Genomic DNA, 55,466 nt, shown 5'->3' on the forward strand with positions numbered 1-55,466 from the left:
GGGATCTGTGTATAAGAGACTGGGGGGGGCGCGACACGGCCGCAGGCCCGGGCACCAAGCGCGCGGAGCGCGCCGGTGGCCCGGGCCTGCGGGTCGGCGGTCAACGTCAGGCGGGCGCCGCTGTCGCGGCGCGGGTCGTGGTGGCGATGGTCGCGGAGCCGACGACGCGGGGGCCGTCGTAGAGGACGACCGCCTGGCCGGGGGCCACCCCCCGCACCGGCTCCGCGAAGCGGACCCGCAGCGCGCCGTCGACGAGTTCCGCGGTGACCGGGGTCTCGCCGCCGTGGGCGCGCAGTTGGGCGGTGTAGTCGCCGGGACCGGCCGGTGGGGCGCCGCACCAGCGGGGGTGGATGGCGGTGAGCGCGGTCACGTCCAGCGCCTCGACGGGCCCGACCGTGACGCGGTTGTCGACCGGCGAGATGTCCAGGACGTAGCGCGGCTTGCCGTCCGGCGCCGGGTGCCCGATCTTCAGGCCGCGCCGCTGGCCGACGGTGAAGCCGTGCGCGCCCTGGTGGGTGCCGACCTTCTGGCCCGCCTCGTCGACGATGTCGCCCTCGGCGGAGCCGAGGTGGCGGGCGAGGAAGCCCTGCGTGTCGCCGTCCGCGATGAAGCAGATGTCGTGGCTGTCGGGCTTGCGGGCCACCGCGAGGCCGCGCCGCTCCGCCTCGGCGCGGATCTCGGCCTTGGTGGCCCGGGTGTCGCCGAGCGGGAACATCGCGTGCGCCAGCTGCCGCTCGTCGAGGACGCCGAGGACGTAGCTCTGGTCCTTGGACAGGTCGGCCGAGCGGTGCAGCTCGCGGCCGCCGTCGGGGGTCCGCACCACGCTGGCGTAGTGGCCGGTGCAGACCGCGTCGAAGCCGAGCGCCAGCGCCTTGTCGAGCAGCGCGGCGAACTTGATCTTCTCGTTGCACCGCAGGCACGGGTTGGGCGTGCGGCCGGCCCGGTACTCGGCGATGAAGTCCTCGACCACGTCCTCCCTGAACCGCTCGGCGAGGTCCCAGACGTAGAACGGGATGCCGATGACGTCGGCGGCGCGGCGCGCGTCCCGTGAGTCCTCGATGGTGCAGCAGCCGCGTGCCCCCGTCCTGAAGGACTGCGGGTTGGCGGAGAGCGCGAGGTGGACGCCGGTCACGTCGTGCCCGGCCTCGGCGGCGCGCGCGGCGGCGACCGCCGAGTCGACGCCGCCGGACATGGCGGCCAGCACCTTCAACCGGGGGGCAGGTGTGTCAGTCATAACGTCATCCAGGGTACGGCGGCCGGCTCAGCTGAGTCCGGCGGTTCTGGCCCGGGCGACGGCCGGCTCGATGGCCTCGGCGACCGCGGTCACGTCGTCCCGGGTGGTGGTGTGGCCGAGGCTGAACCGCAGGGTGCCGCGCGCGAGTTCGGGGTCGGCGCCGGTGGCGAGCAGCACGTGGCTCGGCTGGGCGACGCCGGCCGTGCAGGCGGATCCGGTGGAGCACTCGATGCCCTGGGCGTCGAGCAGCAGCAGCAGCGAGTCGCCCTCGCAGCCGGGGAAGGCGAAGTGCGCGTTGCCCGGGAGCCGGCCCGCCGGGTCCGGGTCGCCGCCGAGCAGGGCGTCGGGTACCGCGGCGCGGACGGCCGCGATCAGCTCGTCCCGCAGGGCGCCGATCTCGCGGGCGAACGTCTCGCGGCGCTCCGCGGCCAGCTCGGCCGCCACGGCGAAGCCGGCGATGGCCGGCACGTCGAGGGTTCCGGAGCGGATCTCGCGCTCCTGGCCGCCGCCGTGCAGCACGGGGGTGGGGGTCCAGGCGCGGCCGAGCAGCAGCGCCCCGATGCCGTAGGGGCCGCCGATCTTGTGTCCTGAGACGGTGAGCGCGGCGAGGCCGGAGGCCTCGAAGTCCACCGGCAGCTGGCCCACGGCCTGCACCGCGTCCGCGTGCATGGGGATGCCGAACTCGCCGGCGATGGCGGCCAGTTCGTGGATCGGCTGGATGGTGCCGATCTCGTTGTTGGCCCACATCACGGTGATCAGCGCCACGTTTTCCGGGTCGCGCTCGACGGCGGCGCGCAGCGCGTCGGGGTGTACGCGGCCGAGGGCGTCCACCGGCAGCCAGTCGACGTCGGCCCCCTCGTGGTCGGCCAGCCACTCGACGACGTCGAGGACGGCGTGGTGCTCGACGCGGCTGGCCAGGACGCGGGTGCGGCGCGGGTCGGCGGCCCTGCGGGCCCAGTAGAGGCCCTTGACGGCGAGGTTGTCGGCCTCGGTGCCGCCGGCCGTGAAGACCACCTCGCTCGGCCGGGCGCCGAGCGCGGCGGCCAGCGCCTCGCGCCCCTCCTCGACCGTGCGCCTGGCCCGCCGCCCGGAGCCGTGCAACGCCGAGGCGTTGCCGGTGCTGGTGAGCTGGGCGGTCATCGCCGCGATCGCCTCGGGCAGCATGGGGGTGGTGGCGGCGTGGTCGAAGTAGGGCATGGTGGAGCCGATTCTACGAGCCGGGGCGGAACCGACGGCGGGCCGCGGGCGTTCTCGGCTGCGTGGAGCGTGGAGGGGGCGGAGAGGGCTCGATGGGTGATCATGGGAACGCCACGCGCCGTGGCGTCGGCCGGCGCGCGGTGCTGCTCGGCGGCGCGGCGGGGGCTCTGGGCCTGGGCGGGTACGTGGCGCGGGACCGGCTGAACGACTGGTGGTGGCGGTACTCGGGGGTCGAGACGCCGCGGGTCGAGGGTGAGGTCGATCACCCGGGCGCCGAGTGGGTGCCGGCGTCGCCGGCGAACTACCGGCGGGCCAGCCGCCCGCGCGGCTACGACATCGACCGGGTGGTGATCCACATGCCGGAGGCCACCTACGACATCACGCTGCGGGTCTTCCAGGACCCGAACCACCAGGCCGCCGCGCACTACGTGGTGCGCTCGGAGGACGGCCATGTGGCGCAGATGGTCCGGGAGTTGGACGTCGCCTACCAGGCGGGCAACCGGGGCTTCAACGAGCGCAGCATAGGCATCGAGCACGAGGGCTGGGCGGACGAGCCGTCCTACCTGACGGACACGATGTACGAGTCGTCGGCGCGGCTGGTGGCCGGCATCTGCGCGCGGTACGGGATCCCGGTGGACCGGGACCACATCGTGGGACACAACGAGGTACCGGACGTGATCCGGATCTGCCCCGGCCCGCACTGGGACTGGGACCGGTACCTGGAGCTGGTGCGGAGCGCCGCCGCTAGCTGAGCTGGCCCAGGCGGGTGAGCTCGGCCGCGCAGCGCTCCGCGTCCTCCTGCCGCTCGAACAGCGCGGCCCGCCAGTTGGGGGCACCTCCCAGCGTTAGCTGGGGGGACGTCTCGGGGTCGGGGACGTGGGCGAGATGGCCCTCGTCCGAGACGACGTACCAGCCGCGGGTCGTACTGTGCCGTGCCTCGTAGCGCATGCGCGCCACGGTACCGGCTCCGCCGGGGCGGGCGGGGTGCTATGCGCAGGCGCCGGAGAAGAAGGCGAGGGCGTCGTTGTCGCCGTCGGTGTCGTAGACGACGGTGTCGCCCGGTTCGAGCAGGAAGCCGGTCTCCTCACCGGTGCCGGGCAGCTCCTCGAGGCCGCTGCTCGCCTGGATGACCCGGAGGGAGACGCGTGGATCCGCCGGTCCGGCGTCGCCGTCCGAGTCCACCGTCGCCATGTCGGTCTGCCCCAGCGGGTGGTAGCGGTCGCCGTCGCCGCAGACCAGCACGTCCTCCGGCTCCTCGACGACCGTCATGCCGGCGGCCCGCAGGTCGGCCACCATGTTCCTGATGTCCTCCGCGTCGTACTCCCGGAACTGGAAGTAGGTGAACGCCACCGTGCCGTTCTCCTGGCGCTCCACCGCGTAGGCGGGCGAGGCGCCGCCGCCCGGCAGGAGCAGGAACGACGCGGCCGCGGTCGCCGCGGCCAGGCCGAGGCCGGCGCGGGCGGGGGTCAGCAGGCGGCGTGGCGCGGCCGGCGCCTCGGTGGTGGCGGCCCGGCGGACCTCGTCCTTGAGTTCGTCCAGCAGGCGGCCCTCGAAGGTGTTGTTCATGCCCTGCTCCCGGTGATCGCGACGGCGCCGTCGGTGGTGATGGTCGTGGTGGTGGTCTCGGTGGCGGTGGTGTCCTGGCTCTCGGCCAGCGCCGCGCGCAGCCGGCCGCGGGCGCGGTAGAGGCGCACCCGGGCCGCGGTGGGGCGGATGCCGAGGGCGCGGGCGGCCTCGGGGACGGAGAGCTGGTCGGCGACGATGAGTTCGAGCAGCGCCCGCTCGCCCTCCGGCAGGTCGGCGAGGGCGGCGACCAGGCGGCGGCCCTCGTTCTCGGCGACGAGCTTCTCCTCGAGGCGCGCGATGTCGTCCGCCTCCAGCAGCCGACGGCCGGCGACGCGGCCGTTGAGCACGTGCTCGCGGGCGGTGCGCCGGCGTTCGGCGGCGACGATGTTGCGGGCGACGCCGTAGAGCCAGCCGCGTTCGCTGCCGAGCGCGGGCCGGTAGGTGTGCCCGGAGTCGATCACGGCGAGGAAGACCTCGGCGGTGAGGTCGGCGACCGTGTGCGGGTCGTCCAGCCGGCGGGCCAGGAAGCGGGTCACCGCGTCGACGTGCGCCCGGTAGAACTCCTCGAAGAGCTCCGGGTCCCGGGCGGCGGCCGCCGGCCCGCCGCGGCTTCTGGCTATGTTCACGTGAGGTTCTCCCGTCCTCGTCCTTCCTACACCTCTGCTTGGCGCGAGGACGGGAGAGCGTTACCCACGGGGTCGGGGCGGGGGTTCAGGCCGCCCAGTGGAGGGCCTCGGCGAGGGCCCAGTCGACCGTGACCGGCTCGTCGCCGAAGTGGATGACCTCGACGCGCAGCCGCCCCTTGCGGCTGCCGGTGAGCTGGCCGGTCCAGGTGTAGGTGAAGTGGCTGTCGCCGCCCGCGTGCACCGGGGAGTTGATGGGCAGGGCGCCGGTGTGTTCGAACGTGCCGTCGTCACCCTCCTGGTACCTGGCGAGCCGTATCTGGAACTCGGCGCCGCGCTGGAGGCCCTTGACCCGCACGCCGATCGAGGCCGTGAAGTAGATCGGCCCGAACAGGATGCTGGCCTGTGGCTCCTTCTCCACCCACTGCTTGCCGTCGTGCTGGCGGTTGAAGTGGAGCGTGGTCCAGGTGTCGGGCTGGATGGTCCTGGTGTACTCGTGGGTGCCGTACAGGGAGCGCTTGGGCACTATGTCCCCCTCCTCGTCTTCCTGGTCGCCGGTGTCGGGGCTCCAGCCCGCGTCGTGCCGCAGGCGCTCGGCGACGCGCCGCCGGACGTCGCCCATGGAGATGCCGGGGCCGCGCGGGTCGACCTTGCCCGGTTGCCACTCGAGGTGGCCGATGACCGAGGTGTCGCCCTCCTTGCCCCAGCCGTGCGCGCGGCAGATGGCCGCGGAGGCGCGCACGATGGCCTCGACCTGGGCGGCGGGCCAGGTGTCCTTGTTGTCTCCGAGGTTGATGCACTCGAAGCCGTAGAAGTGGACGTTGCCGTCGGTGTCGGACTCGTTGTCGGCGGGCAGGTCGCGCTCGGCGATGACGGCGGCGAGCACGTCGCCGTCGCCCTTGCCCGCGTGGTTGGCACGGCCGTGGCCGACGAGGTGGACCGTGCCGTCCTTGGCGATCACGCCGTGGCACAGCGGCCCTGGCAGGTCGGAGCGGCCGTTGTAGCACAGGGCGACCGAGGAGTCGGTGCCCGAGGTGACCGTGTGGTGGATCATCACGCCGTGGACCGGGCCCCAGGCTCCGGCGCCGTTGCGGTTGTGCGTCCGCCACGACTTGTACTCGGCGACCTTGACGCCCTCGTCCTTCAGGGCCTTGAGCAGCTTGTCGGCGGACAGCGGAGTGGCCATGGCCTAACCCCCCGATCGGATAAGCGGTTGCGAACCCCGGCTGGTGGGCTCGCGGACTCCTATGACATCTACGTCCGGGGTCGGGCCGACCGCAAGACGGCGCATGCCGTGACGGCCCGCTCCTTTCCCTTAACTTCCGTGAATCTACGTCGAGTTGATGCCCCGTGCCGGAAGCGGGGAAAACTTGTACCGCCTCGACAAAATTCAACGGGAACCGGCGCACCTCCCAACGTTCGACTGGCGTTCGGCGCGTGGACGTGTGCGGCGGCGACAGTCCTCGTCGGACGCTGACTTCCCAGCACAAGGAGGACTGTCATGGGGATTTCCCGGCGAGGGGTGCTCGGCGCGGCCGGCGCCGCGGGCGCCGCCGGTCTGGTCGGGCTCGGCGCGACGCAGGCCACGGCCGCCACGCCGCGGGAGCGGGGCTCGCGCGACGCGCTGATCGGCGAGGCCACCGGCGACCGGCTGCACGTGATGACGTTCAACATCCGCATGGACGCGAACGCCGCGCCCGGGACGCCCGACTCCTGGGCCGACCGCCGCCCGGTCCTGGCCCGCTTCCTCGACCTGGAGCGGCCGACGCTGCTCGGCGTGCAGGAGGCGCTGTACCACCAGGTCAAGCAGGTGCGGGAGGACCTGCCGGGACACTACGACTGGATCGGCCTGGGCCGGGAGGGCGGCGGCCGCGGCGAGTACATGGCGATCTACTTCGACGCCCGCCGGGTGGAGCCGCTGGACTACGACCACTTCTGGCTCTCCGACACGCCCTCGGTGATCGGCTCGGCCAGCTGGGGCAACACGGTGGTGCGGATGGTCACCTGGGTGCGGTTCCGCGACGTGCGCACCGGGCGCGAGTTCACGCACGTGAACACCCATTTCGACCACCAGTCGGAGAACTCGCGCCAGCGGAGCGCCGCCCTGGTGCGCGACCGGATCGGCGGCTTCGACCCGACGCTGCCGGTCCTGCTCACCGGTGACTTCAACACCCCTGCCGGCACGTCCGAGTCCTACCGGATCCTCACCGCGGAGGCCGGCCTGTCCGACACCTGGCTGACCGCCGAGCGCCGACTGACCCCGGCGTGGGGCACCTTCCCGAACTACCGCGACCCGGTGGAGGGCGCCAACCGCATCGACTGGGTGCTCGCCGGCGGCGGCGTGACCGTGCTGCGCGCTGCGATCAACACCTACCGTCACGACGGCCGCTACCCCTCCGACCACGCCCCGGTCCAGGCGCTGGTCCGGCTCTGAACGCGCCGAAGCCCCCCGCCCGGGTCGGGCGGGGGGCTTCGAGCGGGGTCACTTCTGGATGCAGACGTTGCCGAACGCGGGGTTCAGCAGCCCGACGATGTCGATGGTGTTGCCGCAGACCTGCAGCTCCAGGTTGATCGGGATCTGGACGTTGTTGCCGGACAGGATGCCCGGGGACCCGGCGGCGAACCCGGCGGCGTCGGCGTCCGCGTTGGCCACACCGGCCGCCCCCATGACGCTGACGGCGGCCAGCGCGGTGGCGGCGAAGGCGCTACGCATGCGCATGTCTTTACTCCTGCTCTCCATGAATCGGGAATCGACGGAACGTCGCCCCGATCACACCCCGCCCCGCCCCGCCACCCCGGGCATTCACCCGCTCGCGGGCGTGGCTCGGCGGAAAGCGGCGGCTAGAGCCAGTCGACTTCCGACCACAGGACGAGGACGAGCGTCGGGACGAGCGGCATCGTGGCGCTCGCCGTCCAGTACCGCCGTCCGGGCAGTTCCCTGGCCGGAGTGCCCTTCCGCACCAGGACGTTGGCCAGGAACCAGACGGCGAGGAACCACGCCCACACGACGGCGAGCATGACGAGCACCACGCCCACCCCGTCGTTCTCCGTCGGCTCCCGGCTGGTGAGCCCCAGGTCGTGCAGGGGGTAGTTGACCAGGAAGTACCAGAGGAGGAAGAGCGGGACCACGGCGACGATCCCCAGGACGGCGTTGACGCCGATCGGCCCGAGCCACACCAGTGGGCGAACGCGGGCCGGGGTCATGCCAGCTTCTCCGCCGCGGCGAGTGCCAGGTGCCAGGGGTAGGACTCGGGGTGGCCCTGGCCCGGGGGGTTGGGGACGAAGCCGTCCGGGGGGCCGAGGAGGACGCGGGTGCCGGTGGCACGCAGCGTCGCGACCGATCGGTCGAACTGGGGGTGCGAGGCATAGGCGCTGTTCACGCACGGCATGACGATCAGCGGCCGCCGTTTGCCCAGCGCCTCGCACGCGTGTGCGGCGACCCAGGTCGGGGTCAGGCCGAGCGCGACGGCGTTCACCGTGTTGAGCGTCGCGGGGGCGACGGCGGTCACGTCCGCCGGGGGCCAGCCGTCGTGCGCGCCCGGCGCGCGATGCTCGACGCGCACCGGGTGGCCGGTCAGCGTCGCCAGCTCGGCGAGCCGGTCGGCGAGCCAGCCGGCCGCGGTCGGCGTCATCCCGAGGCACACCTCCCACCCGCCGGCCCGCGCCGCGCGTATCGCCCGGTCGACGTACCGCACCGGCGGCGCGGCACAGGCCAGCAGATGGAGAACGCGGTTGGTCATGGGAGCAGTTCAGCACACACGACCGACCGCGCCCGACCGGACTGGTCGGTGGTCGGCCACGGGTAGAGCCGTTCCACGCGCCCACCCCCCGGGGGCGGAAAGGAACGGAGCCCGCATGGCAGACCCCTGTCCCGACGAACACGACCGCACCGGCGCCAGGATCGCCGCGCACCGCAAGCGAGCCGGCCTCACGCAGCGCGGCCTCGCCCAGCGCATCCCGTACTCGTACAGCCTGCTGCGCCACGTCGAGGCCGGCCACAAGAGGGCGTCGCCACAGCTGACCGCCGCCGTGGCGCGCGCGCTCGGCGTGCCCGTCGCCGCGCTCACCGGCTCCTCGGTGCACACGCTGCACCCCGACCGGGTCGCCGCCCTGGTCCGCCCGATCCGCGAGGCGCTCGACGTCTACGACCTGCCGGTGGACGCGTACCTGCCGCAGGCGCCGGGGTTCGAGCTCACGGCCGCCGCCGACGGGCTCTGCCAGGACGTGCGGGCGGCCCGCCTGCAACTGGCGGCCGCGGTGCTGCCGAGCCTGCTGCTCGACCTCTTCGTGGCGTGCCGGGAGCGGCCGACGACCGAGCTGTGGCGGTCGCTCGCGTCGACCTGCCGCAGCGCCCACGACGTGGCCACCAAGCTCGGCTACCAGGATCTGGCGGCGCTGGCGCTCGACCGCATGGGGTGGGCCGCCGAGCGGGCGTCCGACCCGGTGCTCGCGGCGATCCGGCAGTACAAGCGGGCGCTGTCCTACCGGTCGCCGTCCGCGCAGCACCACATCGGTCTCCGGATGGTCGCCGAGGGGCACCGGCTGCTCGGCGGCCGGGTCGCGGACGGCCTCGCGGCGCGCGCGGTGGCCGGCCAGCTGCACCTCGGGGCCGCCGTGCTCGCGGCCCGCGCCGCCGACGTGCCGCTGGTGGAGAGCCACCTGGCGCAGGCCACCGAGCTGGCCGAGCGCACCGGCGAGATCGGGCACGTCCACTGGCTGTCGTTCGGGCCGGCCAACGTGAGCGCGCACGAGACGTTCGCACGCCTGGAGCTGCGTCAGTTCGACGCCGCCTACGCGGCGGCGCGCGCCGTGCGCCCGCCGCGCGGCTGGGCCACCTCGCGCCGGGCCGCGCACCTGGTCGACCAGGCGCGCGCCGAGTTGGAGACCGGCCGCACGGACGCGGCGCTCGCCTCACTGTCGCTGGCCCGGCGGCTCGCGCCACAGCAGACCCGCTTCCACCCACGCGTCCGCGAGACGGTGCAGGGCCTGCTGCACATCCGCCGCAGCTCCCCGCACGCGCTGTCGCGTCTTGCGGCGTGGGTCGGGGTCTGAGACGGGGTCCGGGACGGGCACGCTACGCGTGTCACCCAGGAGTGACACTTGAGGTCCCCCCGGAGCGGCAGGGTGGAGGGGTCCGCTCACCGACGACGCCTAGGGGGGACCTGGTGCACACCGAAACCGCCGCCGTCCGTCACGGCGTCCCGTCCATATCCCGGCCCCGGGCGCGTGGGAGGGCCGGCCGTGCCTGACCTGCCCGCCCCCCGGGCTGAGGCCGGGGCCGAGCTCGAACCCCTGGCCGAGGTCACGGTCATCACCGGCCTCGAGGGGCCGGTGGAGCCGGCCGCGCCCGTCACCTGTTCCTACTGTGGCAACGGCATCGTGGTGCACGACGACCACGCGGCCAACTGCCCCTGGCACCCGGGAAAGGCGGCGGCCAGCTGAGCGCCGGCGGCGCCCCGCCGGTATGACCATGCCGGTATGACCATTTCCCTCGCCCGGGTGAGACCACGCCGCCACCGGCATGAACGGCCGGCGTGACGTGCAGATCATCGGGTGACCGTCCGGGCGCCGGCCTGCTCCCCGCGCCCGGCGGTCGCCGTCCGCCTGCCACCGTCCCCACCCCCGTCCCTCCGGCGCGCCCCACGTCAGATCACGCGGAAGAGGTCGGCCGCGGCGTGCACGTCGGTCAGGTCCTCGACGGAGCGGAGGTTGTCGCACAGGGTCTCCAGGACCGAGCCGGCCTCCGCCGCGCACGGGGCGCCGACGGCCACGCCGAAGAGCCGGAAGCCAAGACGGCGCTTGGCCTCGTGCCAGCCCCGGGTCCACTCCTCGGTGACGTCGCACTCGTCGTCGGTGATCAGCACGATGTCGCCGCGGGCGCGCGCGGCGTCGTCGAACTCCTCCGCCAGCAGTTCGGCGGCCGCGCTCAGCGGCGTCTGGTAGCTGGTGCCGCCGCCGAGGAAGGTCTCCGCGAAGTCGAGCACCGGGGCGACGCCGGCCGGCTGGTCGGCCGGGAAGCGGAAGATTCGGATCCGGTCGGCCGAGGAGAACAGGATGCCGACGAAGTCGCGCCTGGCGCGACGGGCCTGGTCCAGCAGTGCCAGGGCGCACGCCTTGGCCCACGCCTCCCTGGTGACCCCGCCGGGCCCCGCCTCGTACATGGAGTGCGAGGTGTCCACACACGCGATGACCGCGCCCTGGCCGGTGGCCCGCTCTCCCTGGCTCTCGTAGAGCATCAGCTCGCCGGCGGCGTAGCGGGCGGCGAACACCGCGCGCAGCCCGGGCAGACCGAGGTTGGCCAGCTCGGCGGGGATGACGCGGGCGAGGTCGTCGCCGAGCGTGACGCCGACGAGCTCCCCGGTGGCGTTCTCCACCCTGCGGGCGCGCTCGCCGTCGGCCATCTGCCGGAAGCGACCGATCAGCTCGGCCCACCGCGCGAGCCGCCCGGTGCGCAGCCGCTCGGCGAGCCGGGCGCGCTGCTCGAACGGCATCCGTTCGAGCTCGCCGGGCCCGATACCCCACGCCCGCATCAGCGCGGCCTCCTCCCGCACGGCCACGGCGGCCCTCGCCGCCGCGTTCCGCGCCTCGGCCCTGATACCCGGGGCCGCGACCGCGAGGGCCCGCGCCGCCCGCCGGTGCGCCCCGGTCACGACCGCCACCTCCGCCACCTCCGCCACCGTCGTCGCGTCCCCGGCGGCCCGCTCGGCCTCCTCCCGGGCGTCCCGGGAGCGTTCCAGCATCCGGCGCAGCGCGGCGGCCTGGGCCAGCACGGCCATGGCGGCGGCGTAGGGGTCGCCGGCCGTCTCCCGGCGCAGCTCGGCGAAGTCCGGCGACTCGGTCAGCGCGGCGACGATCCGGTGGTTGAACAGCCGGGAGGGGGCCATCTCGCCGCGCTCGCGCAGCCGCGGGCGGACCTGGTAGGCGGCCAGGAACGCGTCGGCCAACAGGTCGCCGGCGTGCTCGTGACGCTCGGTCAGCTCCGCGACCAGCTCCCGCAGTCCGGCCGACTGCCGGTAGGTGTCGCGCCACGTGAGCCGGTCGAACCGGTCCGCGACCACGGCCGCGGTGTGCCCGCCGGCCGACGTCTCCGGCCCGCTCGGCACGTCGTCCGCCATCTGGTCCTCCGGCCCGTCAGAGCTGGGCCCGCACCATGCTCGCGTCCACGCCGAGGGCCTCGGTGAGGACGCGGGCGCGGACGGCGCGCTGGCGGCCGGTGACCCGGTCGATGGCGGCGGTGGAGCGGCCGGCGCGCGCCGCCTCCTCGCGCAGTTTCTCCAGCCGCTGCCCGGCCATGGCGAGCCGGCTGTGGGCCTTCGTGATGACCCACTCGCTCAGCGCCTCACGGGACTGCCCCGCCATGGCGTCGAGCTGTGCCTCCAGTTCCTCGATGGTGTCGGCCAGGTCGAGCGCCTCCCTGGCGTCGGGGTTGACGAGTTGCAGCACCTCGCGCTCGACGGTCGGGCGCTGGGCTGGCGAGTCCCACAGCACGTGGGTCAGCACCGAGAGGTCGGTCTCGCCGACCGCCGGGCGGCCGTCGAGGTACGCGGACGCCTGGAGCAGCCCCACCGCCTGCCGCCAGCGGCGGTCGGAGGCGACGAGTTCCCTGCGGCGCAGGGCGGCCCGCAGCGTGCACACCGCGTCCACGACCGCGTCGGGCACGTCCACGGCGGGGACGGCGTCGGTCACGGCGTGCCGCAGCGCGGCCAGTTCGACCGTGGTCCTGGTCGGCGCCGCCGGGCGGCGGACGGCGGAGCGGACCAGCGCGGCGAAGTTCGAGGGGTCCGTCAGGTACCCGACCTCGATCCTGACCAGCAGCCGGTCGTAGATCGCCGCCGAGTCCTCCCCGCCGGGCAGTTCGTTGCTGGCCGTGATGGCCCCGATCAGCGGGCAGCGTACGGGCTCGCCGCCGTTCTCCGGGTGGTATATCCGCTCGTTGAGGTAGCCGAGGGTCTCGTTCAGCGCGGCTGTCGAGCACTTGAAGATCTCGTCGATGAAGGCGATGTGCGCGGTCGTGGCGCGGCCCTCGTACACCTGCCGGTACTCGCCCCTGGCCAGCGCGGCGACGTCGATGGGGCCGAACATCCTGGTCGGCGCGGTGAACTTGGACAGCAGGATCTCCCAGTAGGCCGCGCCCTCGACCCGGCCCGTGAGCTCCCGGGCCAGCTCGGACTTCGCTGTCCCGGGCGGGCCGAGCAGCAGCGAGTGCTGCCCGGCCAGCAGCGTCACCACCAGCGTCCGCACCACGTCGGCCCGCTCGTAGAAGCGCTCCGACAACTCGTCGGTGATCGCCCGCAGCCTCCTGGCCGTGTCCCGCACGTCCCGCACGTCCTGCGCGCCCATCCTCAACTCCCCTGCCGTGAAGCTCTGTCAGGCCGCCGGAACGACCCCTCCCCCGAAAGCTACGACGTGGGGCGACATGCCAGGACCCCCGACCGCCCGGTCGGGGGTCCTTCGCCGCTCGGCCGCCGTCGTCCGGCGCCGGTGTCCGCCGGTGTCAGCCGCCGTTCTCGGCCTGGAACATCCAGGCGTGCTTCTCGAGGTCCTTGGTGACCTGGATCAGGATGTCCTCGGTGACCCGGTCGACCGGGCCGACCTCGTCCATCCGCTCCCGCATGCGGATGATCACCGCGTTGAGCGCGTCGACCATGGTGCGGACGGCCTGGGTGTCCTGCTGCCAGCCGTCGGCGACCTTGGCGATGCCGGTGCCGGCGGCGACGGTGGCGGCGCGGCCGTCGGGGGAGACGCCCAGGGTCGCGGAGCGCTCGGCGACGGTGTCGGAGTGGGAGCGCGCCGTCGAGACCACCTCGTCGAGCTGGAAGTGGATCGACCTGAACCGGGGCCCGATGATGTTCCAGTGGGTCTGCTTGGCGACCAACGAGAGGTCGATGAGGTCCACCAGTGCCCCTTGCAACGCCTCGCCGACGACCTTGGTCGCGGTGTCGGGCAGCGAACTCTTCACCGTGTACATGCAGCGTCCCCTTTCAGAGCACGAGTGTCTGATATGCGACGTCTGTCTCCACCGTAACCCCGGGACCGGTACCTCCGCCCGGTCAGCCCGGTCAGTGGGGACGGGGATACCCGTACCCGTGTTGGCGCAGTGAATCCGGATCGTGTGCCGCGGGGGCGTCGCGGTCGTAGAAGGGGCGCGCGTTGGCGCGTAACCACATGGCGACCGGGTCGTAACCGTCCGCCATGGCGACCGTGGCCACCGGCAGCCCCTCGGGGACGGCCGCGATGGCCTGGCGCATCATCGACCGCACGGCCTCGGCCGAGCGGTCCTCCGGCTCCTCCACGTCCAGGCCGATCACCAGGTAGGCCGGGCCAACCGCGGGCCGCACCCAGGCCCGGCGCAGGCTGCGCAGCACCCGGGTGCGCTCGGCGAGCGCGACGAGCTCGGCGTAGAATCCGTCGGCCCTGACGGCCGGCTCGGTGATGCGCAGCGGTCCCGCCGGGAGCCGGTCGAGGCCGCCGGCGATCCGGCGCAGGTCGAGCCAGGGGACGCCAAGACCGCCGCCCGGAGCGTGCGGGTTGAGCCACAGGCCCCAGTGGTCGGGGTAGAGCGCGGCGGCGATGTCCCGGCCGCCGACCACCTCGTGCTCCCTGGTCCAGCCGCTGGCGAGCAGCTCGCGCTCGGAGGTGACGCACGGCGCGTAGCCGTGGCCGGCCACCTCCATGCTGCCGTACTGGGCCTCGGGGTCTCCCGACCGGCCGTGCCACAGCAGCATCCAGACCTCGCCGGCGGCCAGCGCCGCGAGCAGCCGTTCGTACTCGTCGAGGCGGTCGGGGGCGATCCTGGGCAGCAGCTCCTCGACGCCCGCTCCGACGCCCTCGCCACCGGTCACCGGTCCCACCCCTCCCCGCGCGGTTCACGCCGCCGTCGCGCGCCGTCGTACGCCGTGGTGCGCCGTCATCCGCGGGCGGCCCGCCAGGGCGCCGACCGCCGGGGAGACCGCGCGGTGCGCGTCAGGCGTCCCGCGTGTAGAACGGCTGCACGCACTCCCTGAGCCAGTCCACCACGGGATCCTCGGCGGCATCAAGAAGCACCAGCTGCACCGGCCAGGCCACCGGCCTGCTGGCCAGCGCCCGGCCGAGCGCGTCGTGGACGGCGAGCCGGCTGGCGTCGTCGAGGTGCTCGAGCTCCACGCCGACGAAGAGCGAGGGCGAGCCGCCCTCGGTGCTGGCCAGGCCGCGCCGCGCGGTGCGTACGAAGCCCAGGCCGGTCAGCTCGCCGGAGACGGCGGACAGGAAGTCGATCGGGTCCTCCTGCCAGTCGGGCTGGAAGAGCCGCATCCGCGCCCCGGAGGGCACGCCGGGCGCCCGCTCGCCGGGGTTTACCCGGCACAGCTCGGCGACCACGGCCGGTGGCACCGGCACGCCGACCGTGCCGCCGGGGTTCACGGCGATGCCCACCTGCGGCGGCAGTCCGCGGGCGAACTCCCACGCCGGCGCGACGGCGAACGGCAGGTGCGAGGCGCCCCCCAGGTGCAGTTGCTCGGCCGAGCTGAAGACCGGCACGAACACCCCGCCGTTGAGCTCGATGGTCGGCAGGTCGAGGCTGCGGCTCTCCCGGCCGCCGCCCTCGGGCAGCGGCACCCACAGGGCGCTGCGGGCCAGCACCTTCAGCAGCCGCGGGCCGGCGTCGGCCACGCCGAGGGCCGCCGCCAGCGTCTCCTCGAGCTCGTTGCCCGGCCAGCCGCCGCCGTAGCCGGGACCCTGCCTTGCCATGTTCATCGTTTCAGCCCACCATCCGCTCAGATCACGATCCACTCGCGAGCGTCGAGAGGCACGATAACGGCTACCGGGCACGGCCGTTGGGCCGAGCGCCCCCGCGACCGGGCCGCCGGCGGCGGTTCGTGCGATGATGTCCGCACAACCGCATACTGGCCGTTCGACCGCGCGCGGGAGAGTCCCCGGCGTTCCGGGGCGCCGAAGGAGCAAGTCCTCCCTTGAATCTCTCAGGCCCCGATACCGCACGCGGAAGGCGAATCTGAAAAGCGGGCCCGCCCCCTCGGGGCCGGCCCCACCCACGGTGCAAGCCGCTCCGCCCGCCCGGGCGCCCGGCGAACCTCTCAGGTGCCGATGACAGATGGGGAGGGCCACGGCGGTCGGCTCTGTCCGCCGCACGACGGCCCCTCGCCCCCGGAGCACCTGGAGCCCACGCCCATGTCCCGCACCACCCCGCTCGACGCCACGCACACCGCGCTCGGCGCGGTCATGACCGACTTCGCCGGCTGGCGGATGCCGCTGCGCTACGGCAGCGAGCGCGCCGAGCACCAGGCGGTGCGCACCGCGGCGGGCCTCTTCGACCTCTCGCACATGGGCGAGATCACCGTGACCGGGCCCGCGGCGGGCGCGCTGCTCGACCACGCGCTGGTCGGCGAGCCCTCCGCGCTGGCGGTCGGCCGGGCCCGCTACACCATGATCTGCGACGAGCGCGGCGGCATCCTCGACGACCTGATCGTCTACCGCCTCGGCGATGACGAGTTCCTCGTCGTGGCCAACGCGGCCAACACCGACCCGGTGCTGACGGCGCTCACCGAGCGGCGGGCCGGCTTCGACGCCGCGGTCCGCGACGACCGCGAGCGGTACGCGCTGATCGCCGTCCAGGGCCCCGCCTCCCCCGCCGTCCTCGGCCGGCTCACCGACGCCGACCTGGCGTCCCTCCGCTACTACGCGGGCCTGCCCGGCACGGTCGCCGGCCGGCCGGCGATGATCGCCCGCACCGGCTACACCGGCGAGGACGGCTTCGAGCTGTTCTGCGCCCCCGAGGACGCCGAAGCGCTGTGGCGGGCGCTGACCGACGCCGGCGCGGCGGACGGTCTGGTGCCCTGCGGCCTCGCCTGCCGCGACACGCTGCGCCTGGAGGCCGGCATGCCGCTCTACGGACACGAGCTGACCACCGACACCACCCCGTTCGACGCCGGCCTCGGCCGGGTGGTCAAGCTCGGCAAGCCGGGCGGCTTCGTCGGCCGCGAGGCGCTGGCGGCCGCGGCCGAGCGGGCCGAGCGCCGGCCGCCGCGGGTCCTGGTCGGCCTGGTCGCCCGGGGCCGGCGGGTGCCGCGCGCCGGCCACCCGGTGGTGACGGCGGACGGCACGGTGATCGGCGAGGTCACCTCGGGCGCCCCCTCGCCGACGCTGGGCCGGCCCATCGCCATGGCCTACGTGGACGCGGCGCACGCCGCCCCCGACACCGCCGGCGTCGCCGTCGACGTCCGGGGTACGCACGAGCCGTGCGACGTCGTCGCGCTGCCGTTCTACCGGCGCCAGAAGTAACCGGCGCCAACGAGCAACAGGTACCACCAACCACCCTGATCCGGGAGAATCCCCCTCATGAGCGACAACCCTGAGCAGTTCCGGTACAGCCAGGAACACGAGTGGCTTTCGGCCGCCGAGGACGGCGTGGCGACGGTCGGCATCACCCGGTTCGCGGCGGACGCGCTCGGCGACGTGGTCTTCGTCCAGCTGCCGGCCGTCGGCGACACCGTCACCGCCGGCGAGTCCTGCGGCGAGCTGGAGTCGACCAAGTCGGTCAGCGAGCTCTACTCCCCCGTCAGCGGCGAGATCACCGAGGCCAACCAGGCCGTCGTCGACGACCCCTCGCTGGTGAACACGGCCCCGTTCGGGGACGGTTGGCTGTTCCGGATCAGGATCGACGAGTCGGCCGAGCCGGCGGGGCTGATGTCGGCCGCCGAGTACCAAGCCCTCACCAACGGCTGACCGACGACCGGGTGTCCCAGGCCATGGCCCTCTCCGTCTTCGACCTGTTCTCCGTCGGCATCGGCCCGTCGAGCTCGCACACCGTCGGCCCGATGCGGGCCGCCCGGATGTTCGCGCGGCGCCTCAAGAACGAGGGGCTGTTGGCGCACACGGCCGCCGTGCGGGCCGAGCTGTTCGGCTCGCTCGGCGCCACCGGGCACGGCCACGGCACCCCCAAGGCCGTGCTGCTCGGGCTCGAGGGCCACGCCCCCGACACGGTGGACGTGGACCGGGCCGACGAGGAGGTGGCCAGGATCCGGGCCACCGGCCGGCTGCGGCTGCTGGCCGCGGAGATCGGCGACGCCCACCCGATCCCGTTCGACCCCGACGCCGACCTGGTGCTGCACCGGCGCGAGGCGCTGCCGTACCACGCCAACGGCATGCGGCTCGCCGCCACCGACGCCGCCGGTGAGCCGCTGCTCACCAGGACCTACTACTCGGTCGGCGGCGGCTTCGTCATCGACGAGGAGGCGATCGGCGCCGACCGGATCCGGCTCGACGACACCCGCCTCACGCACCCCTTCCGCACCGGGGACGAGCTGCTGCGGCTGACCCGGGAGACCGGCCTCTCGGTCTCCGCGCTGATGCTGCGCAACGAGACGGCCTGGCGGAGCGAGGCCGAGGTGCGCGCCGAACTGCTGCGGATCTGGGCGGTGATGCGGGCCTGCGTGGCGCGCGGCCTGGACCGCGAGGGGATACTCCCCGGCGGGCTCAGGGTCCGCCGCCGGGCCGCCACCTCGGCCCGCCGGCTGCGCGCCGAGGGCAACCCGGCCGACGCCGCGCTGGAGTGGGTGACGCTCTACGCGATGGCGGTCAACGAGGAGAACGCGGCCGGCGGCCGGGTGGTGACCGCGCCCACCAACGGCGCGGCCGGCATCATCCCGGCGGTGCTGATGTACTACCTGGACTTCGTGCCGGGCGCCGACGAGGAGGGCGTCGTCCGCTTCCTCCTCGCGGCCGGCGCGGTGGGCATGCTGTTCAAGGAGAACGCCTCCATCTCGGGCGCCGAGGTCGGCTGCCAGGGCGAGGTGGGCTCAGCCTGCTCGATGGCCGCCGCCGCGCTCACCGAGGTGCTCGGCGGCACCCCGGAACAGGTGGAGAACGCGGCCGAGATCGGCATCGAGCACAACCTCGGCCTCACCTGCGACCCCGTGGGCGGCCTGGTGCAGATCCCGTGCATCGAGCGCAACGGCATGGCGGCCGTCAAGGCCATCACCGCCGCCCGCATGGCGCTGCGCGGCGACGGTCGCCACCACGTCTCCCTCGACAAGGCCATCCGCACGATGAAGCAGACCGGCGCCGACATGAGCGTCAAGTACAAGGAGACGGCCCGCGGCGGGCTCGCCGTCAACGTGGTGGAGTGTTGACCGCATAGCCTCTCACCTGCGGGAACGCGTCTTTCCTTCCTGTCCGGGCCTTCCCTCCTTACACTGTGAAAAGTCCCTGGGAAGTCCCTCGGACAGGACGGAAAGTCCCTGAAAAGTCCCTGGAATATCCCTGAGAGACGGGTCGCTGACCAGCCTGTATGCCAGGCCGTCAGCAGGACCCTGGCCCCCTCGAAGGCGGTCCCGCAGCCACAACACCCCCCGCGTAACCGGTTATGCAAGAGAGAAGACCGGATTGTGCCCATGCCGTCTTCTGGGGCTGTCGATCTTCACACTCGACCCATCGGCGGAACCATAACCTCTCTCAATCACCTGTGGCAGGACTCCTTCGGAGTCAGACTCTTAATCAGCGGGTCCGGGGTTCGAGTTTCTGGCGGCGCACCGGTGACCAAGCGTCTCACCTGCAGGTTTCCTGCAGGTGAGACGCTTCTCGTGTCCCTGGTGATCCTCTGCTGGCTCGCTGCTGGCCCGAGCCGCAGAAGATGCGGTTAGCGCCGCTGCCAGCATCGTTCTGGCGTGGCGCGCACCGGGCCTCCTTGCCTTCGCCCCCTGTGCAATCGGCCCGACATGACCGCCCTGCACGGACCGCGGGCCCGGCCAAGCTCGGCGAGGCTAGCGCGAGCGTCTCCAGAACGGCGTCGCACCGCCGGGTCAGCAGGCCGCCTGGCGTCGGCAGCCGATCAACCTCGCGGACAGTAGGAGACGTCATGGCGAGCACCGCGGCGCCTGGGGGACCGCTCCCCCGTTAACCACCACGACGAATGGAGCATCGGCCTGGTTGACTTCCACGCCCTGGATTCCTACCTGTCCTGCACCGTGACGGCCGAGCGGCAGCCCTCGCTCCGTTCGCATCTGGCTCCTGGGCACCGGAGGCGACGCCGATGTCCCGAAGTACCGGCGACTGACGGATGCGGAGGTGCGGGCTGGCCTGTACGAGCGTCCACACTTGATCGGCGACGCGGAAGGGGTGAACGCGAGCTGGAGCGCTGCGGCCGGTCTTTGCGCGGTCATCGGCTGATTCGCCGCGCCGGCCCACTGTTCCCCGGCAGCTGCGGGAGAGCCGAGGGTTTGGTTTCTCGTCGGTCGGCAGACCGGCTCTGTCAGTGCCACATGGCACTCTCTGTCCATGGCATCTCTACGTGTCCAGGCCCCCTGTCTGCCCTCCTTCCGTCAGTTGTCGACTCTGTGTCTTGCTGAGCCCGAGGAGCACGCTCGCGAACTCACCGACTGGATGGAACGAGCTGTCCGGCATCCCTCAGATCTCTCCGTGAGGGCTGCCTGGGAGCGGGCTCACGCCTGGCTTCGCCTGGCGAGCGGTCTGCGAGGCATGACGTTCGACATGGCCTATGACGACGACGGCATGTGCGCCGGCGGAGACTTCGACCTCGTGTGGTCGCAGATGCTGGCTAGCTGGCAACCGCACGTGGCAAGGCTCGGCTACGTCCGTGCCGCCTTCGAGACATTGGGGCACGGACTCTTCCCAGACTCCGAGACTCCCGCCGCTGCCCTCGATGAGGCCGAGCAGCAGCTGGCCGGGAGCCGAATCCAGCTGCCCTTGCATTCTCATGAGGTGGTGAAGCATCTGGCCACACACTCACAGGGCGAAGCCCTGGACGCAGGCACGCTCGCCGCCGGCGGTGCCTACGCACTAAAGATCCATGAAGAAACAGTTCACGGCCTGGCGGAAGTGCCTCAGCCAAGCCAGGGTGATGGCTGGGCAGAGTTCCTGCCCGCTGGACACGGTGACGTGTGCGCCAGCAAGGAGGCGTCCGCAATTCTGCTGCTCGGTGTGCAGGTACTGCTTGCAGCTGCTGTCGATTCGGGACAGCTCGTAGTCCTCGACGACCACAAGTACTTGTGCGACGGCATGTGGGTGCCTACGGTGCCGGGCCACCATCGCTGGATGGACGAGGAGATTCCCTATGGCGAATATCTGTCCGTGCTGCATCTCGAGCATGGCGATCCACCAGACCTACTGGAGGGGGAGGAAGAAGAGGAAGAAGAGCACATCGCCCCTCTTCCTCTTCAGCGCGAGCGCGGTCACCGGTAGCAATTTGGTCGGGACCGGAATTCACCCGGTCCCGACGTGGAATAGTACGTTGATCAGGTCATGCACCAACCAGAATCACACGTGCCGTCCCCCGCGTCTGAATCTTTTGCAGAGGGCTGAATGTCGATGGCTTCGTCGAGCGGTCGACCGAAGCGGGTGAGGTAGGCGGGGTCGCGCCCAAGTGCCGTTCGGCGAACGTTGATCGCCCTCTCCAGTTGTACGGATCGTGCAAACAGGTCCGGCTCGTTCTCGCGCTGATATCGCCAGGCATCGACGGTACGGAAGGGGCAGAAGAAGCAACTGCTCTTCGGGGGGATGGGAAGGCCCGCCCCAGCGATGATGCGCTCGCAGTCGTCCCTGCGGAGTCGCAGATCAAGCAGGGGGTACTCGATCTGCTCGTGCGGCTCCCGACGACGACGATTGGCGCGGTGGATCTCGTCAAGAGAAATACCGATGCCTACTGTCGCCGGAGCTTGCGCTGTCGCTCCGTGTTCACGGAGCCACCGGCCTACTACTTTGATCTTGAAATCAACGGTGCAGTTCCGACGGCCGGGAGCTCCGTTGGCCATGCGGACAGGGATCGGAATGGAGCGGCTTTCTGGCTTGGTCAATCGCTGCATGAGGGTCTCGGTGGCTCCGTTCCTCCGTCGGCGGTGAAGCTCCTGGAGGGCGAGTCCTGCCGTAGCGGCGTACGGGACGGCGATTTCGCGGATGTAGGTGAGAGTGGCCGGGTGTTCGCTGTCGTCACCGACGTTAGCGAATAGGAACGTTGAGTAGTCGATGCGCCCTTGTGCTGCGAGCACGAGTAGCGCTGTGGACTGGACTCCGCCGCCGTAGGAGATGATCTTCACGCTGATCAGTCCTGTCGCGGACCGGTATGACGGGTCATCAACGGAGACGAGATCGATAGCGCTGGCATGCGTGGCTCCATGGCTCGAGGTACAAGATCGGCATGAGAGACACTATGGAAAACCACCCCCCTCATCAACTGTTTCTCTCACCCGAGGGCGAACAACAGCCCGCTGGTGAAACAAGAGGGTTGAGCCCTCGGGCGCTCCTCGGTGCGGACCGGTTATGGTCGAGGAACGCGGGGCTGAATGACAGTCGGTGGCTACGGTGAAGTCCGCACCTGCGAAGGCACGTGGTGGGGGAATCGCCTACTGCCGGCGGCGGGTATGTTGCGTAGCCGTCCGGCGTCCACGCGGCTTCTGTGGATCGCGGTGACCTTCCCGAAGCCGCTGGACCTCATGGTCAAAGATCGTCCTGCCCCGCCGCTGGCCGTCGCGCAGAATGGTCTCCAGCAGCCAGAGCGGTGAACCCGAGAGCAAGATGTCGGGCTCACTGATCTGCCGACGATTGCGCCATCGGGAGACGGCCTGGTCGTCGCGGCCATGAATGCGAGCGACCTCCTTGAGGCCGACGATGACCGGGAGCTCGTCAATGGTGGTCGCCTCCTGGCCGCCGGGGATGGCGGCCTGGTAGGCGGCGAGCCGTTGCGGACTGATCCGCCGTCCACCGACGCCATTGATGCGTAGCACGGTGTCCAGCAGCCAGTATGGGTTCCCTGAGATGACGAGGTCAGGCTCAGCCAGCGTACCCTCGGTGCGCCATTTGCGTGATGTCTGGCGCTCGACTTCAAAGAGGTAGGCGATCTCGGCGTGGCCCAGCAGGAACGGCAGCCCAACCCGTGCCATGAGGATGCCTCTCCGATCACTTTCCGATGCGGTCGCGGTGGCTGCGCCAGCAAGCGCGCCAGTCACCGCGGCCCAGTCACGACCTGTACGCTCACGCCTGCGGCGCAGCTCCGCGGAGCTGACGCAGCCCGACGCCACAACTCAGGTGATTTCTCTACCCTGTCGAATCTCCCATGGACCGACCGGTACCAGATGCACCTCGTCGAAGTAGTTCAGCCACTGAGCAATGGTCTCCACGGCACGTTGGGCCTGCTCTTCTGTGCAGGTTCCGCCAGTGACCAGTTCTCCTTTCGCGTCGTCCATGTTTAAGGCGCCTACGTCGAACAGCCGTCGAATCTCCGGCATGGTTCGGAGACCAGCGAGGACCGCTTCCCCGAACGCCTGCTCGGAGAGGCCGGGAGGGATGTCGAGATGAGCAAGGTCACGGAGCACACCGGCAAGAACGTCTGTGCCGATGTTGCGGTATCGCCCGTTGTACACCCGGTACAGTCGCTCCGGGTTGCGTGTTTCCGGCAGCCAGCGAGCGCCGGTTGGGCCGTGCCCGGCAACCAGGACCCGGGGAGCGTCTTCGTCAGCTCGGAGGAGATCAGCTTGCTCGCGAATCTGTCGCGCAAGGTCTACGGACGCCGGCACCGAGGTGAGCCCAATGGCATCAAGCGTTCGCTGGATCTCCGGGTGGCTCGCTTCGGTTTCGAGGAGTAACTCGATGTTGGCGTCCGGTACACGGCCGGTGGCCCTGCCTGTGAGGTTGGCCGATCCGACGAGGCAGCGGCCGTCGACGATGTAGAGCTTGGCGTGGAGGTTGTGGCACAGCAGGATGCGGGCGCGTCCGTCAGCCTCGGCAATCTCGGCGATCTCGGGGTCCGAAACGCCGGCTGCGACCTCGGCGACGGACCACCGCGTGATGCACTGAACCTCTTCAACACGGTGCGGAATGGCGGCCAGCGCCGCTCGGAACACCTCCTTCTTGATGAAGGGAGCGATCAGGACAACGCGCTCGGAAGCCCTCTGAAGTAACTGCTCGATCTGTTGCCAGACGTGATCGTTCGCCACTACTCGTCCTCGTCATCCTCGCCGTCGGCCCCGAGAAATTCGCTGGCGATCCGGCCCCAGTCCTGCCGCATCTGCCTGGCCCGAGTGCGAGGCTTCTCTGGTTGTTCGTCCTCGAACCTCGCCCAGGAGAGCAGCAGGAGCTTGAAGGCGTTGGCAGCGGCCACCAGCCGGTCGACGAGTTCTTCCCGGCTCGCGCCGTCGAAGTCCTTGTCTAGGACCGCGATCAGGTCGCTGTACACAGGGTGGTCCATATTCAGAGCGACCTGGAGCAGGCCGGGGATGAACTCGACGTTGAAGAAGGCCGGTGAGTCAGGGTTGCGGCTGGTCAGGAGGCGGGTGTGCTTGCCTTGGGAGATGGTCTCTTCGATGATCCGCTGCGCGTCGGCGGGATTGTACTTGTGGGTTTGGACCAGGCTTTCGAGTTGCTGCTGCTTGCTCTCCTCTGGGCTGACCTGCTCTGCCAGGGTATCCGTCAGGCTCGGTTTAGTCTCCGCGCGGCGCCGCTTAACCGCTTCCTCTGCCTTGGTTTCCACCTGCTCGTGCCGCTTCCGACTGGTGCCCGTACCGCGGGTCTGGTCTTCTAGTTCGGCACGTAGCCTACCGAGCAGCTTCTCACGGATGTGATAGACGATCTCAATGAGGGGAAGACGAGCATCGCCTTCTTCACGAAGCGCCTCGCGGAACTCCTCCCAGGACAACCCGGCTGCTTCCTCACGCCAGTTGAAGTTGGCTAGCGCTGAGAAGATCGTCGCGGACTGCTTGTTGTTGGTGACGCCGAAGACCTCGTCGAGGGCGGGTGGGAAGTCGATCTCCACTCCCCACCACCGTTCAACCGGGTTGTACGAATTTGTCCATCCGGTGTCGAGGTCGAGTTCACGGTCAGCCCGGATCAAGGAGATGCCGAGGTTCTTGGCTGCGTGCTTGCCCCAAGGGGTGTCGCCAGGCTTGAGGCTGGGCGACACGTCGTCGGGCCACTTCTCGCCCTCGATGTCGGTCCGCCGCGCGGCATCCACGGAGATCGAGGAGCGCACGAGAACGGGGTATTCCTTGCCGTCAGCGCCCTCGACCATGAAGCGCTGAACGCCGATCGCGCCAGTGTTGCCGCCGCCGATGGGGCGAAACATCGGCTTGGTGTCGAACGGGGCAGGCGTCGAGCTTGGAGCGGTTAGGTAGAGCGGGTCGTTCGGCCGGGTGTCGCGCACGCCAGGCAGCTCTGCCCAGCCACGGACAGGGACCAGCTTAATCCGGGTTCCTTGAGTGATCTTGCGTCGGTAGATACGCCCGATGAGGTGCTCGGTGTTGGCCAAAGTGGTCTCGGCGCCACGCCACTGGACACGTTCCAGCTGCGTCCACTGGACGAGGGTTCCGGACGGGCCAAGCCCTTCGGTGAGCGCCTGCCATTCGTCAGGGAGCCCCTGGAGTCTGGGCTCGGGGACCTCTTCCAATCCTTGCCGGAGCTCGGCGAGATCGAGGTAGGTGTGCAGCGCGTTGTCGGGGCCGTTGGTCCAGGACCAGACATCCACACGGTCGCACTGGGAGATGCTGGAGTTGGGCAGGCCGACGCCGAACCGCCCTATGCCCTTGCGGTGCTGTCGGGTTCCGGCACCGAAGCGCAGAGATTGCCGCAGCGTCTCCGGATCCATGCCGCTGCCGTTGTCGAGCACAGCGATCTTCTCTACCCGGTGGCGGGCACGGTGGGATGGACGGTCTACCGACTCGACGACGAAGAGTTCCACGAGATCGGCATCGGCCTCGATGCCATTGTCGATCAGTTCCGCGATGGCGTGTGCGGTCGACTTGTATCCGCTGTCCTGCAGGGCCTTGACCGTCAGATCAGACGTGACGATCGAGTACTTGGATGTCATCGAGCCTTCCATACGTCTTCCCAGTTGGTGAATGCCTCTGCCACGTCTCCGAAGCCGGGGAGCGCGGGGTCGACGACTGTCACGACGTCGCAGGAGGGGGTGCCGCCGGCTTTGGGTCCGCGGATCACACGGCCGACCATTTGGCTGTAGAGGACCAGAGAGCGAGTGGGTCGGGCGATGACTGCCGCGCTCGCGGCGGGCGCGTCGAAGCCGGTCGTGAGGACACCGTAGTTCGAGAGCACCATGGGTCGAGGGCCCGGCCCCTTGAACCTGTTGATCGCGCGGTCGCGGTGACGCGTTGACGAATCAGCGGTGACCTGGTCGGCGTCGATCCCGAACATCGACAGAATCGCGACGACCAGGCGACTGTGCTCGACCGAGGCAGCGAACAGCAGGACCCGCCGATGCTGCCGGCTGAGGTCGAGTACGGTGCGAACAACCTGCAGATTCCACTGAACGTTGGAAGCGAGCCGCGCGATCAGGACATCAGGGATGTCGAAGGAAGCTGCGAGTGCCTGCTTGTCCCGGGCGCTGAGCTTCATACCGGACTCAGCGGCCACGGTGCGAAATTCCGGTCTGGCAAGGTATCCCTGTTCGATGAGGGCGGTGACGGGGTTCTCGTACCCGTCGATCTCCAACATCACCTTCTGACGGGCGAAGAAATCTGAGAGTTTCTCATCTTCAGAGATGTCCGACCAAGTCCGTCCAGGAGTAGCCGTCAGCCCCAACAGGCAGGAATCGCTACGTAGAGTAAGCGCATCGACGATCTTGCGGTATGTGGGGGCGATGGCCTGATGCGCCTCGTCGAAGACCGTGAGGGTGACGTGCAAGGCAAGGCGGTCGAGGAACGTCGGGTCGCTCTTCGCGGCGGCCGTTGCCTTGTCTAGGCCGAGTACGACGATGCCGTCGGTGATGCTGTCGATGGAGGCAGGGGCATCGCCCCACATGCGGAGGACGGTGACCTCGCGGTTGCCGAGGGCGCTCCAAGCGCGCTCGAATTCCAGCGCAGCCTGTTCCAGGAGCTCCCGTCCTCGAGCCAGCCAGACCACGACGCTGGGCTCACTCTGCCGCAAGTGATCGCAGATCAGGTTCATGCCGGTGCGGGTCTTCCCGACACCCGTGGGGAGGTGGAGCACGGCCCTTCGTTCCCCGGAGTACAGCAGACGGCGCACCTTGCCGGCTGCGAGCCGTTGATGCGGGAACAGGGCGTAGTCCGGCACGCTGAGGCTGCGGAAGGATGCGGGGGGCTCGGGAGCCCGGTCGACAATGAGGCCGAGGAATCCAAGCAGGGTCCGGCGTTGATCAGGTGTCCAGGGCAACGCGGAGAGGAAGGCATCAGGTTGCCAGGAAGCCTCGCGGCCGAGCCGATCGGCGAGCTCGACCTGCTTCGCATCGGGTAGCAGGCCCAGGAGCAGCTCCCGCTCGTCGGTGTCCCCAATCAGCCGCTCCGCAGAAACGGCGGAGGCCGCGACTCTGCGGAGGACTGCCTCGATCTCCTCTCCTTCGTGCAGCAGCTCAAGCAATTCGCAGACGTGGCCGCCGAGTAGACGCCGTACATAAGCGAGAGGGGCGGTGTCGAGGATGGTTTGAAAGGGGAAGCCGGGAGACTCGATCACCGTGACCTCCACCCCGCCCGCCGCCGAAGGCCATGCGCCCTATCGACTCGCAACCCACGCCCCCTTCGCCCGTCCGCACCACTTGCCTCATTCGCGCCACGACATGCGGTCAAACCCTAGCCCCAGCCGCTGACAGCCGGGAGGCGGAGATGCATGATCCGCTGCCCGAGCCTCAGCCCATGAGCGTCCCGCATGCCGGGCGAACTCCGGCGGCTACCAGCCATTTTGGCTACCAGGCAGCACTCAGCCAGAATGGGAACGGATGTTCCCATGCAAGGTCACGATACGGGTTCCGAGGCGCACAGAACCGCGCCTACGTCACATCCCCCTCACCGCACGGCTAGGATCGCGGTGTACTACTGGTGGCAAACGCCGGCCGGGCGCGGATCGCCGCCAGCTCAGCGTGCAGAACCAATGTAAGCGGGGTGGAGCGTGACGAATCAGTCACATAGCTCGGATCTGGCCTATCTCGATTACAACGCCACGGCCCCGATGCGTCCCGAGGCAGAGCAGGCCACACTCGCGGCCATGCGCACGGTGGGAAACGCCTCAAGTACTCACCGTTCGGGTCGCGATGCTGCGCAGCGGGTTGACACGGCTCGCCGTCAGGTCGCTGAGCTGCTGAACTGCTCGCCGGGGGAGATCGTCTTCACGTCCGGCGCGACCGAGGCGAACAATCTTGCCCTGCGCGCAGCGTTCAGCGTCGGCGGTGCCCTGGTCACGAGCGCTGTCGAGCATCCCGCCGTACTGGAGACGGCCAAGAACCTCACGGGTGAGGCATCCGGAGCGCTTCGGCTGGTACCGGTGGACGAGGACGGCCTCTTGGATCTAGACGCGCTCCATAGCGCTCTAGCCGGAGGTCGTGTGGCGATCGTCTCTCTGATGGCTGCCAACAACGAGACCGGTGTCCTGACGGGGCTCGCCCCGATTGTGGAGGCGGCGCACAGGGTCGGCGCCCTCGTTCACACCGATGCGACGCAAATGGTTGGCCGGTTGCCGATCGATCTTGCGGAGACCGATGTCGACCTGCTGTCACTCTCAGCGCACAAGTTCGGCGGTCCGCAGGGAGTGGGCGCGCTGTTCGTGCGGCGCGGGGTCCCGCTTCCGTATCGTCCACTGATCTTCGGTGGAGGACAGGAGCGCGGATGGCGGGCCGGGACCTTGAACGTTGCTGGCATCGCGGGCGCTGGAGCAGCGGCGAAGGCCGCGCTCCACGACATGGCCCGCGAGAGGGTGCGAGTTGCGCGCCTGCGTGACTCATTGGAGAGCGCTCTCGTTGAACAGATCAGCGATTGCCGGATCAACGGCGCGCTGGGCCAACGGCTCCCTGGGGTAACGAACATCACCTTCCGCGGGGCGCCTGCCGACGCGGTGCTCGCCGCGATGCCCAACGTCGCGGCCTCGGAGGGAAGTGCGTGCGCTTCCGGTGCGCCGAGCCCTAGCCATGTGCTGCTTGGGATGGGGCGCAGTCGAGAGGAGGCCGACTCCACTGTGCGTTTCTCCCTCGGCTACGCCAGCACCGAGCGTGACGTTGCTCAGGCCATTTCCTCCACCATCCGAGCCGTCCGGCAGGTGCGGGCCGCTCTGTCGGCACCCGTCTGATGCAGCCCGGAGCCCCTGAAATACACCCAAAAACGAACGAACACGGAGAACCCCCGCATGTCAGATAGCCGGCTCGCGGAAGCCGCACACTCCCAGTTCGCGCGCCATGAGACTTTCGCTCCGCGCTTCGGGTGGCTCCACAAGGCATACATGCAGGTGAAGGACAATCCGGAGGCGTTTCTGGCGGACGACGCCCCGGTCCTGCTCGGTGTCGGCAAGAACATGGTGCATGCCATGCGGTACTGGTCCCGAGCGTTCAAGCTCACGCGGGAACTTCGAGGCAGCGAAGACTCAGGTTCTCGGGCGATGTATTCCTACCCGACATGGGAGGCCCGGTGGCTGCTCGATGAAGACGGGGCCGACCCCTATCTGGAAGAGCCTGGCAGCCTGTGGCTGCTGCACTGGTGGCTACTCAGCTCCCGGCCGGGCGCGAAGTGCTGGACACCGTCTTGGTACGTGGCCTTCCATCTCGCCCCATTCTCCCGATTCACCACCGCAGATCTCACCCAGCTCATCGCGAGGCACGTGAATCTGTCCTTCGGTGACGGGCCGGTGGAAGCCTCGATCGCCAAGGATGTCGACTGCATCACCAAGATGTACGTCCCCAGCCAACGCAAGGACGGCGCCTCTGGCGCGCTTGAGGACCACCTCGCCTGCCCGTTTAGAGACCTCGGCCTGTTGGAACATGTCGGGCAACGGGGCAGCGCCGAGTGGCAGTTCACCAGCGGCACTCGGACGTCTTTGCAGGCCAGGATCATCGCGTACGCCTGCCTCGATTACGCAGCACGAACGACGCGTCACGGCAGTTCCATCACTTTGGCCCGTCTGGCGAACGAGGCAGGCGCCCCCGGCCGCGCCTTTCGGGTGAGGGAACCTGTGATCACAGCGGCGCTAGAGCGAGTAGCCGGCGACCATCCGGAGCTCCAGATCGTTGAAGCAGTCGGCCAGCGCAGCTTGGCGTTCAGCAGCGACCCGTTCGACCTGGCCTGGAACATCTTGGACAAACAGTACGATAACGTCCGCGAACGCCCGCGCTTCCCCTCCCGGGAAAAGTGGGCACAGAGGTACCCGCAACTCGCCGAGGCTGAGAAGCGCGAACTCAAGCAGCAGGACCCGCAGCTCCCCCTGAACGACGAGGAGAACGCGTGACCACCGCGACCCCCGCACGGCCTGATGCGACCGGCACGGCGCCCGGAGATCCTCAGTTCCCCGCAGGAATCAGTCTCGTCGGCTCCCAGATGCGGTCCACCAACCTGGAACGTGACGTCCAGAGCGAGCTGCAATCCCCCTATATTGGCGCCCGGGCCATCGACGTGCTCGATCGCGTCTCCAACGCCCTCGGCGACCTCACTCGCACGCGGTCCTGGTCCTTCACCGGCCCATACGGCTCCGGCAAGTCGACTCTGGCTAACGTCATCGATGGACTCCTCGGTCAGGATAAGCAGCGACGCGCCGAGGCCGAGGCTGTCCTCGGCGCAACCAGCAGCAGCCTAGGCCGGCGCCTCGCCACTAACCGGGATGCGCTTGCGCCAGCAGGGTTCCTGGGCGCGGTTGCCACTGCCCGGCGTGAGCCCCTCGTCGCCACCTTGTCACGGGCGTTGCACACCGCGGCCCGGCGCCGTTGGAAGAATCGGCCCCCTAAGTCCATCGTCTCCGCCCTCGCCCCATGTGCTGATCCGGCTGACACGACGCCCAAGGACATCCTGGAAGCGGTTGCTGCTCTATGCGCGCAACAACCGATGCTGCTGGTCATCGATGAGTTCGGTAAGACGCTGGAACACCTTGCCGGGCATAGCGAGTTCGCCAGTGCGAAGGAAGACTTGTTCCTGCTGCAGGAACTGGCAGAAAAGAGCGCCGGTCCGCGCGGGCTGCCGCTTTTCATGATGACCTTGCAGCACATGTCGTTTATGGACTACGCATCACGCTCCAGCGAACTACAAACACGTGAGTGGGCCAAGATCCAAGGCCGGTTCGAGGACATCACGTTCGTCCCGCACCTCGGCGACGCCATCCAGCTCATGCGCCGTAGACTCAGCCACTCCGACGTCTCAGAGCGCAACCGCGAGCTGATCCGGGCCCAGGCCGAGGCAGCCGAGACAGCCTGGCGCGAGCGCGGGCTCAACGTCGTCGTTAACCTCAAAGCTGAGCACTTCGAGGACCTCTATCCGCTGCATCCGTTGACCGCCGTCGCGGCTCCGTACCTCGCGGCCCAGATCGGCCAGCATGACCGCAGCCTGGCCGGCTTCCTCAACAGCGATGAGCCCAACACAGTCCGCCGTTCGCTCGGCCTGTTCTCGCTCGACGAGCCACAGCGCGCCACCACCATCCAGTTGGCGCAGCTCTACGACTTCTTCCTCGCTTCGGGCCGCACGTCCTTGCTTGCTTCTTCCAACGCGAGCAGATGGATCGAGATCGACGCACGGATCAACGAGGCGAACGGCCTGTCCACGAGCGACCAGGTTCTCCTGCGCACTATTGGCATGCTGAATCTGATCGACTCCGACGGCGCGCTACGGGCCACCGCCGCAATGATCTATTTCGCGTTGCATGAACCATGCGACGGAGCAGACCCCACGGCCTTCGCCGCGCTGGAGGCCCAGCTGCAAAGCCTAGTCGACCGGGGCCTGCTCGTTCATCGGCGCTTCAACGGCGAGTACCGGGTGTGGCAAGGCACCGATGTCAACATCGACGACCTGCTTAAAGAGATCACCAACCACCTCGACGATCCTGAAGTTATCAGGAAGCTCGGCGACCACCTGCCCTTGGCTGTCACCGCCGGCCGCCACAGCCAGATCACGGGAATGCTCCGTGCCTTGTTCGTCCACGTTACTGGCCCCGACACCGGGAAGATCGCTGGCCCGGACGAGCTTGACGACCACGCGGACGGACTGTTGATCTTCCACCTGGGAACGATCGAGGACCGCCCCACAGTAGAAACATCCTTGCCCGTGGTTCTCGGCGTCACCCAGGAGCCGGACCTCGTCCTGCGCGCCGCAACGTACTTCGTGGCGCTTCAAGACCTGCTGACCGACAAGTCCTTGGACCCCGTGGCACGGCGAGAGATCAAGGAACGCGCCACAGCAGCCCAGTCCGAACTGATGGAGCTCCTCGACACAGCGTTCTATCCACAGACCCAACGCGCTACCTGGCGACTGTGGCGCTCTGGCATCCCTGAAACGGCCGGCGAGGGCGAGGTGATCGAGAGCCGTAGTCTCAGCGGTCTCGCGTCGATCGCGTGTGACCGGGTTTTCCCCGCGACTCCGCACATCCGCAACGAAATGCTCGGCCGTCACGAGCTGACCAGCCAGGCGGCCAAGGCCCGCCGGGAACTGCTCACCGCCATGCTGCTCAAGTCCGGCGAGCAATACCTCGGTATCGACAAGTACCCAGCCGAGCGCGCCATGTACAGCGGCGCCCTGGAATACATGGGCCTACACAGGGAAAACAGCGGTGCCCTGACGGACGACTCATCGACGTCCTTCCTCCCCTACGGCTTCTCCCGGCCCGGCAAGCAACACCAGCACGCTCTGCCAGTCTGGAACGCCTTGGAAACCGCGCTGACCGAAGCACATCAGCGGACCGGGCTCGATGAGATCTTCCGCACCATCATGGTCCCGCCCTACGGTGTCAAGGCGGGCACCGTACCCCTCTTGGTCGTCACCGCTCTCATCGTGCGCAGCCAGGACGTAGCACTCTTCGAGGAAGGCTCCTACCTTCCCCGGCTGACGCCGGACGTCGTCGAGCGAATGGTCAAGGCGCCCCGCCGCTTCGCCGTGAAGTACACGCCTGTCGGTGACGGCCTGCGGCAGAGTGTCGTGAAGAACCTGTCCACGGCCCTCAAGGTGGAATCACCGCGCTCACTGGCTCTACGCAACCCGGCCCTGCTCGCGGTCACCCGGGCGCTGCTGGAGCGGGTCATGGTGCTCACGCCATATGCGCGCCGCACCCGACGCCTCAGCAAGGACGCCATCGCGGTGCGCTCTGTGCTGTTGCAGGCACAGGACCCAGACGATCTCCTGTTCTACGCCCTCCCTGAGGCTCTCGGCCTAGAACCGATCACGGCCGAAGCTAAGAAGAGCACAAGCCGAAACAAGGGGTACGCCGAGCGGCTTGCCCATGCTGCCAATGAGATCTCCAACATCGACCAGGCGCTGCGTGCCGAGGTCGTTGGGATCATCAGCCGCGAATTCCGTCTTCCCGCCACACTGCCGCAACTGCGTCGCGCGCTTGCGGCACGCCTCCGCGGCTTCGCGGGCGTCTCGCTGAGCCTGGAGCTGCGCGGCTTCGTGGCCATAGCGCTCAACGAAGTCCTGGCGGATGAAGATTGGCTCGACCCGCTGACTGTGCGGTTGTCGAACTCCGCGATCGGTGACTGGTCCGACAGCGACGCCACTCTCTTCCCTCAACGAGTACGGGAGATGGCTGCCGCTCTCGACCGTGTGAGCCACCTCTACCAGAGCCGACAGCCATCCGGCGGCCAGAACGAAGCCCTCGAGACACGGCTTCTCACCCTGACCGGCCAGGACGGCGCCGAGCAACGCACCCTCATCTACGTGCCGGAGCAGTCCCGGCACGAGGCCGAGACGCTCGCTGTCAGCGTCCTAGAGCAAGCTAGAGAGATGCTCGGCCCCGACGGCGCCCGTATCCTACTGGCCGCCCTCGCCCAGCGCGTAGCCGAGCCAACAACCACGATGGCCGCAGAAAGGACTGAGTGACCATGACCGACGGCACCAACGCCAAGAAGATCCGGCACGTCCTGGGCATCTCGGGTGGCAAGGATTCCTCCGCACTCGCCATCTACATGCGCGACCGGGTCCCGGAGATGGAGTACTTCTTCTGCGACACCGGAGCGGAACTGCCAGAGACCTACGAGTACCTCAACCGGCTCGAAGCTGCCCTGGGCAAGCCCATCGTGCGGCTCAACGCCGATCGCGACTTCGACCACTGGATGGAGGTGTACCAAGGCACTCTTCCATCACCCCAGATGCGCTGGTGCACCAAGAACCTGAAGATCAAGCCGCTGGAGGAGTGGGTCGGCGACGACGAAGTTGTCTCGTACGTCGCCATCCGGGCCGACGAGAACCGCCTCGGCTACGTCAGTACGAAGCCCAACATCGAGGCGGTCTTCCCCTTCCGCGAGGACGGCGTCGACAAGGATGGGGTCATGCGCATCCTCAACGAGGCCGGTATCGGTCTTCCCGGCTACTACGAGTGGCGGACCCGCTCCGGCTGCTACTTCTGCTTCTTCCAGCGCAAGCACGAGTGGGTCGGGCTCAAGGAGCGCCATCCCGAGTTGTTCGACAAGGCAGTGGCCTACGAGGAGAAGGTCCGCTACCAGCACACTGCCATGCAAGGCCGTGACTACACTTGGTCACAGGGTGAGTCGCTGCACCAGCTGATAGAGCGCCGGGAAGAGATCCAGGCCAAGCACGAGGCCGCCATGGAACGGGCCGCGAAGCGCGTCAAGCCGAACCGCCCGCTGCTCGAGGTTCTCTCGGACGCCCTCGACGCAGACGACGACGAGGCAGGCTGCTCCGTCTGCCACCTGTGACCGTTCCGAAGTACCCCGGTAGGCCCCGTTGGTGACGAGGAATCACCAAACGGGGCCTATCTTCATCCCATCGCACGGAGTGTCAGCCCCACATGTAAGGATGTTCCTCCACCAACCGCCACTGCAGCCGGAGCGCCTTGAGGAATGGCATCACCCAACAACCACGAGCGCTCCGTCATCCGCCACCGTGCCGAGGCCAGCCCCGCGCTAGAACTCCAGCTCGGCATAGCCACGATGCTCGACGTGCCCGCCCACAAGGTCCTGCAGGACGACCTGGCCGAGCACGCATCGCCCTGGGAACAGACCCTCGCGGTCGAGAGCCTCGGCGATTCCCTGCCTCACGAGGCCGGGCTCTACATGTTCGTATGGCGCCCATCGATCAAGCTCGTGATGGCTGACAACTCGCAGAGCAGCTTCCACCAGGTCCTCTACATCGGCCAGGCGGGTGGTTCCGGCCAGCGAGGCAACACGCTCAGAAACAGATACAAAGACTACAAGAAGCACCTTCGAGGCAACCCTGAGCACCTCTGGACCAAGGAACCACCGACCACCCGGGCCGGCCGACTCACCTACTATCTGGCCCTCCGCCCCTTGGAGTTCTGGTATTCCACGGTTGAAGACCGATCCAAGATCAAAAACCTAGAGGCTCGGCTGATCAACCTATACAACCCGCCACTCAACAACCAGAACCGCCCCAAACTCCGCGCCCGCCTGAGCAGTATCCCCCAGCCCGCACTGCGCCGGTAGCTGGTCTCGTCACTCCGATATCGAGGAAGTAAATGGCCTCCAAGACATTCGTTCCTGCGTTCAAGGCGCAGGTAGGAAATTGGACTTACTACTCCTGCCTCATGAGCTACGCACAGGTAGCCCGCGAGGTAAATTTCGCACATGAACTCGGAGGGAACCAGGATCTCGGTACCATGATCCAGCGCGGTGTTGGCACCCGCACTGGGCAGATCACCGACTACCTGCTGACCAACGAGAACCGCTTCCTCGGCGCTATCATCATCGCGGTTTGGGGTGGTGACCCCAACTACCTTGAACTGACCATGGATGCGGACGCCGAAAATCAGGCAGTGCTCGCCGGCCTCGACCGCAACTTCGGCGTACTCACTTTTGATGGGACCCAGCAGTTCTTCGCCCTCGACGGCCAGCACCGTCTGAAGGCGATCAAGGATGCCATTAAGCGCGACCCCGACCTGGGCAGCGAAGACATCAACGTCATTGTCGTGCCGCACTTCGACACACCCGACGGACGCCGCCGTACCAGGCGTCTGTTCACCAACATCAACCGCAACGCCAAGAGCACCAACGTCCAAGAGAACATTGCGCTCGACGAGGACGACAGCTTCGCGATCCTGACTCGCCAGCTTCTCGACGAACATCCGTTCCTGAGCCGGGACAAGGTCGTCGCGGTGTTCAGCAAAGTCGGTCAGGACGGCGAATTGGTCCTTGCGGGGCGCTCAATCGGGTCTAGGAGCCCGGCCTGGAGCGCAATTGGCGTTCTCTATGACATCGTCAAAGAGATCGGCTTCGATCTCCCGTGCACCCTGAACGATTCGAAGCAGCGAGCCACTGATGAGCTCCTTGACCAGAGCTATGAAATCCTGGCCGCACGCATTCAAGACCTCCTCGACTCATGCGGAAATCTACGCCAGCGCTACCTCGCCGCTCAGGCCCCAGGGGACGTGCGCGCACCAAAAGGGCGAGATGGAGCTGGGCACCCATTCATGCGGCCAGCAGTCCAGGTACAGGTGGCGAAAGCCGTGCGTCATATCCTGGAGCAGGAAACACTTACCTGGGACGAACTGATGAAGCGTCTCTCTACCCTGACCTGGAAAATGTCAGCAGCACCGTTCTCATCGATGTGGATCGAGACTCCTGAGGGGCGCCAGCAAGGGAAAATGGCCAGCGGCAAGGACTACACCCAACTGCTGTACGATCTGCTTCTCATTCATCTGGCCCCACGATCGAAGGCTCAAATCAGCAGGGCATTCCGTTCCTACTCCGAACTCAAGAAGACTAAATATCCAATCAGCGTCGAGGAGTTCAATGGCCTCTTGCCAGCTGAGACAGAGTCCGCCCCAAGCTGATTCATCCCACGAGACAAGCCGTTGACCGTAAGGTCCCGGCGTGCGTCTGTGGGGGCGGGCCACACCCAAATGGTCCAACCCTGCCACCGTGCGGATGAGTACATATTCTTTGGGTCATCCAGTCGGGACTGTTCTCTGCGCGGTGCTTCGAAGGGGCTTCGACAGGTCGATGTCTCTGCTTCTCGTTGCGGATCCGCGTCGCGGAGGCTGGTGCGCATCGCCGCCTTCGTATGGGCCGATCATGCCGCCTGCCCCCTTGGCGTCCGCGCGAGCGCTGTTGGCCCCGTATGAAGTTGTTCAGTCGTGTGGTGTGGTGCTCGCCAGCGGCGGTAGAGGTGCATGACGGGTTGGAGGGCGAGCCCACCACTCGCCAGGAGATCTCCGGTGGTGAGTGTGGGGTCGGCGGTGAGGGTGTTGATGATCTGACCAGCGTCGCTGGCTGTGCGTCGGAACGCGGCCTCGAGGAGTCGGTCGGCTCGTTGGTGGGGGTCGTCGGTGGTGAGGGTGGTGATGTGGTCGATGGTGAGGTGGTGGGCTGGGGCGCCGTGGTGGCGGGCTTCCCAGGCGAGGGTGAGGGGGTCGATGGGTTCGCCGCGGTGGTGGAGGGTAGCGAGGCTGCGGTAGAGGAGTTGGTGTCGTGGGTTGGTGAAGTCTTCTGGGTGGAGACGCCGGGTGATTGCGGGGATGTGCTGGGGGTGGCTGGTCAGGCTGGCGAGGAGCTGGGCTTCGTCGTCTTGTTGGGTGGGGGGACTGACGGCGGGTGTCGTCGGTGCGGGTAGGTGGTTGGGGCGGGGGCCGGTGGTGCCCCATCGGTGGGTGGCGCGCTGGAGGGCTTTGGTGAGTTCGTGGGTGGCTGCCAGGGTGTTGGTGGTGCCGAGGTTGCCGGCTGCTTCGACGCGGGCGGTTGTGGCGAGGCGGGTGGTGTGGCGGGCGAGGTCGCGGCGGATGGAGGCTGCGAGCACCATGCGGGCGTAGGCGGGGGCGTGGTCGGGGTTGGGGCAGCGTTCGGCTGACAGTGACTGGGCTTGGTGGGGAGCCGTGCCGCTGGTGGGTTGGTTGGTGAGGTGGCGGTAGTGCTCCCGGTGGGTGGCGTCGGCGAAGTCGTCTGGGCGCAGGAGCTTGGCGATGCCGGGTACGTGGTCGGGGCGGGTGTGGAGGGCGGCGAAGAGGGCTTGCTCGGCGTAGAGCTCGAGGTCGTCGTTGGGGAGGTTCATGGCGCACCGGTCGGGGAGGTCGCGTTCAGTGGCGTTGTGCTCGGCGGACGGCGTTGGTGGCGGCTTTGGCGATGGTGGTGGCGGCGTGGGTGGGGTCGGCGAGTTGGACGAGGGTGGTGCCGGGGAGGGGTTGGGGGTGGGGGGCGAAGGCGAGCCAGAGGATGGCGCAGCCGGTGGTGCGCAGGGTGCTGATGCGGGTTTGGGCGCGTCGGCGTTCGACGTCGCTGTAGCGGCCGTCGGAGGCGATGACGAGGAGGCGGCCGGTGCCGGGGGTGGTGAGGTTGAGGCCGGCGGTGAGGGCGTCGATGGCGTCGGCGAGGTTGTGGCTGCCGCCTTTGGCGGTGAGTTGGGTGACGTCTCGTGGGGCGCGGCCGGGGGCGGTGATGGCTGTGAGGGTGGAGTGGTAGGCGATGGTGGCGGTGCGGGAGTCGGGGTCGGTGAGGGCGGCGGCGCGGGCGAGGATCCAGGCGGCGGAGGCGATGGGCTGGGTGGCTTTCGCCATGGAGTAGGAGACGTCGACGGCGATGCCGACGCGGAGGGGTGGTGTGGGGGTGGGTTGGTGGACGGTGCGTTGCCAGGGGGTGGCGGTGGGGGTGGCGCCGGCGGCCAGTTGGGCGTCGAGGGCGAGTGCTTGGCGCATGTCGAGTCGGCCGGGCGGGGCTGTCGAGGGGACGTGGGTGGTGGTGCGTTCGCGGTAGGCGGCGGCGCGTAGTGCCCTGGCGAGCCGCCCGGCCGCGGCCTTCTCGGCTGTGGTCGGCGGGCGGGAGCCGGTGACCGGTGGTGGGTCGGGGAAGTCGGGCGGTTGCGGGCTGGGGTTGACGGGGTGCCCGACGTTGGTGAACACCTCGCGGGCCATCTTCGCCGCGTGCCTGCCGTGCTCGGATTGGGCGGCGCGGGCTTGGCGCCGTGCCGTGCGGGCGGCGTGGGCTTGGTCCTGGAGGTCGGCTTCCTCGGCGTCGTTGGCGGTGACGCGGATCGCGACCTGGTGGATGGCTTCGGCCAGTTGGCCGCGGCGGGCTGTGGGGTCAGGAGCTGGTTCGCGTTCGTGGGGGTCGGCGGCCAAGGCGTCGCACCAGGCTGTGGCGTGCCGCAGCATGCCCGGGGTGTCGTCGTCGGCGGTGGTGCGCGCGGCGGTCCATATGTTCTGGAGAGTGTGGAGGAGGTTCGCGCCGAGGACGGTGGTGACGACGTTCTCGAGGTGTCGGGTTTCATCTGAAGCGAGGACCCCGGCGTCGCGGCGGGCGAGGATGAGGCCGGCGGCCCACGCTGCGTGCCAGGTGTCGGTGGGGGTGTCGCGGGTGATGTCCGCGAGGATCAGGCTCTGGACGGCGGTGCGGAGGAAACGTCGGTCCTGGGGGCGCCGTCGGAGGTGGGCGTGTTCGGCGCGGGCTTCTTCGAGCAGCCCGGCTGCCGCGCCCTGGGCGGTCCGGTGCAGGGTGGGCGGGATGGTCCATCGGCTGTGGGCGGCGTGGGCGGCTTCGTGGGTGAAGACGCCCCAGGCCGCGGGGTAGCGCTCTTCGTCACCGGGCCGGGAGGGGTCGATGCTGGTGGGGTCGAGCGGGGTGAACAGGTCGGTGCTGATCTCGAGTTCGGCACGGGGTGGGGAGAAGGCGGCGGGGGCGCCGGAGTGGGTCTGGTGGCGGCAGGTGACGATGACGTCGTCGCGGTCGGCGAGGTCGGGCAGTCGCCTGGAGAGGGCCGCGCTGATGCGCAGCCACTGCCGGTCCAGCCGGCGCAGGCCGAGGGCCTGTGGGGCACCGCCGTCGTCCTCCCAGCGGGCCTGGTCGCGGTCGTCGTCGGTCAGCGGCGGCGTGCGGGCGAGGTGGGTGGACATGACGGCGGTGGGGTGCCTTTCCGGGGCAGGCCAGGGCTGGTGGAAGGGGGGAGCTGGCGGCCGAGCGCCAAGGGCTCGATGCGGTTGCCGACCGCGTTGGTGACGATCTTGGCGACGATCTCGCGGTCCTCGGGCGGGGCGATGCCGACGAGGTTGGCGAAGGCGACATCGGCGCCGAGGACGCCTGAGATCTTCTGGAAAGCCAGCAACTCGCGCAGTTGCGGCGCCCATCCGATCTCGTCGTTCTCTCGACGCTGGGCGAGGTTGCGGGCGACGCGGACGGCGGTGAGGTCGATCCCCAGGGACGCGGCGAGGTCGTAGTCGGAGGTCACCTGGATCTGGACGGCGAACCGGCTCGCGAGGGCTTCGGTGAGAACCGCGCCGTGGACGCCGGGATTGTGTCCGGCGATCACGTAGAACCCGGGGCCGGCGGTGATCGTCTCGCCCCGGTGGGCTTTGACCTGGATCTGGCGGCGGCCGTCCATCGCGGGATACAGGGCGGCCAGGACCTTCGGTGAGATCAGGGTCGCGTCGTCGATCAGGAGGGCTCGGCCTTCGGTCATGGCGACGATGAGCGGGCCGTAGACGAACTCGTATCCGCCGCTGTCACTTTGGGTGTACTCCCCCACGAGATCGCCGACGGTGGTGTCACCATCTCCCGCGACGGTGATCAGGTCCGGGAAGGCGGCCTCGACGAGCGAGGTCTTGCCTGTCCCGGGCGGCCCATACAGCAGGACTGGCACGTCGGCTTGCCGCAGCCGGCGCAACGCCTCCACGTCCGGCATGCGCGCCAGGGCTCGCGGGTGGTACTGCTGGCCGTTGGGCCTGGTGATCGGCCCACCGTCCGTGACCGGAGGAAGCTGCTTGGTCGGGCTCGCGGCGGGGCTGGGGGGCTGGCGGGTGTCGGTGGAGCGCCTCGGGGCGTGTCGTGCGGCGGCGGCCGTCAGGGCCGTGGCTTGGTAGCGGCGGGGGGTGGAGCCGACGCGTTCGGCTTCGCCGCGGTCGGTCAGGGTCTCGCAGGCGTTGCCGATCGCGCCGGTCGAGTGACCCAGTAGCCTGGCCAGTTCCGTCACGCTGAAGCGCTCCGCCGCATCGTCGGCCAGGACCTTGGCGACGGCGGCTCGAAGCTCGCCGGGGCGTGCCTTCGCGCTCGGTGACGTCGACGGTGAGCTGGAAGTTTCCTTGCCGGGGGAAGCGGGTGAGCGTGGCGAGGAAGGGCTGGTCATCGGTGAAAGTCCCTATCGAAGTGCCGGTGGTGGCGCACAGGGGAGGTGGGTGGCGTCGGGGGGCTCGTCACGCAGCCAGGGTGAAGTCGTCGCGTGTGACGTGCGGGGTCAGTAGATGGCAGGCCAGGAAGGGTGGCACCGCGTTGCCGATCTGGGTGAACTGCTGACCCTTGGTCCCCTGCCATGGGTAGTCGGGCGGGAATGACTGCAGGACTCCGGCCTCGGCCGCGGTGATGGCCACGCGCGAGGGCGGGGTGGTGGCGCTGCCTGGTGGGGTGGTGCTGATCCAGGTGCACTCGTTGACACGGCCCCCGAAGAAGAGGGTGGAGGCTGGCTGGTCGAGCGAGCGGACCGCGGCATTGGCCTGGTTGTTGCTGCGCAGCGCCCAGCGCGCGTCGTCGTGCGCGGCGGCCGTGGGACGCGGACGCCAGGCCCCGTGCCGGGCAGCGCGGCTGAGGACGGTGCGGGAGCCGCTGGGGAAGGGATCGGGGCCGCCGGTGTCCGTTCCGCCGGCGCAGATGGTGGGGACCGGGCGGCCGGTCGCGCCCCAGCCGAGGGCGTCCGCCATGGATACCCAGCGGGCCCGGCCGGGCCCGAACAAGGGCGCGGGCTCGGCGTGTTCGGCATGGGTGGGTTGTGGTGGTGTGGCTATGCGGGTGCGGGAGGCGATCAGGATGGCCCGGCGGCGGGTCTGCGGGACGCCGAAGTCGGCCGCGTTGAGAACGCCGCTCCAGGCGGAGAAACCCCACGCACGCAGGATGTGCGCGTACTGCGCCAACAACGGGGCGACGGCGGGAACTTCCTCCATGACCACCCAGTCGGGGCGGCCGTGTCGGTTGAGGGCGGCGAGGTAGCGCATGGGCTCGGCAGCGAGGAGCGAACGGGGATCAGCGCAGGCTGCGAGCAGCTGTTCACGCGTATCGCGCCCGCTGGCGAGGTCGGCGACGGCCTGGTGGACGTGCTGCTGATCGCGGCGACCGAGGCGTTTGCCCGCGGTGCTCCAGGCCTGACATGGAGGTGAGGCGATCAGACCGGTGACCTGGTCGACGAAGGGCAGGGTGGGGTAGGTGGTGACGTCGGCGCGGATGGTGAGGTGCCGGGCGGCGGCCCGAGTGGCGCAGGCAGCTCGGTCCCATTCGAGACCGATGTCGCGGTGGCCAAGGGCCGCGAGGCCGGTCGACCAGCCGCCGGGGCCGGCGAACAAGTCGAGGATCACCACGTTGCCTGGCCGTAGTCGGGCCGCGTGGAGGTGCGAAGGGCGCGGTGGACGGGCTGCGACATCAACAGGGCGCTCCGGGAGTGTTGCGAGTGGTTCGGCCGGGGCCGCGGCGCAGGTGGCGAGAGGTGGCGGATGACTGCGGCAGGGGCGGGCCGGTCGAGGGACCGCTGCGGAGGTGCTCGTCCCGGGCACCGGCGAAGCCGGCGGCCAGCAGGTGACCGGCCGGCGGGTGGCGGCGAGGTCGGCGGAGACGCGGCAGCGTGCCGCGCGGGGACGATCAGGGTGGGGAAGTGCAGGGGCGCCGGCGGGTCAGGTGCGGCGTCCGGTGGGTGGCTGGCTGGTGTGTCGGGTGATGTGGGCGAGGGCGTGGTGGACGTGGGCGTTGACCGGTCCACCTCGGGCGGGGGTGATCAGGGCGATCTCCCTGGCGATGTAGGGGATGTCGCGATAGCGGCGCTCGACTGGTGTGCTGGTGGCGAGGTGGGTGACGAACTGATTGATCAACGGCTGGGGAGTCGCAGTGGTGAAGGTGGCGGTCCAGTGGGTGTTGAAGCCGTCGAAGAGGGAGTGGGTAACCTGCCAGGGCGTGTCCGCGCCGGGTGTGTGGCGGACGGCGCAGTGGCCGTCGGGTGAGGTGAACTGGGCTGGGTCCTTCTGGTAGTGCCAGCCGTTGAGCCGGGCCGTGGTGAGGATGTCCGGCGCGTCGTTGAGCGCTCCGATGCGGTCGATGAGCCGGTGGTCGCCGAGGAGTTGGGGGAGTGACTGGGTGATGGCGGCGATGACTTCGACGGGCGTGAGGTGGGTGAACTCGGCCGACCACGAGGGTTGGCGCCGGGTGACCGTCCACCACACGCCGTCTTGCCGCGTCGGGTCGAAGGCGACGGCAACTGCGCCGTCGGGGCTGGTGACGGTGACCTGTCCTCGGTCGCGAACGTGGTGGGTTGGCCAGTGGAAGAGGTGGATGAGCGGTCCGAGGGCGTCGGCGATGCCGCCGCCGCCAGCGAGGTAGCGGGGAGAGACGAGGACGAGGTCGTCGTCGTGGAAGTGGGGCATGGTCACGCTCCCGGGGCCCGGGGGCTTCGCCGGCGGACGGACGAGGGCTGCGCTATGCCCGGTGGGCGGGCTGGAGCCTGGGCCCGGGTGGCGGCCAGGGCGGCCTGGCCGCGCTTGGTGATGGCGAGGAGTTGGCCGTGGAAGAGCAGCATCGTGCTGGTGTCGCGGCTGATCAGGCCCTTGCGCTGAAGCGCGTTGTAGGTGGTCAGGGTGATGCGGGCGCCGCTGCCGGCATCGAGGTAGCGGGAGCCTCGTAGCGTTTCGTGGAGCCGCACACGGCCGTCGGCGATGGCCTGCAGGGCGGAGCGTTGCGCCGCGGTGAGCCGCGGAACGTCGCGGGGCTCGGCCTCGGCGTGGGCCCTGCCCTGGGCGGCTGGTGTGGCCGTGTGCGGCTGTGGTTCGGCGCTGCGCGCGTGCGCGGCCGTGCTGTGCAGGGCGAGGGCCGACTGTTCCAGCCGGGCCATGGCCTCAGCGCGCCGCTGATCGACCTCGGCGCGGGCAGCCTGCGGGAGCTGCTCGCGGGCGCCAGGTTCGTGATCGGCCCAGCTGACCGTCGTCAACGCGCTCTGCCCGGTGGCGGTGGCGAGCAGACCGGCGGCGTGGGTGGAGTTCTCAACGGCCTGGGTGAGGGCGGTGAGGGCGATGCCAGCTTCGATGGGCTGGCTGGGCCGGCGGGCAGCCAGCTCGGTGAGGCGGCGCAGTGTCCCCTTGACCAGGGCGTGGCATTGCTCGAGGTAGGCGGCGAGGTCGGCCAGTCCGGTGGCGGGGTTGAGGAAGGGGCGTTCGTTGATCCGGTTCCACAGGCCCATGTAGCGGTCGGCGAGCGTGTCGAGCTGGTCGGCCAGTTCGGGGATGTCGAGGGTGCGTGGGGGCGTGGGGTCGGTCATGCTGCCTGCTCGTAGGCGTCGGGCCGGTTGGGGCCGGTGGGGTGAAGGACGCGGGTGGTGATCAGGGCGGTTTGGCGCCGGGAGGCGGCGGCGATGCCGGGGGCGTCGGGCTGCTGGTACCAGGGCTTGAGGGTGAGCAGGGCGACGGGCAGGCCGGTGGCGAGCAGCAGCCCTTGCCCCTTGGGCAGGGCCCGGATGCGGTCGGGGGGCAGGATGCGCTCGGTGCGCGTGGAGATGGAGGTGGAGCGGCCCTGTTCGCTGTGGGAGTGCGAGAGGGTCTCGACCTCGTGGTCGCCGATGAGCCGCGAGAGTTTATCGGCGAAGTCAGGGTCGTCGATGCCCGAGCCGATGATCTTGATCGTGGACGCCGACCACAGGGCGTCCATGCCGGTGTCTCCCCAGACACGCTGGCCTTGGCGGTAGCTCTGAAGGATCGTCAGGGGCAGGACGCCGCGGGAACCGAGGTGGGAGTAGAGGTCGGGCAAGTCCGCGATTTTGCAGACGTTGGCCGCCTCGTCCAGGACGCAGATCATTGGCGGGTCGAGTCGGCCGCCGTCGCGTTCGGCTTGGCGGACGGCGGCGCGCATCACGGAGTCCGCGGCGGCGGCGATGATGCCCGAGGCTCCGCCGCCTCCGTCCTTGGACAGCAGGTAGAGGGTGTCGCGGCTGGTCGCGAAGTCCTCGGGGCGGAACTCGGGGACGTCCGGGTGTGGGGTGACCCAGGCGGCGATCGCGGGATCGAGAAGGCAGGCAAGGAACTGGCGGGCGGTCTCGAAGATGCCGTCGCGGGTTTCGGCCGCGCCGGCCACGGTGCCTTCGAGCTGGTCGGCTCGAGCGTCCTCGCCGATGTCCTTCAGCGCGTCGATGGGGGTGCGGTCGGCTGGGGCAGCTAGCCACGCCAGCACGTCGGTGACCGGCAGGCCGGTGTTGGCCGCGGCCAGGAACATGCTGGTCAGGGTGTTCTGCGCGGCCTTGGACCAGAAGTCTTGGTCGGACTCGCTGATGGTGGCGGTCACGAAGTGGCCGGCCAGGCGCTGCGCGCCCTCCGGGGTGGCGGCCTCGGCGAGGATGTTCCACCACAGCTCGCGCGGGGCACGGGCGATCTGCTGCGGGTCCAGCGTCCACACCGTTCCGACGGCCGCGCGGGCTTCGAGGGTGACGGTGTAGGCGTCGTTGGCTGCCTTGTTCGAGGTGAGGAGTACCGCGCCCGGTGCGCTGAGAATGGCCGGGACGGCCAGGGAGGTGGTCTTGCCTGACCGCGGCGCCATGATGGCCAGGCCGACGTCTTCGAAGCTGGCGAACACCGCTTGGTGCCCGGGGGCGAGATCGCCGAGCCGGATCCCGATCTCGGAGTCTGTCAGCCGACGGGCTGGTCGCGCCGCCAGGCTCGGCCGCAGTTGCCGTGCCTTCGCGGCGGTCGGCCGCAGCAGCAACGGCTTGACCTGCGGGGCGGTCGCCAGGCCCTTGACCTGCCGGCCCCGGCCGGTCGCGCGGTGCCGAACCCACCACCAGCCGGCCACTGCCACGGCCGTCGCGGTGACCACGGTGGGCACGACCAGCCGCCCGAGGGTCAACACCGTGCTGGAGGTCTCCGGCCACAACCGCTCGGGTTCCAACAGGGCCGCGGTGGGGGCGTAGGGAGCCCACCGGCCGGACCGAGACAGGATGGTCGCGAGGTTGCCGCCCAGCCAGGCGACGTTCGCGAACGGCACCGCCACAGCCAGGACGGTCAACACAAGGCGGAAGAGGGCGTCCGTCCCAGAGGAGGATACGGAGGGGCGTGCAGCAGACATCGACAGATCCCGTGAGAGCGAGGCGAACCACAATCGGGGGCGGCCGCGCGGCTCTGCCAAGCGATGCTGTAAACATGTGATAGCGCTCCTCGACTTCCGTGCTGAAGTGTTTCCTCGCGGACTCGGGCAACAGGGGCTATGCGTTATCCCAGAAGACGATATTGGCCCCGGGCTCCCCCGTCCGGTAGCCGTAAAACCCGTAACGGGCGCCTTCCCTGAGGTTCAAATTCCTCGCCGTGCAAGTTCCGTACCCGCCGCTGGCCGTCACGCGCGCCACGAATCCGTCTCGCTGGTTCCAGACGGCCACCGTGACCGCATATCCATCCCGACGGCTGTCACACACCCTCAGCTGATCCCCGTCGGAAATGAACCGCGCGGTCCCGTAGATCGTGCCGCTCTGCGGCTTGGTGATGTAGCCGTAGTCGTCGGCCCGCGCGTTCTCGGCGGTCAGATACGTGAGTGTCACCCCTGCGAAGAGCACGGCGAGCGTCTTCAATACCTTTGGGCGATACTTCATTGTCATCGTCCTCGAAATGTCTTTCTGCGTAGCAGTGAATCGTCAGGGCGTGCGGCGGCGAGCAGCGGCAGGGGACGGGGCGGTCCGCCGGGAGGGGCCAGGTGGGGGAGGCATGGCGCGGGTGGACGCGTGCTTGCCCGACGTCTCGGCGCGAACGGCAAGGAGGTCATCGGCGATGCGGGACAGCTGGCCGCGCCGGTGCTCGAGATCTTCGTGGGCCAGCTCCAGGTCCCTGGCAAAGCGGTCCAGGTGTGGGCTGGTGCGCTCCGCGCCCACCTGCGCACACCAGCGGGCGGACTCGGCAACGAACTCGCCAGCGAGGGTGAGCACCCCATCGCGTTCGTCTGTCAGCTGGCTGATCAGGCCGGCGAGCTGTTCCGGACTCCAGGTGCGATCAAGCTCGTCGGTGAGTGAGATCAGCGCTCCGGCAGCGCGCGGCATGTCCGGCACCGGCTCCGTCGGTCGAAGGATCTGCGGATCGATGACGACCTCGAGGTCGAGCTCCCGCAGCCGGTGCATGGCGTGCAGGGTTCGCCGGATGGCCTCCGCATGGTCCATCTGCGGTAGGAAGAACGTCTCGGTCTCCGGCTCGTGCACGAAGCCGGCCTTGGCGAGCACGAGCAGCTGTTCGTCCGCCGCGTGGGCCAGGCGGGCGTAGATACCGAGGCCGCGGGTAGCACCGAACGCCGCGTCGGGCCGCAGGGAAATCAATTCATTGGGATTCATCACGTTCGCCTTCGAAGACATAAACAAGCCACTAGCAAGGGTGCTCACATTTCACCCAAGGAGGATTCGACATTGGCCGCCGGCGGCCTAATGTCGAAATCCAAGACGCGCGTCCACTGCCTGCTCACCCCTTCCGGAAAATGCGGATTTCTCACGGTTCTCCGGGCTCGCTGCGGGCCAAGGCTCCTGGTCCAAGAGTTCTTGGAGACGGCGTTCCGTCTCCCGGTCGTAAAGGGCGGGATCGAGGTCGATGAGGAATCCGGCTGCCCGCAGCACCACGGCGGCTCGGGTGGCGCGTGTTTTCTCCTCTGGACGCCCCAGTCCCTTCGGGAGCCGCCACCATCGGTACTGTTCCGGGAGACGCATTTCATGAAAGCCGCAGCGGCGCAGGATCCCGTCGGCGATCTGCATGCCGCCTTGAGCGATCACCTCGCCGCTCTTCGGCTTGCGGAAAATGCGCATGTGGAGCTTGTCGCGATTTCGGGCCGGTGACACGGGCAGCTACCTCTCAAGCCGGCGGTGGAGAGATGACTTGGGGCTTCTAGTCGGCATGTGCCGCAGCGACGATTTCATCGGCGATATGGACGAGTTGACCGTCGCTCGTCTGCGTGTAGCTGTGAGTCTCGCCGAGGCCTCGGCTCGGCAGCACAGGGAGCAGCCATTTCTGGAGATCTTTGAAGAACGTGACGCAGTCAACGCAGTTCTGCTCGATGTGGATGAGATACTTGGGTGCTGCGGTGATAAATGAGTGTTCGCCTCCGTTGTCGTCTCGAAGGCGCCACCCGTCCGCCCCGGTTATCTCGTGCCAGGACGGCGCGACCACGGTGAAGCGGTCCCCGGTCAGTCCTCCATCGAAGCTTCCGTAAATGATCAGGACGCGCTCACCCGAGGTGAAATGCTCGTGGGGCACCGACCGTTCATAGGTCAGGGTGTCCACCACGACGATCTGCGAACGCGACACCACAGGCTCCCTTCCCCCGGCTCTCGCACTGGAGACTCCCAGAGTCCCCGGCATCAACGGCTTGGGCAGACAGGAAATCTGTGATAGGCGTCAGCCCGCAGGCGACGCCCCTGCCCCCTCCCCCGGCCCTGCCTGTTGTCCACCTCAAGCGTTGGAGGAAGCCCGCGATGTCTCGCCCTGTTCTCTACCTGGACGTCGACGGACCATTGAACCCCTATGCCGCGCCCCCACAGCAGCCTCCTCTGGGATTCAGTGTTCACCGGATGCTTCCCGAGAGTTGGATCGCCCAACATCCGGGTAAGCCGCGCCCTTACGTTAAGCCACTCCGCGTGCTGCTCAATCCCGAGCACGGACTCCGTCTGCGCGAACTCAGTGCGCTGTATGACCTGGTGTGGGCGACCACCTGGTCCACGGAAGCCAACGAATTCATCGGGCCCATTCTTGACCTTCCCGATCTACCGGTTTTGGACCTGCCCGCCGAGCGCGCGGAATCCTCGCACGGCGGATCCTGGAAGACCCGATATGTCATCGCGCATGCCGCTGGAAGGGCCTTCGCCTGGGTCGACGACGAGATCCGCGACGCCGACCACTCCTTGGTCAAGAGCAGTCATCCGGGCTCCGCGTTGCTGCATCGCGTCGACGCCCGTGTCGGTCTGCGAGACGAGGACTTCGCCGCGCTCAGCCGCTTCGGCCGCTCCCAGGCCACTCCAATCTCGCCAGCTGTGCCGGGTCGAGGGAAACGGCCCTCATCGGGGCGGTGATCCGCCTCGATCACGTGGTCCTGCCGGGGTGGGCCGGAGGTTGTGGATGTGGAGGGCGGTGGGCTGCCGGCAGGTGAGTGACGACCTCGCCAGTTCCGGCGAGGAGGCGACTCGCGCTGGTGATGAGCGACTGGGCCGTGGAGAGTCGCTGTTCGAGCGCACGCGATGGTGGCGTGTTCATTCGCTCGAGGTAGTCACCGAAGGCGGTGAGAAAGTCCTGCAACTGTGCGAGTGGTCCGTCGCGATGGTTGAGGACGCCGTCGATGATAGCACCCGCCTCGGTGGGGGTCGTGGCCTGTCGGAGGCGCTCGGCATAGATATCGCTGGGAGCGGTGAGGCGCGTGTAGGCGACGAGGAGGCGGGGGTCGGCGGTCACGTCGTAGTCGAGGTCCGACAGCAGGCTCATGGATTCCGCGGCGCGGCGGAGCTGCGTGATGAACGGGGTGTCGCGGTGGAGCCGGAGGGCTTTGAGGTCGTGAGCGTAGAAGAAGCCTTGCTGCTCCAGCAGGCGGACCGGGTGGTGGCGGCCCTCGGATATCCAGGGCGCGGCGTCGGCGCCGTGAACGGTGACGCCGACTCCGGGCTGGTGGTCGAAGCTGATCTGAGGACGGAGGGGCAACGTCGGAGCCTTCTTCGTGGCCGACGCGAGATGCGAGGATCACGCGTCGCCCCTTGTGCGTTGGGCTGGTGGGCGTCGAGGTCCCAGGATTCAGCGTGTGCGGTTCTGTGGTGGCCGTTTGCCGGTGGGTGAGGGGATGGCCGGCCCGCTGGCTGTCCGGGGTGGAGCGGGCTGGCCGGCGCCGTCGGCGTGGGCTAGCCGGTTGAGTTCGGGTAGTGCTTCCTCAAGGCGCTGCTGGACGGTCCTGATCGTGTGATCGGCCTCGGTGAGGGCGTCGAGGAGCGGGGTCATGTCGTGGCCTTCGCTGCGGGCGGTCCACTCGCGTGTTGTCTGCAGGCAGGTCCGGATCGCGGTGAGAAGTGATGCGTCGTCGGCGGCGACGAGCTGGTAGAGGTGCCATGCGAGCTCGTCGGGGTGCCAGATGTTGGGGAGCTGCCTGGTGAGGTCGCTCACCGCCTTGATGGCGCTGGGCAGGTCGATGACGGGTGGCGGCCAGGCGATGAGGTCTACCTGGGTCACGGTCGTGATGTCGCGGCCCTCCAGGATCTGCAGGGCGCGGAAGATGCGCTGGCGTGCTTCGTCGAGGGGGACATTGGGCGGGAGGACGTAGGTGTCGGCTTCTTCGGTGGGTTGGAAGCCGACCCAGGCAAGGACTTTGGGCACGAACTCGTTGTTCGTGGTGTCTCGGGCGGTGATGCCGCCTGCGCGGGTGCGCTTGATGTCTACGGCGTCGTCCACGGTCTGGGGGTCTCCTCGGGCGAAGTGCGGTCAGCGTGCGAGGTTGCGGTCAGTCGCCCCGCCGACAAGGGGGCGGACGGCTGGTGGTGCGGGCCTGGCACCGGGCATCCGACCGTGTGCGGGCGACGGGGAGGCGTTGATGACGTGGTCATGGACGCTGGCGATGAGGCGTTCGACACCGTCGATGACGCTTCGAAGGTCGTCCGCCAGGTCCTGGAGGTCAGCGGTCTGTACGGACCCGAGGTGTCCTTCCTCGGCGCTCCACACGACCGCGTCGTCGAACCAGCTGCGCAGGCCGTGGAGAGGGCCGTCGGCAGCGACCAAGTCGGCAAGGATGTCGATGAGTTCGCGAGGATGCCAGATGTGTTCGAGCGTGTTGCGGAGTTCGAAGAGGGCACGCGCGGCGTCCGCCGCGGCGGGGTGCGTGACCTTGGGGCCGAGGAAGGGCTGGTGGCAGCGGGCGGACAGGCCGGCGGCTCGGAGGTTCTTGATCGCTGTGTGGGCGTGGATGAAGGCTTCGTGCAGGGGGACTGTGCGGGGGAGCACGAAGAGCTCGCGGTCGGCCTCGGTATCGCCCCGCTGGAATCCGGCATCGAACAGGGCCGCGCTGGCGGTGGGCCACCAGGAGCCGGGATGGATGCGGGCGGTGATGCCCTGGTGGGCGGAGACGGTGAAGGAGACGTCAGCGGGTGCGGCCATGGTGCTGCCTTCGACGATCGTTGATGGGCGTTGGTCGTGATGCGTTGACGTGCTGGGGCGTCGCCTCGGGCTTCGCGGCGGGGCCGCAGCGTGGCCCCTGGCCGGGTGGCGCCGTCGTGGCTGGCGTCAGGGCTGTGTCATGCGTGCGTCGGTGTCGAAGAGGGCTGCTTCGTGGGCGTGCAGGAGGTGTTGGGTGATGAAGGAGCGGGAGGCGACCTTCCACAGGCCGCGGCCCTTGGTGAGCGCGGAGACGGCCTCGGCCTCCGTGCCGGTCAGCCCCAGGAGGCTTGCTGCGGCGGCGAGTTGGTCGGCTTCTTGGCGGTAGATGATGCGGGTGGAGCAGTCGGCCAGGAGTCCTTCGGCCAGGGCCCGGCCGCGGGATCCGGCGTCGCCGGCGGCGAGGAGGTCGGAGAGGCGGTGGATGACGGCGAGGTTGGCGATACCGAGGCCGCGGGAGAGTTTCCAGTGGGCTTGCATGCGCTCGAGGAGAGCGAGGTGGCGCATCAGGCGCCATGCCTCGTCGTAGATGACCCAGCGCTGTCCGCCGGTGGGGTCGGAGAGGGCGGATTCCATCCAGGCCGAGGCGCAGGTCATGGCCAGGACGAGGGCGGTGTCGTCGCCGGCTCCGCCCATGCGGGACAGGTCGATGGTCAGGATGGGGACGCAGGGGTCGAAGGTGGTGGTGGAGGGCGCATCGAAGAGGCCGGCGAGGTCGCCGGCGACGAGGCGGCGCAGGGCGTGGGCGAGGTCGCGGGCGGCGTCGGCGAGGTCGCCAGCGAGGGTGCCGCTGGCTTGGGTGAGCAGCTGTGGGGTGTTGAGGACGCGGTCGATGTCGCCGAGGAGTGGCGTTCGCCCCTGCGCGGTGGCGTGGTGGGTGGCGGTGTCCAGGGCGATGTCGGCGGCGGTATGTTCCATCGGGTGCAGATCGCGGCCGAGGACGGTGCGGGCCAGGGAGGCGAGTAGGAGGAGGCGGCGCTTGCGGACCTCGCCGAGCCAGTCGTCCTCGGAGATGTGCGCGGGGCGTGCGGGGGCGTCCAGGGGGTTGAGGCGACCGGGGAGGCCGGGGCCGAGGGCGATGGTGGCGCCGCCGAGGGCCTCGGCGAGGGGGGTCCACTCCCCCTTGGGGTCGCAGGGGACGTAGACGCGGTAGCCGAAGGCGGTGCTGCGCAGGGCGATCGACTTGGCGAGGGCCGACTTGCCGGTGCCGATCACGCCGGCGAGGAGCACGTTGGGGTTGGTGAAGCCGTCCAGGGTGCCGTAGAGGCGGAAGGGGTCGAAGCAGAAGGAGGCTTCGGCGTGGACGTCGCGGCCGATGTAAATGCCGTCGGCACCGAGTCCACCCTCGGCGAGGAAGGGGTAGGCGCCGGCGGCGACCTGGGTGGTGATGCGGTGCGCGGGAAGATGGAGATGGCGGCCGCGGGCGGAGGCCGGTCCCGGTCGGCCGTTCGCTGGATATACGGGGGCGAGCTCGGGGTCGGCGGCGGGACGTGGCAGGCGGGTGGGGGCCGTGTGGGCGCGGGCTTGTCGGTGGGCGTCGCGGAGCTGGCGGCGGGCTGCGGCCCGGTCGCGGCGGGAGGCGTGCCGGGGGAGGTAGAGGCCGGTGGCGCTGGTGGTGCGGTGCTCGTTCATCGCCTCTCCTCGCCGGGCTGGGGGTAGGAGGCATGGCCGTGGAGCGGGCTGTGCAGGTCGGCGGGGGTGGTCTGGCGCCGCACGGTCGCGCCGCTGGCGAGGTGGCGCTGGCAGATGGTCAACAGCGCACCGACCGACACATCGGTCCCGCGTTGCGGGCAGTCCTCGCCGGGTGGTTGGCCGGTGACGGTGGGGGGTGCGGTGTGGAAGGCGTCGTGGGTGTGGGCGGCGGCCTGCCACAGGCGGATGCGGGCCGCCTGCAGGTGTGCGGCTTCGGCGGGCGTCTCCGGGAGGGTGCGGGCGAGGAGTTGGTCGAGCAGCTGGTGGAGTGCGGCGAGGTGGGCGTGCAGGGCGTCGAGTTCGCGGCGGCCGGCGGGCCCAGCGTGCGTGGCCGTCTGGCGGGTGTGGTGACGGATGTCGGCCGTCGCGGCGCGCAGGCGGGCCGCCGGCTCGGATGGGGGTGCGGGCATGGGGATCGGCGCCTTCCAGCACGAGGGGAGCGAGGGTGTCACGCCGCGAGGGCCAGCGGGAGTGCCGCTGCGGTGAACGCCTCGGCCTGCCGGTAGGTGAGGCGTCGCAGATCGATCTGGGCGGAGACGGCCGCGGTCTCGATCTGAGCACAGGCGGCGTGCAGGGCCTCGGTGGTGTCGGCCGAGACGGTCACCAGGCCGGTGAACGCGACATCGGCGTGACCGGCGATCAGCTGGCGTTCCCGTTCTTGAACGTCGGCGTACTCCATGGAGTGGGCCTCGGAGTCCACGCGGCCGCGGCGCTGCCGTTCGGCGGCTTCGGCAACGATGCCGGCCTTGCGGCGCTGGACGTCGCGCAGCGCTGCGTCGATCGAGGCGGGCCGGTAGGTGAGGCTGACGCTGCGCCGCACGCCGGAGGTGAACATGACCTGGTGGAGGAAGCCGGGTGAGGTCTCGGTACGGGGCCAGTTCTCGATCCAGTAGGTGCAGTGCACCGCAGTGTCGGTGCGGATCAGGCCCGGCTCCTCGATCTGCACGACCGGGCCCGCCGCGGCGGGGGCGGCCCGGGCGGTCGTGGTGGGCGACCACCGTTGGAGTGCCGGCAGCGCCTTCGGGTCGTAGGCGGTGCGGATGACGGCGGCGATCTCCTGCGCGTCCAGCCAGCCCAGGGAGTAGATGCCGGCCCCTCGGGCGGCCTGGTTGAAGGAGGCCACCAGTTGGTTGAGCACCATGAACGCCCCGCTCAGGCCGCCGCCGGCCTGGTTGATCAGCCTGCGGGCGGCTTTGAGGTCGAAGGCGAGCGCGACATAGGACTCGTGCGGGGCGGCGGCGGGCCCGGCGGCCTCGACGAGGTCGCGGTAGACGCCGACAGCCATGCCAGCCTCCGGCCGGCCGTGCTCGGTGAAGTGCCGCACGAGGGCGTCGCCGGAGTCGGGGACGGTGCGCTCCAGCACCTGGACGCTGCGGATGTGGCCGGTCCTGGCAAGCGCGGCCAACGCCCGGCCCCAGCCATGGACGTGGGCATTCTGCGTGGCGGGATCGAGGAGGGCGAAGGCCCGGGAGGCCACCCGCACCACCACGGTGAGGGTGCGGGCGTGGGGGTCGTGGATGGCGGCGTAGTGCCCGGACGGCGCGGTGATCAGGCGCAGTGAGCCGGCCGCGCCGGGCAGGTGGAGGAGTCCGGCCACGGCCGGGCGCGTCGCGGGCCTAGCCAGCCACTCGAGCTGGCCGTGCAGGCGCCGCAGCCCGTAGCGGGCGAGCACGGGCATCCAGTCGGTCAACGGAATGCCGCCCCGCCGGGTCCAGATCAGTCCGGCCAACAGGGCCAAGGCCGGGGCGAGTTGGAGGGCGAGGATGACTCCGCCGCTGGTGAGCGCACCCATCACCAGCACGAGTCCGAGGCCGGCGGTGGCCAGCTGCATGGCGCTCATCCCCAGCAGCACCCCGCGGCGCGAGCGGTGCGGGAACTTCACGACCGGCGGCACGCCGGCCCCGGAGTTGGGGGGTGTCATGGTGAGCAGACCTCTCTGGAACCCACGGGAGAAGGAGCGGGCGGGGGTTGGTGGTGGTCAGTCGCCCTCGGGTCGAGGGCCGCTCGGCGGGGGTGGCGGGGCAGGCTTGTTGGCGGCTTTGAGTCGGGTTTGCGGTTTGTTCAGTGGCACGGCCGCGCCGCCGGCGGCCGGCTGACGCTGCCCGCCGGCCTGACCCGACGGGCCGTCCGGGCCGTCCGGGGGGTTGGCGGTTGGTGTGCCGGGGCCCTGCCGGCTGGCGGTGTCGCCTCCCGTGGTCCGGCCGGCCGTGCTGGCGGGGACGATGCCGTCGGCCGGGGAGCCGGACCAGCTGGCCGGTCCCTGCGGGGCGATGCCGCCGGACGGGGCGATGCCTCCGGTCTTGGCCTTGGCGGCGACGGCTCCGGCCTGCTGGGCGGAGCGTGCCGTGGCGGACACGCCGGCGGTGCCGCTGCGATGGATGTCCTCGCCTCCGCCGTCGCCGGCCCAGCGCACGAAGCGATAGGTGGCGAACGGGCTGACGAGCACCAGCGCCATGACCACCATGCCGGCGACGGCATCCGAGAGAGCGGTGAGCCCGTCACCTTGGGGGTCGCTCTCCCCCATGGCCGCCACGCCGAGCAGGAAGATCACGGTCATGAGCAGCTTGCTGATGACCAGGGTCGCGGTGATCTCGATCCATCCTCGGCGCCAGCGGCGCGCGGTGTCCCAGCCGCCGCCCGCGCCGGCGAAGACCGCCAGCGAGACCATGACGAGGATTCCGACCTTCCGCAGGATCATCACGCCCCAGAAGGCGAACGCTCCCACCGCCAGGCCGATCGCCATCAGTGTCGCCAGGGCCCAGCCCAGATCGAACATGGGGCCGAGCAGGGCGACGTCGACGACCCGTCGCACAGTGTCGGACAGCGATGTGCCGGCTGCTTCGAACAAGCCCGCTGAGAGGGCGTCGACGATTCCCAGCGCCAGCATCGTGAGCGGGATCACGACGAACGCGAACAGGATCCCGCTGATCGTGCCGGTCAACGCCCGGCGCATCGCCGACCCGTCGTGGCGCCAGGCGGCGTAGACCAGGTGGAGGCAGAAGGCGCCGACGGTGGTCACCAGCCCGATGGGCAGCAGCAGTTCGTAGTTGTCGCGGAACCACCGGGCGTCCAGGTCGACGGCTGTGGTGGCGTCGACCGCGGAGGCGGCGAGGTCGGCGGCCGAGACGGCCATGTCACCCATCGAGGTGGCGATCCACGCGCCGATTCCCTCGGTCATCGCCTGCGCGGTGCCGGTGGCCATGTCGGCGACCGAATCGCACACCCGGTCCACCAGGGGGATGTCA

General features: G+C 69.6%; 52 protein-coding genes and 1 riboswitch (1 of these 53 running past the window's edge). Of the genes, 15 read left to right on the forward strand and 37 right to left on the reverse strand.

Annotated elements, in window-relative coordinates; translation table 11 throughout:
- Positions 1–106: 106 nt before the first annotated feature.
- Complete coding sequence (gene mnmA, locus ACFWI8_RS24500; protein ID WP_387095204.1) at positions 107–1,234, reverse strand: tRNA 2-thiouridine(34) synthase MnmA; 1,128 nt, start codon at positions 1,232–1,234, stop codon at positions 107–109.
- Positions 1,235–1,261: 27 nt separating this feature from the next.
- On the reverse strand, positions 1,262–2,431 hold the full coding sequence (locus ACFWI8_RS24505) for a cysteine desulfurase family protein (protein ID WP_387095207.1): 1,170 nt from the start codon (positions 2,429–2,431) through the stop codon (positions 1,262–1,264).
- Positions 2,432–2,523: 92 nt separating this feature from the next.
- Between ACFWI8_RS24505 and ACFWI8_RS24510 the strand changes: the two genes are divergently transcribed.
- Positions 2,524–3,183: an N-acetylmuramoyl-L-alanine amidase gene (locus ACFWI8_RS24510; protein ID WP_387095210.1), complete on the forward strand. Its 660-nt coding sequence runs from the start codon at positions 2,524–2,526 to the stop codon at positions 3,181–3,183.
- On the opposite strand, the gene ACFWI8_RS24515 is transcribed toward ACFWI8_RS24510, so the two are convergent.
- From ACFWI8_RS24515 to ACFWI8_RS24530, 4 genes are all read right to left on the reverse strand, one after another.
- Positions 3,176–3,379, reverse strand: a complete 204-nt coding sequence (locus ACFWI8_RS24515) for a hypothetical protein (protein WP_387095213.1) — start codon at positions 3,377–3,379, stop codon at positions 3,176–3,178. The genes ACFWI8_RS24510 and ACFWI8_RS24515 overlap by 8 nt on opposite strands.
- Positions 3,380–3,418: 39 nt before the next feature.
- Entirely contained in the window at positions 3,419–3,997 is a 579-nt protein-coding gene (locus tag ACFWI8_RS24520; RefSeq protein ID WP_387095215.1) for a hypothetical protein, read from the reverse strand.
- Positions 3,994–4,617: an RNA polymerase sigma factor gene (locus ACFWI8_RS24525; RefSeq protein WP_387095378.1), complete on the reverse strand. Its 624-nt coding sequence runs from the start codon at positions 4,615–4,617 to the stop codon at positions 3,994–3,996. The genes ACFWI8_RS24520 and ACFWI8_RS24525 overlap by 4 nt, the downstream gene beginning before the upstream one ends.
- 91 nt (positions 4,618–4,708) lie before the next feature.
- The gene (locus ACFWI8_RS24530; protein WP_387095218.1) at positions 4,709–5,806 is read right to left on the reverse strand and encodes an N-acetylmuramoyl-L-alanine amidase; all 1,098 of its coding nucleotides are present in this window, start codon (positions 5,804–5,806) and stop codon (positions 4,709–4,711) included.
- A gap of 315 nt (positions 5,807–6,121) precedes the next feature.
- Here ACFWI8_RS24530 and ACFWI8_RS24535 point away from each other — a divergent pair, with 315 nt between their 5' ends.
- Positions 6,122–7,054: an endonuclease/exonuclease/phosphatase family protein gene (locus ACFWI8_RS24535; protein WP_387095221.1), complete on the forward strand. Its 933-nt coding sequence runs from the start codon at positions 6,122–6,124 to the stop codon at positions 7,052–7,054.
- A 48-nt stretch (positions 7,055–7,102) separates the two neighbouring features.
- On the opposite strand, the gene ACFWI8_RS24540 is transcribed toward ACFWI8_RS24535, so the two are convergent.
- The 3 genes from ACFWI8_RS24540 to ACFWI8_RS24550 all read right to left on the reverse strand — a co-directional run bounded on the left by ACFWI8_RS24540 (position 7,103) and on the right by ACFWI8_RS24550 (position 8,360).
- Entirely contained in the window at positions 7,103–7,339 is a 237-nt protein-coding gene (locus tag ACFWI8_RS24540; RefSeq protein ID WP_387095223.1) for a chaplin, read from the reverse strand.
- Positions 7,340–7,461: 122 nt separating this feature from the next.
- The gene (locus ACFWI8_RS24545; RefSeq protein WP_387095225.1) at positions 7,462–7,824 is read right to left on the reverse strand and encodes a hypothetical protein; all 363 of its coding nucleotides are present in this window, start codon (positions 7,822–7,824) and stop codon (positions 7,462–7,464) included.
- On the reverse strand, positions 7,821–8,360 hold the full coding sequence (locus tag ACFWI8_RS24550; RefSeq protein WP_387095228.1) for a flavoprotein: 540 nt from the start codon (positions 8,358–8,360) through the stop codon (positions 7,821–7,823). The genes ACFWI8_RS24545 and ACFWI8_RS24550 overlap by 4 nt, the downstream gene beginning before the upstream one ends.
- A gap of 115 nt (positions 8,361–8,475) precedes the next feature.
- Between ACFWI8_RS24550 and ACFWI8_RS24555 the strand changes: the two genes are divergently transcribed.
- The gene (locus ACFWI8_RS24555; RefSeq protein ID WP_387095231.1) at positions 8,476–9,672 is read left to right on the forward strand and encodes a helix-turn-helix domain-containing protein; all 1,197 of its coding nucleotides are present in this window, start codon (positions 8,476–8,478) and stop codon (positions 9,670–9,672) included.
- 189 nt (positions 9,673–9,861) lie between these two features.
- Positions 9,862–10,062, forward strand: a complete 201-nt coding sequence (locus ACFWI8_RS24560; protein WP_387095233.1) for a hypothetical protein — start codon at positions 9,862–9,864, stop codon at positions 10,060–10,062.
- A gap of 203 nt (positions 10,063–10,265) precedes the next feature.
- Here the strand turns inward: ACFWI8_RS24560 and ACFWI8_RS24565 are convergent, their stop codons facing one another.
- The 5 genes from ACFWI8_RS24565 to ACFWI8_RS24585 all read right to left on the reverse strand — a co-directional run bounded on the left by ACFWI8_RS24565 (position 10,266) and on the right by ACFWI8_RS24585 (position 15,351).
- On the reverse strand, positions 10,266–11,735 hold the full coding sequence (locus tag ACFWI8_RS24565; RefSeq protein ID WP_387095235.1) for a VWA domain-containing protein: 1,470 nt from the start codon (positions 11,733–11,735) through the stop codon (positions 10,266–10,268).
- Positions 11,736–11,751: 16 nt separating this feature from the next.
- Positions 11,752–12,960 (reverse strand): AAA family ATPase, encoded by a 1,209-nt coding sequence (locus tag ACFWI8_RS24570; RefSeq protein WP_387095238.1) that lies wholly within the window; start codon positions 12,958–12,960, stop codon positions 11,752–11,754.
- 154 nt (positions 12,961–13,114) lie between these two features.
- Positions 13,115–13,588, reverse strand: coding sequence for a Dps family protein (locus ACFWI8_RS24575; protein ID WP_387095241.1), 474 nt, complete (start codon positions 13,586–13,588; stop codon positions 13,115–13,117).
- Positions 13,589–13,679: 91 nt separating this feature from the next.
- A complete protein-coding gene (locus tag ACFWI8_RS24580; RefSeq protein ID WP_387095244.1) occupies positions 13,680–14,462 on the reverse strand; it encodes an enhanced serine sensitivity protein SseB C-terminal domain-containing protein in 783 nt (260 codons plus the stop codon).
- Between the two features lie 121 nt (positions 14,463–14,583).
- Entirely contained in the window at positions 14,584–15,351 is a 768-nt protein-coding gene (locus ACFWI8_RS24585; RefSeq protein WP_311602517.1) for an enhanced serine sensitivity protein SseB, read from the reverse strand.
- A gap of 158 nt (positions 15,352–15,509) precedes the next feature.
- A riboswitch (glycine riboswitch) is annotated at positions 15,510–15,601 on the forward strand.
- A 182-nt stretch (positions 15,602–15,783) separates the two neighbouring features.
- Here ACFWI8_RS24585 and gcvT point away from each other — a divergent pair.
- From gcvT to ACFWI8_RS24605, 4 genes are all read left to right on the forward strand, one after another.
- Entirely contained in the window at positions 15,784–16,893 is a 1,110-nt protein-coding gene (gcvT, locus tag ACFWI8_RS24590) for a glycine cleavage system aminomethyltransferase GcvT (RefSeq protein ID WP_387095380.1), read from the forward strand.
- A gap of 57 nt (positions 16,894–16,950) precedes the next feature.
- The gene (gene gcvH / locus ACFWI8_RS24595; RefSeq protein WP_387095249.1) at positions 16,951–17,337 is read left to right on the forward strand and encodes a glycine cleavage system protein GcvH; all 387 of its coding nucleotides are present in this window, start codon (positions 16,951–16,953) and stop codon (positions 17,335–17,337) included.
- A gap of 23 nt (positions 17,338–17,360) precedes the next feature.
- Complete coding sequence (locus ACFWI8_RS24600; RefSeq protein ID WP_387095383.1) at positions 17,361–18,743, forward strand: L-serine ammonia-lyase; 1,383 nt, start codon at positions 17,361–17,363, stop codon at positions 18,741–18,743.
- A gap of 1,345 nt (positions 18,744–20,088) precedes the next feature.
- Positions 20,089–20,811 carry a hypothetical protein gene (locus tag ACFWI8_RS24605; RefSeq protein WP_387095252.1) on the forward strand — a complete coding sequence of 241 codons (723 nt, stop codon included), beginning with the start codon at positions 20,089–20,091 and terminating at the stop codon, positions 20,809–20,811.
- A gap of 53 nt (positions 20,812–20,864) precedes the next feature.
- Here ACFWI8_RS24605 and ACFWI8_RS24610 read toward each other — a convergent pair whose 3' ends face one another.
- The 5 genes from ACFWI8_RS24610 to ACFWI8_RS24630 form a co-directional block, all read right to left on the reverse strand.
- A complete protein-coding gene (locus ACFWI8_RS24610; protein WP_387095254.1) occupies positions 20,865–21,662 on the reverse strand; it encodes a phosphoadenosine phosphosulfate reductase in 798 nt (265 codons plus the stop codon).
- 306 nt (positions 21,663–21,968) lie between these two features.
- Positions 21,969–22,505, reverse strand: coding sequence for a hypothetical protein (locus ACFWI8_RS24615; protein ID WP_387095257.1), 537 nt, complete (start codon positions 22,503–22,505; stop codon positions 21,969–21,971).
- A gap of 141 nt (positions 22,506–22,646) precedes the next feature.
- On the reverse strand, positions 22,647–23,558 hold the full coding sequence (locus ACFWI8_RS24620; RefSeq protein ID WP_387095260.1) for a phospholipase D family protein: 912 nt from the start codon (positions 23,556–23,558) through the stop codon (positions 22,647–22,649).
- Positions 23,558–25,423 carry an ATP-binding protein gene (locus tag ACFWI8_RS24625; protein ID WP_387095263.1) on the reverse strand — a complete coding sequence of 622 codons (1,866 nt, stop codon included), beginning with the start codon at positions 25,421–25,423 and terminating at the stop codon, positions 23,558–23,560. The genes ACFWI8_RS24620 and ACFWI8_RS24625 overlap by 1 nt, the downstream gene beginning before the upstream one ends.
- Positions 25,420–27,039 (reverse strand): DEAD/DEAH box helicase, encoded by a 1,620-nt coding sequence (locus tag ACFWI8_RS24630; RefSeq protein WP_387095265.1) that lies wholly within the window; start codon positions 27,037–27,039, stop codon positions 25,420–25,422. The genes ACFWI8_RS24625 and ACFWI8_RS24630 overlap by 4 nt, the downstream gene beginning before the upstream one ends.
- A gap of 432 nt (positions 27,040–27,471) precedes the next feature.
- Here ACFWI8_RS24630 and ACFWI8_RS24635 point away from each other — a divergent pair, with 432 nt between their 5' ends.
- From ACFWI8_RS24635 to ACFWI8_RS24660, 6 genes are all read left to right on the forward strand, one after another.
- Positions 27,472–28,641, forward strand: a complete 1,170-nt coding sequence (locus tag ACFWI8_RS24635) for a cysteine desulfurase family protein (RefSeq protein WP_387095268.1) — start codon at positions 27,472–27,474, stop codon at positions 28,639–28,641.
- 57 nt (positions 28,642–28,698) lie between these two features.
- Entirely contained in the window at positions 28,699–29,790 is a 1,092-nt protein-coding gene (locus tag ACFWI8_RS24640) for a DUF4007 family protein (protein ID WP_387095271.1), read from the forward strand.
- The gene (locus ACFWI8_RS24645) at positions 29,787–33,356 is read left to right on the forward strand and encodes an ATP-binding protein (protein WP_387095273.1); all 3,570 of its coding nucleotides are present in this window, start codon (positions 29,787–29,789) and stop codon (positions 33,354–33,356) included. Before ACFWI8_RS24640 ends, ACFWI8_RS24645 begins: the two co-directional genes overlap by 4 nt.
- Positions 33,357–33,358: 2 nt before the next feature.
- Complete coding sequence (locus ACFWI8_RS24650) at positions 33,359–34,192, forward strand: phosphoadenosine phosphosulfate reductase family protein (RefSeq protein ID WP_387095276.1); 834 nt, start codon at positions 33,359–33,361, stop codon at positions 34,190–34,192.
- A gap of 144 nt (positions 34,193–34,336) precedes the next feature.
- Positions 34,337–34,939, forward strand: a complete 603-nt coding sequence (locus ACFWI8_RS24655) for a hypothetical protein (RefSeq protein ID WP_387095279.1) — start codon at positions 34,337–34,339, stop codon at positions 34,937–34,939.
- A 32-nt stretch (positions 34,940–34,971) separates the two neighbouring features.
- Positions 34,972–36,285, forward strand: a complete 1,314-nt coding sequence (locus ACFWI8_RS24660; protein ID WP_387095282.1) for a DGQHR domain-containing protein — start codon at positions 34,972–34,974, stop codon at positions 36,283–36,285.
- A 239-nt stretch (positions 36,286–36,524) separates the two neighbouring features.
- Here ACFWI8_RS24660 and ACFWI8_RS24665 read toward each other — a convergent pair whose 3' ends face one another.
- The 11 genes from ACFWI8_RS24665 to ACFWI8_RS24715 all read right to left on the reverse strand — a co-directional run bounded on the left by ACFWI8_RS24665 (position 36,525) and on the right by ACFWI8_RS24715 (position 47,715).
- Complete coding sequence (locus ACFWI8_RS24665; RefSeq protein WP_387095285.1) at positions 36,525–37,499, reverse strand: DnaB-like helicase N-terminal domain-containing protein; 975 nt, start codon at positions 37,497–37,499, stop codon at positions 36,525–36,527.
- A gap of 25 nt (positions 37,500–37,524) precedes the next feature.
- Positions 37,525–39,333: a VWA domain-containing protein gene (locus tag ACFWI8_RS24670; RefSeq protein WP_387095287.1), complete on the reverse strand. Its 1,809-nt coding sequence runs from the start codon at positions 39,331–39,333 to the stop codon at positions 37,525–37,527.
- Positions 39,300–40,559: an AAA family ATPase gene (locus ACFWI8_RS24675; RefSeq protein WP_387095290.1), complete on the reverse strand. Its 1,260-nt coding sequence runs from the start codon at positions 40,557–40,559 to the stop codon at positions 39,300–39,302. The genes ACFWI8_RS24670 and ACFWI8_RS24675 overlap by 34 nt, the downstream gene beginning before the upstream one ends.
- 67 nt (positions 40,560–40,626) lie before the next feature.
- Positions 40,627–41,775 (reverse strand): DNA cytosine methyltransferase, encoded by a 1,149-nt coding sequence (locus tag ACFWI8_RS24680; RefSeq protein ID WP_387095386.1) that lies wholly within the window; start codon positions 41,773–41,775, stop codon positions 40,627–40,629.
- Between the two features lie 312 nt (positions 41,776–42,087).
- A complete protein-coding gene (locus ACFWI8_RS24685) occupies positions 42,088–42,831 on the reverse strand; it encodes a DUF317 domain-containing protein (RefSeq protein WP_387095293.1) in 744 nt (247 codons plus the stop codon).
- Between the two features lie 2 nt (positions 42,832–42,833).
- Complete coding sequence (locus ACFWI8_RS24690) at positions 42,834–43,718, reverse strand: hypothetical protein (protein ID WP_387095296.1); 885 nt, start codon at positions 43,716–43,718, stop codon at positions 42,834–42,836.
- Positions 43,715–45,511: a type IV secretory system conjugative DNA transfer family protein gene (locus ACFWI8_RS24695; protein WP_387095303.1), complete on the reverse strand. Its 1,797-nt coding sequence runs from the start codon at positions 45,509–45,511 to the stop codon at positions 43,715–43,717. The genes ACFWI8_RS24690 and ACFWI8_RS24695 overlap by 4 nt, the downstream gene beginning before the upstream one ends.
- Positions 45,512–45,647: 136 nt before the next feature.
- On the reverse strand, positions 45,648–46,028 hold the full coding sequence (locus tag ACFWI8_RS24700; protein WP_387095306.1) for a hypothetical protein: 381 nt from the start codon (positions 46,026–46,028) through the stop codon (positions 45,648–45,650).
- Positions 46,029–46,070: 42 nt separating this feature from the next.
- Positions 46,071–46,754, reverse strand: coding sequence for a hypothetical protein (locus tag ACFWI8_RS24705; protein ID WP_387095308.1), 684 nt, complete (start codon positions 46,752–46,754; stop codon positions 46,071–46,073).
- An 87-nt stretch (positions 46,755–46,841) separates the two neighbouring features.
- Positions 46,842–47,216 (reverse strand): hypothetical protein, encoded by a 375-nt coding sequence (locus ACFWI8_RS24710; RefSeq protein WP_387095311.1) that lies wholly within the window; start codon positions 47,214–47,216, stop codon positions 46,842–46,844.
- A gap of 79 nt (positions 47,217–47,295) precedes the next feature.
- Positions 47,296–47,715 carry a hypothetical protein gene (locus ACFWI8_RS24715; protein WP_387095314.1) on the reverse strand — a complete coding sequence of 140 codons (420 nt, stop codon included), beginning with the start codon at positions 47,713–47,715 and terminating at the stop codon, positions 47,296–47,298.
- Between the two features lie 167 nt (positions 47,716–47,882).
- Between ACFWI8_RS24715 and ACFWI8_RS24720 the strand changes: the two genes are divergently transcribed.
- Complete coding sequence (locus ACFWI8_RS24720) at positions 47,883–48,476, forward strand: hypothetical protein (RefSeq protein WP_387095317.1); 594 nt, start codon at positions 47,883–47,885, stop codon at positions 48,474–48,476.
- A 10-nt stretch (positions 48,477–48,486) separates the two neighbouring features.
- Here the strand turns inward: ACFWI8_RS24720 and ACFWI8_RS24725 are convergent, their stop codons facing one another.
- The 7 genes from ACFWI8_RS24725 to ACFWI8_RS24755 form a co-directional block, all read right to left on the reverse strand.
- Entirely contained in the window at positions 48,487–49,095 is a 609-nt protein-coding gene (locus ACFWI8_RS24725) for a hypothetical protein (protein WP_387095320.1), read from the reverse strand.
- Positions 49,096–49,185: 90 nt separating this feature from the next.
- Positions 49,186–49,833 (reverse strand): hypothetical protein, encoded by a 648-nt coding sequence (locus ACFWI8_RS24730; protein ID WP_387095323.1) that lies wholly within the window; start codon positions 49,831–49,833, stop codon positions 49,186–49,188.
- A 30-nt stretch (positions 49,834–49,863) separates the two neighbouring features.
- Positions 49,864–50,532 carry a hypothetical protein gene (locus ACFWI8_RS24735; protein ID WP_387095326.1) on the reverse strand — a complete coding sequence of 223 codons (669 nt, stop codon included), beginning with the start codon at positions 50,530–50,532 and terminating at the stop codon, positions 49,864–49,866.
- Positions 50,533–50,658: 126 nt separating this feature from the next.
- Positions 50,659–52,161 (reverse strand): ATP-binding protein, encoded by a 1,503-nt coding sequence (locus ACFWI8_RS24740; RefSeq protein WP_387095329.1) that lies wholly within the window; start codon positions 52,159–52,161, stop codon positions 50,659–50,661.
- Positions 52,158–52,631 (reverse strand): DUF6238 family protein, encoded by a 474-nt coding sequence (locus ACFWI8_RS24745; RefSeq protein ID WP_387095332.1) that lies wholly within the window; start codon positions 52,629–52,631, stop codon positions 52,158–52,160. Before ACFWI8_RS24745 ends, ACFWI8_RS24740 begins: the two co-directional genes overlap by 4 nt.
- A 38-nt stretch (positions 52,632–52,669) precedes the next feature.
- Positions 52,670–54,142: an SCO6880 family protein gene (locus ACFWI8_RS24750; RefSeq protein ID WP_387095335.1), complete on the reverse strand. Its 1,473-nt coding sequence runs from the start codon at positions 54,140–54,142 to the stop codon at positions 52,670–52,672.
- Positions 54,143–54,199: 57 nt separating this feature from the next.
- Positions 54,200–55,466 carry the 3' portion of an ATP-binding protein gene (locus tag ACFWI8_RS24755; protein WP_387095338.1) on the reverse strand. It continues 11 nt past the right edge of the window, so the window shows 1,267 of its 1,278 coding nt (coding positions 12–1,278); the start codon falls outside the window, past its right edge — the gene reads right to left on this strand; the stop codon is at positions 54,200–54,202.

Origin of the sequence: Streptomyces sp. NPDC127098, assembly GCF_042722465.1 — a bacterium.
GTDB lineage: Bacteria > Actinomycetota > Actinomycetes > Streptomycetales > Streptomycetaceae > Streptomyces > Streptomyces millisiae.

What these genes read in the sequence shown, in the direction of transcription:
- ACFWI8_RS24615 (WP_387095257.1), bottom strand. Translation starts at nt 22,505, where the DNA reads ATGGCACGGGTTGGGCTGCCGTTCCTGCTGGGCCACGCCGAGATCGCC.
- gcvH (WP_387095249.1), top strand. Translation starts at nt 16,951, where the DNA reads ATGAGCGACAACCCTGAGCAGTTCCGGTACAGCCAGGAACACGAGTGG.
- ACFWI8_RS24665 (WP_387095285.1), bottom strand. Translation starts at nt 37,499, where the DNA reads ATGAACCTCCCCAACGACGACCTCGAGCTCTACGCCGAGCAAGCCCTC.
- ACFWI8_RS24540 (WP_387095223.1), bottom strand. Translation starts at nt 7,339, where the DNA reads ATGCGCATGCGTAGCGCCTTCGCCGCCACCGCGCTGGCCGCCGTCAGC.
- mnmA (WP_387095204.1), bottom strand. Translation starts at nt 1,234, where the DNA reads ATGACTGACACACCTGCCCCCCGGTTGAAGGTGCTGGCCGCCATGTCC.
- ACFWI8_RS24550 (WP_387095228.1), bottom strand. Translation starts at nt 8,360, where the DNA reads ATGACCAACCGCGTTCTCCATCTGCTGGCCTGTGCCGCGCCGCCGGTG.
- ACFWI8_RS24585 (WP_311602517.1), bottom strand. Translation starts at nt 15,351, where the DNA reads ATGAACATGGCAAGGCAGGGTCCCGGCTACGGCGGCGGCTGGCCGGGC.
- ACFWI8_RS24555 (WP_387095231.1), top strand. Translation starts at nt 8,476, where the DNA reads ATGGCAGACCCCTGTCCCGACGAACACGACCGCACCGGCGCCAGGATC.
- ACFWI8_RS24570 (WP_387095238.1), bottom strand. Translation starts at nt 12,960, where the DNA reads ATGGGCGCGCAGGACGTGCGGGACGTGCGGGACACGGCCAGGAGGCTG.
- ACFWI8_RS24565 (WP_387095235.1), bottom strand. Translation starts at nt 11,735, where the DNA reads ATGGCGGACGACGTGCCGAGCGGGCCGGAGACGTCGGCCGGCGGGCAC.
- gcvT (WP_387095380.1), top strand. Translation starts at nt 15,784, where the DNA reads ATGTCCCGCACCACCCCGCTCGACGCCACGCACACCGCGCTCGGCGCG.
- ACFWI8_RS24705 (WP_387095308.1), bottom strand. Translation starts at nt 46,754, where the DNA reads ATGAATCCCAATGAATTGATTTCCCTGCGGCCCGACGCGGCGTTCGGT.
- ACFWI8_RS24650 (WP_387095276.1), top strand. Translation starts at nt 33,359, where the DNA reads ATGACCGACGGCACCAACGCCAAGAAGATCCGGCACGTCCTGGGCATC.
- ACFWI8_RS24750 (WP_387095335.1), bottom strand. Translation starts at nt 54,142, where the DNA reads ATGACACCCCCCAACTCCGGGGCCGGCGTGCCGCCGGTCGTGAAGTTC.
- ACFWI8_RS24530 (WP_387095218.1), bottom strand. Translation starts at nt 5,806, where the DNA reads ATGGCCACTCCGCTGTCCGCCGACAAGCTGCTCAAGGCCCTGAAGGAC.
- ACFWI8_RS24535 (WP_387095221.1), top strand. Translation starts at nt 6,122, where the DNA reads ATGGGGATTTCCCGGCGAGGGGTGCTCGGCGCGGCCGGCGCCGCGGGC.
- ACFWI8_RS24660 (WP_387095282.1), top strand. Translation starts at nt 34,972, where the DNA reads ATGGCCTCCAAGACATTCGTTCCTGCGTTCAAGGCGCAGGTAGGAAAT.
- ACFWI8_RS24745 (WP_387095332.1), bottom strand. Translation starts at nt 52,631, where the DNA reads ATGCCCGCACCCCCATCCGAGCCGGCGGCCCGCCTGCGCGCCGCGACG.
- ACFWI8_RS24700 (WP_387095306.1), bottom strand. Translation starts at nt 46,028, where the DNA reads ATGAAGTATCGCCCAAAGGTATTGAAGACGCTCGCCGTGCTCTTCGCA.
- ACFWI8_RS24655 (WP_387095279.1), top strand. Translation starts at nt 34,337, where the DNA reads ATGGCATCACCCAACAACCACGAGCGCTCCGTCATCCGCCACCGTGCC.
- ACFWI8_RS24505 (WP_387095207.1), bottom strand. Translation starts at nt 2,431, where the DNA reads ATGCCCTACTTCGACCACGCCGCCACCACCCCCATGCTGCCCGAGGCG.
- ACFWI8_RS24690 (WP_387095296.1), bottom strand. Translation starts at nt 43,718, where the DNA reads ATGACCGACCCCACGCCCCCACGCACCCTCGACATCCCCGAACTGGCC.
- ACFWI8_RS24740 (WP_387095329.1), bottom strand. Translation starts at nt 52,161, where the DNA reads ATGAACGAGCACCGCACCACCAGCGCCACCGGCCTCTACCTCCCCCGG.
- ACFWI8_RS24520 (WP_387095215.1), bottom strand. Translation starts at nt 3,997, where the DNA reads ATGAACAACACCTTCGAGGGCCGCCTGCTGGACGAACTCAAGGACGAG.
- ACFWI8_RS24710 (WP_387095311.1), bottom strand. Translation starts at nt 47,216, where the DNA reads ATGCGCATTTTCCGCAAGCCGAAGAGCGGCGAGGTGATCGCTCAAGGC.
- ACFWI8_RS24600 (WP_387095383.1), top strand. Translation starts at nt 17,361, where the DNA reads ATGGCCCTCTCCGTCTTCGACCTGTTCTCCGTCGGCATCGGCCCGTCG.
- ACFWI8_RS24685 (WP_387095293.1), bottom strand. Translation starts at nt 42,831, where the DNA reads ATGCCCCACTTCCACGACGACGACCTCGTCCTCGTCTCTCCCCGCTAC.
- ACFWI8_RS24545 (WP_387095225.1), bottom strand. Translation starts at nt 7,824, where the DNA reads ATGACCCCGGCCCGCGTTCGCCCACTGGTGTGGCTCGGGCCGATCGGC.
- ACFWI8_RS24515 (WP_387095213.1), bottom strand. Translation starts at nt 3,379, where the DNA reads ATGCGCTACGAGGCACGGCACAGTACGACCCGCGGCTGGTACGTCGTC.
- ACFWI8_RS24720 (WP_387095317.1), top strand. Translation starts at nt 47,883, where the DNA reads ATGTCTCGCCCTGTTCTCTACCTGGACGTCGACGGACCATTGAACCCC.
- ACFWI8_RS24670 (WP_387095287.1), bottom strand. Translation starts at nt 39,333, where the DNA reads ATGTCCACCCACCTCGCCCGCACGCCGCCGCTGACCGACGACGACCGC.
- ACFWI8_RS24695 (WP_387095303.1), bottom strand. Translation starts at nt 45,511, where the DNA reads ATGTCTGCTGCACGCCCCTCCGTATCCTCCTCTGGGACGGACGCCCTC.
- ACFWI8_RS24735 (WP_387095326.1), bottom strand. Translation starts at nt 50,532, where the DNA reads ATGGCCGCACCCGCTGACGTCTCCTTCACCGTCTCCGCCCACCAGGGC.
- ACFWI8_RS24510 (WP_387095210.1), top strand. Translation starts at nt 2,524, where the DNA reads ATGGGTGATCATGGGAACGCCACGCGCCGTGGCGTCGGCCGGCGCGCG.
- ACFWI8_RS24625 (WP_387095263.1), bottom strand. Translation starts at nt 25,423, where the DNA reads ATGACATCCAAGTACTCGATCGTCACGTCTGATCTGACGGTCAAGGCC.
- ACFWI8_RS24640 (WP_387095271.1), top strand. Translation starts at nt 28,699, where the DNA reads ATGTCAGATAGCCGGCTCGCGGAAGCCGCACACTCCCAGTTCGCGCGC.
- ACFWI8_RS24575 (WP_387095241.1), bottom strand. Translation starts at nt 13,588, where the DNA reads ATGTACACGGTGAAGAGTTCGCTGCCCGACACCGCGACCAAGGTCGTC.
- ACFWI8_RS24675 (WP_387095290.1), bottom strand. Translation starts at nt 40,559, where the DNA reads ATGACCAGCCCTTCCTCGCCACGCTCACCCGCTTCCCCCGGCAAGGAA.
- ACFWI8_RS24605 (WP_387095252.1), top strand. Translation starts at nt 20,089, where the DNA reads ATGACGTTCGACATGGCCTATGACGACGACGGCATGTGCGCCGGCGGA.